This window comes from Synechococcus sp. MU1642, assembly GCF_020514115.1.
Classification (GTDB): Bacteria; Cyanobacteriota; Cyanobacteriia; order PCC-6307; family Cyanobiaceae; genus Parasynechococcus.
In genome coordinates this window covers 376,719-431,893 of record NZ_VTKZ01000001.1, presented here as the reverse complement: position 1 = coordinate 431,893, position 55,175 = coordinate 376,719, and the positions used below count along the sequence as shown (strand labels likewise).

The 55,175-nt window shown below is 58.9% G+C and carries 57 protein-coding genes and 1 tRNA gene (1 of these 58 only partly in view); 36 read left to right on the top strand and 22 right to left on the bottom strand.

The features are described from left to right. Positions 1-784: 784 nt before the first annotated feature. Positions 785-1,603, top strand: a complete 819-nt coding sequence (locus tag FZZ85_RS02615; protein ID WP_226411907.1) for a PD-(D/E)XK nuclease family protein — start codon at positions 785-787, stop codon at positions 1,601-1,603. A 151-nt stretch (positions 1,604-1,754) separates the two neighbouring features. Beyond that, positions 1,755-2,264 (top strand): hypothetical protein, encoded by a 510-nt coding sequence (locus tag FZZ85_RS02610; protein ID WP_226411905.1) that lies wholly within the window; start codon positions 1,755-1,757, stop codon positions 2,262-2,264. A gap of 828 nt (positions 2,265-3,092) precedes the next feature. Here the strand turns inward: FZZ85_RS02610 and FZZ85_RS02605 are convergent. Continuing rightward, positions 3,093-3,263, bottom strand: a complete 171-nt coding sequence (locus tag FZZ85_RS02605) for a hypothetical protein (protein ID WP_226411903.1) — start codon at positions 3,261-3,263, stop codon at positions 3,093-3,095. A 271-nt stretch (positions 3,264-3,534) separates the two neighbouring features. Beyond that, complete coding sequence (locus tag FZZ85_RS02600) at positions 3,535-3,798, bottom strand: DUF3104 domain-containing protein (protein ID WP_226411901.1); 264 nt, start codon at positions 3,796-3,798, stop codon at positions 3,535-3,537. A gap of 225 nt (positions 3,799-4,023) precedes the next feature. Here FZZ85_RS02600 and FZZ85_RS02595 point away from each other — a divergent pair, with 225 nt between their 5' ends. The 3 genes from FZZ85_RS02595 (at position 4,024) to FZZ85_RS02585 (ending at position 5,881) form a co-directional block, all read left to right on the top strand. Beyond that, the gene (locus FZZ85_RS02595) at positions 4,024-4,200 is read left to right on the top strand and encodes a hypothetical protein (RefSeq protein WP_226411899.1); all 177 of its coding nucleotides are present in this window, start codon (positions 4,024-4,026) and stop codon (positions 4,198-4,200) included. A 232-nt stretch (positions 4,201-4,432) separates the two neighbouring features. Further along, positions 4,433-5,302 carry a hypothetical protein gene (locus FZZ85_RS02590; protein ID WP_226411897.1) on the top strand — a complete coding sequence of 290 codons (870 nt, stop codon included), beginning with the start codon at positions 4,433-4,435 and terminating at the stop codon, positions 5,300-5,302. Between the two features lie 156 nt (positions 5,303-5,458). Further along, entirely contained in the window at positions 5,459-5,881 is a 423-nt protein-coding gene (locus FZZ85_RS02585) for a hypothetical protein (protein WP_226411895.1), read from the top strand. Between the two features lie 958 nt (positions 5,882-6,839). Here FZZ85_RS02585 and FZZ85_RS02580 read toward each other — a convergent pair. Next, positions 6,840-8,228 (bottom strand): hypothetical protein, encoded by a 1,389-nt coding sequence (locus tag FZZ85_RS02580; RefSeq protein WP_226411893.1) that lies wholly within the window; start codon positions 8,226-8,228, stop codon positions 6,840-6,842. Positions 8,229-8,622: 394 nt separating this feature from the next. Between FZZ85_RS02580 and leuS the strand changes: the two genes are divergently transcribed. After that, positions 8,623-11,232 (top strand): leucine--tRNA ligase, encoded by a 2,610-nt coding sequence (leuS, locus tag FZZ85_RS02575; protein ID WP_226411891.1) that lies wholly within the window; start codon positions 8,623-8,625, stop codon positions 11,230-11,232. A gap of 11 nt (positions 11,233-11,243) precedes the next feature. Here leuS and FZZ85_RS02570 read toward each other — a convergent pair whose 3' ends face one another. Next, the gene (locus FZZ85_RS02570; protein ID WP_226411889.1) at positions 11,244-12,842 is read right to left on the bottom strand and encodes a glucose-6-phosphate isomerase; all 1,599 of its coding nucleotides are present in this window, start codon (positions 12,840-12,842) and stop codon (positions 11,244-11,246) included. A gap of 115 nt (positions 12,843-12,957) precedes the next feature. Here FZZ85_RS02570 and FZZ85_RS02565 point away from each other — a divergent pair, with 115 nt between their 5' ends. Both FZZ85_RS02565 and FZZ85_RS02560 read left to right on the top strand, forming a co-directional pair. Beyond that, positions 12,958-13,728, top strand: coding sequence for a helicase DnaB (locus FZZ85_RS02565; RefSeq protein ID WP_226411887.1), 771 nt, complete (start codon positions 12,958-12,960; stop codon positions 13,726-13,728). A gap of 214 nt (positions 13,729-13,942) precedes the next feature. Next, a complete protein-coding gene (locus tag FZZ85_RS02560) occupies positions 13,943-14,188 on the top strand; it encodes a hypothetical protein (RefSeq protein ID WP_226411885.1) in 246 nt (81 codons plus the stop codon). Between the two features lie 17 nt (positions 14,189-14,205). On the opposite strand, the gene FZZ85_RS02555 is transcribed toward FZZ85_RS02560, so the two are convergent. The 4 genes from FZZ85_RS02555 to FZZ85_RS02540 are packed head-to-tail and all read right to left on the bottom strand — an operon-like array spanning position 14,206 to position 17,400. Beyond that, a complete protein-coding gene (locus tag FZZ85_RS02555) occupies positions 14,206-14,445 on the bottom strand; it encodes a TIGR03643 family protein (RefSeq protein WP_226411883.1) in 240 nt (79 codons plus the stop codon). 36 nt (positions 14,446-14,481) lie between these two features. Next, positions 14,482-15,369, bottom strand: coding sequence for an N-acetylmuramoyl-L-alanine amidase (locus FZZ85_RS02550; protein WP_226411881.1), 888 nt, complete (start codon positions 15,367-15,369; stop codon positions 14,482-14,484). After that, entirely contained in the window at positions 15,351-17,048 is a 1,698-nt protein-coding gene (locus FZZ85_RS02545; RefSeq protein WP_226411879.1) for a PDZ domain-containing protein, read from the bottom strand. Before FZZ85_RS02545 ends, FZZ85_RS02550 begins: the two co-directional genes overlap by 19 nt. Before the next feature lies 1 nt (position 17,049). Further along, positions 17,050-17,400 (bottom strand): DUF1257 domain-containing protein, encoded by a 351-nt coding sequence (locus FZZ85_RS02540; RefSeq protein WP_226411877.1) that lies wholly within the window; start codon positions 17,398-17,400, stop codon positions 17,050-17,052. 72 nt (positions 17,401-17,472) lie between these two features. Between FZZ85_RS02540 and purN the strand changes: the two genes are divergently transcribed. Next, complete coding sequence (gene purN / locus FZZ85_RS02535) at positions 17,473-18,033, top strand: phosphoribosylglycinamide formyltransferase (RefSeq protein WP_226411875.1); 561 nt, start codon at positions 17,473-17,475, stop codon at positions 18,031-18,033. Here purN and argC read toward each other — a convergent pair. Then, positions 18,024-19,097: an N-acetyl-gamma-glutamyl-phosphate reductase gene (gene argC, locus FZZ85_RS02530; RefSeq protein WP_226411975.1), complete on the bottom strand. Its 1,074-nt coding sequence runs from the start codon at positions 19,095-19,097 to the stop codon at positions 18,024-18,026. The genes purN and argC overlap by 10 nt on opposite strands. 73 nt (positions 19,098-19,170) lie before the next feature. Here argC and ribBA point away from each other — a divergent pair, with 73 nt between their 5' ends. Further along, positions 19,171-20,829: a bifunctional 3,4-dihydroxy-2-butanone-4-phosphate synthase/GTP cyclohydrolase II gene (gene ribBA, locus FZZ85_RS02525; RefSeq protein ID WP_226411873.1), complete on the top strand. Its 1,659-nt coding sequence runs from the start codon at positions 19,171-19,173 to the stop codon at positions 20,827-20,829. Here the strand turns inward: ribBA and FZZ85_RS02520 are convergent, their stop codons facing one another. Continuing rightward, positions 20,830-21,273 (bottom strand): peptidylprolyl isomerase, encoded by a 444-nt coding sequence (locus FZZ85_RS02520; protein WP_226399732.1) that lies wholly within the window; start codon positions 21,271-21,273, stop codon positions 20,830-20,832. A gap of 40 nt (positions 21,274-21,313) precedes the next feature. Here FZZ85_RS02520 and mtnP point away from each other — a divergent pair, with 40 nt between their 5' ends. Further along, positions 21,314-22,222: an S-methyl-5'-thioadenosine phosphorylase gene (gene mtnP / locus FZZ85_RS02515; protein ID WP_226411871.1), complete on the top strand. Its 909-nt coding sequence runs from the start codon at positions 21,314-21,316 to the stop codon at positions 22,220-22,222. Here mtnP and murQ read toward each other — a convergent pair. From murQ to dnaK, 4 genes are read right to left on the bottom strand one after another with little or no spacing between them, the layout of a single operon-like run. Next, positions 22,204-23,154 (bottom strand): N-acetylmuramic acid 6-phosphate etherase, encoded by a 951-nt coding sequence (gene murQ / locus FZZ85_RS02510; protein ID WP_226411869.1) that lies wholly within the window; start codon positions 23,152-23,154, stop codon positions 22,204-22,206. The genes mtnP and murQ overlap by 19 nt on opposite strands. Before the next feature lie 3 nt (positions 23,155-23,157). Then, positions 23,158-23,601: a DUF3110 domain-containing protein gene (locus tag FZZ85_RS02505; protein WP_226411867.1), complete on the bottom strand. Its 444-nt coding sequence runs from the start codon at positions 23,599-23,601 to the stop codon at positions 23,158-23,160. Positions 23,602-23,644: 43 nt separating this feature from the next. Beyond that, on the bottom strand, positions 23,645-24,541 hold the full coding sequence (locus FZZ85_RS02500) for a DnaJ domain-containing protein (RefSeq protein WP_226411865.1): 897 nt from the start codon (positions 24,539-24,541) through the stop codon (positions 23,645-23,647). Continuing rightward, positions 24,525-26,516, bottom strand: coding sequence for a molecular chaperone DnaK (gene dnaK, locus FZZ85_RS02495; protein WP_226411863.1), 1,992 nt, complete (start codon positions 26,514-26,516; stop codon positions 24,525-24,527). The genes FZZ85_RS02500 and dnaK overlap by 17 nt, the downstream gene beginning before the upstream one ends. Positions 26,517-26,641: 125 nt before the next feature. Here dnaK and pstC point away from each other — a divergent pair, with 125 nt between their 5' ends. Genes pstC through pstB form a run of 3 tightly spaced genes read left to right on the top strand, consistent with a single transcriptional unit; the run spans position 26,642 to position 29,350 of the window. Then, positions 26,642-27,589: a phosphate ABC transporter permease subunit PstC gene (pstC, locus tag FZZ85_RS02490; RefSeq protein ID WP_226411861.1), complete on the top strand. Its 948-nt coding sequence runs from the start codon at positions 26,642-26,644 to the stop codon at positions 27,587-27,589. 1 nt (position 27,590) lies between these two features. Beyond that, a complete protein-coding gene (gene pstA / locus FZZ85_RS02485) occupies positions 27,591-28,508 on the top strand; it encodes a phosphate ABC transporter permease PstA (RefSeq protein ID WP_226411859.1) in 918 nt (305 codons plus the stop codon). Positions 28,509-28,528: 20 nt separating this feature from the next. Then, positions 28,529-29,350: a phosphate ABC transporter ATP-binding protein PstB gene (gene pstB / locus FZZ85_RS02480; protein WP_226411856.1), complete on the top strand. Its 822-nt coding sequence runs from the start codon at positions 28,529-28,531 to the stop codon at positions 29,348-29,350. Between the two features lie 91 nt (positions 29,351-29,441). Here the strand turns inward: pstB and FZZ85_RS02475 are convergent. Next, positions 29,442-29,528 (bottom strand) — tRNA-Ser (locus FZZ85_RS02475). 53 nt (positions 29,529-29,581) lie between these two features. On the opposite strand from FZZ85_RS02475, the gene FZZ85_RS02470 reads away from it, so the two are divergent. The 12 genes from FZZ85_RS02470 (at position 29,582) to FZZ85_RS02415 (ending at position 40,657) form a co-directional block, all read left to right on the top strand. Then, the gene (locus FZZ85_RS02470) at positions 29,582-29,950 is read left to right on the top strand and encodes a 2Fe-2S iron-sulfur cluster-binding protein (RefSeq protein WP_226411973.1); all 369 of its coding nucleotides are present in this window, start codon (positions 29,582-29,584) and stop codon (positions 29,948-29,950) included. Positions 29,951-29,952: 2 nt separating this feature from the next. Beyond that, positions 29,953-30,840: an inositol monophosphatase family protein gene (locus FZZ85_RS02465; protein ID WP_226411971.1), complete on the top strand. Its 888-nt coding sequence runs from the start codon at positions 29,953-29,955 to the stop codon at positions 30,838-30,840. Positions 30,841-30,862: 22 nt separating this feature from the next. Further along, positions 30,863-32,041: an ATP phosphoribosyltransferase regulatory subunit gene (locus FZZ85_RS02460; RefSeq protein ID WP_226411854.1), complete on the top strand. Its 1,179-nt coding sequence runs from the start codon at positions 30,863-30,865 to the stop codon at positions 32,039-32,041. Between the two features lie 25 nt (positions 32,042-32,066). After that, positions 32,067-32,291 (top strand): ferredoxin family protein, encoded by a 225-nt coding sequence (locus FZZ85_RS02455; RefSeq protein WP_226411852.1) that lies wholly within the window; start codon positions 32,067-32,069, stop codon positions 32,289-32,291. Positions 32,292-32,379: 88 nt separating this feature from the next. Next, complete coding sequence (gene htpG / locus FZZ85_RS02450; RefSeq protein ID WP_226411850.1) at positions 32,380-34,284, top strand: molecular chaperone HtpG; 1,905 nt, start codon at positions 32,380-32,382, stop codon at positions 34,282-34,284. Positions 34,285-34,363: 79 nt separating this feature from the next. Beyond that, entirely contained in the window at positions 34,364-34,600 is a 237-nt protein-coding gene (gene rpmB / locus FZZ85_RS02445) for a 50S ribosomal protein L28 (protein WP_006850205.1), read from the top strand. A 12-nt stretch (positions 34,601-34,612) separates the two neighbouring features. Next, on the top strand, positions 34,613-35,173 hold the full coding sequence (locus FZZ85_RS02440) for a peroxiredoxin (protein ID WP_226411848.1): 561 nt from the start codon (positions 34,613-34,615) through the stop codon (positions 35,171-35,173). 52 nt (positions 35,174-35,225) lie between these two features. Then, the gene (gene ggpS, locus FZZ85_RS02435; RefSeq protein ID WP_226411846.1) at positions 35,226-36,716 is read left to right on the top strand and encodes a glucosylglycerol-phosphate synthase; all 1,491 of its coding nucleotides are present in this window, start codon (positions 35,226-35,228) and stop codon (positions 36,714-36,716) included. Continuing rightward, entirely contained in the window at positions 36,713-37,978 is a 1,266-nt protein-coding gene (locus FZZ85_RS02430) for an ABC transporter substrate-binding protein (protein WP_226411844.1), read from the top strand. The genes ggpS and FZZ85_RS02430 overlap by 4 nt, the downstream gene beginning before the upstream one ends. Beyond that, a complete protein-coding gene (locus tag FZZ85_RS02425) occupies positions 37,975-38,841 on the top strand; it encodes a carbohydrate ABC transporter permease (RefSeq protein ID WP_226411842.1) in 867 nt (288 codons plus the stop codon). Before FZZ85_RS02430 ends, FZZ85_RS02425 begins: the two co-directional genes overlap by 4 nt. A gap of 11 nt (positions 38,842-38,852) precedes the next feature. Next, on the top strand, positions 38,853-39,683 hold the full coding sequence (locus tag FZZ85_RS02420; protein ID WP_226411840.1) for a carbohydrate ABC transporter permease: 831 nt from the start codon (positions 38,853-38,855) through the stop codon (positions 39,681-39,683). Continuing rightward, positions 39,680-40,657, top strand: coding sequence for an ABC transporter ATP-binding protein (locus tag FZZ85_RS02415; protein ID WP_226411838.1), 978 nt, complete (start codon positions 39,680-39,682; stop codon positions 40,655-40,657). The genes FZZ85_RS02420 and FZZ85_RS02415 overlap by 4 nt, the downstream gene beginning before the upstream one ends. On the opposite strand, the gene csaB is transcribed toward FZZ85_RS02415, so the two are convergent. After that, positions 40,629-41,696, bottom strand: a complete 1,068-nt coding sequence (gene csaB / locus FZZ85_RS02410; RefSeq protein WP_226411836.1) for a polysaccharide pyruvyl transferase CsaB — start codon at positions 41,694-41,696, stop codon at positions 40,629-40,631. The genes FZZ85_RS02415 and csaB overlap by 29 nt on opposite strands. 54 nt (positions 41,697-41,750) lie before the next feature. Between csaB and FZZ85_RS02405 the strand changes: the two genes are divergently transcribed. From FZZ85_RS02405 to psaK, 3 genes are all read left to right on the top strand, one after another. After that, entirely contained in the window at positions 41,751-42,044 is a 294-nt protein-coding gene (locus tag FZZ85_RS02405; protein ID WP_226411834.1) for a DUF2499 domain-containing protein, read from the top strand. Then, positions 42,041-42,328 (top strand): DUF3593 domain-containing protein, encoded by a 288-nt coding sequence (locus FZZ85_RS02400; RefSeq protein WP_226411832.1) that lies wholly within the window; start codon positions 42,041-42,043, stop codon positions 42,326-42,328. The genes FZZ85_RS02405 and FZZ85_RS02400 overlap by 4 nt, the downstream gene beginning before the upstream one ends. A gap of 68 nt (positions 42,329-42,396) precedes the next feature. Beyond that, a complete protein-coding gene (gene psaK, locus FZZ85_RS02395; protein WP_226411830.1) occupies positions 42,397-42,654 on the top strand; it encodes a photosystem I reaction center subunit PsaK in 258 nt (85 codons plus the stop codon). Positions 42,655-42,705: 51 nt separating this feature from the next. On the opposite strand, the gene FZZ85_RS02390 is transcribed toward psaK, so the two are convergent. Together FZZ85_RS02390 and dxs are read right to left on the bottom strand one after the other, a co-directional pair. Next, positions 42,706-43,893: an NAD(P)/FAD-dependent oxidoreductase gene (locus tag FZZ85_RS02390; RefSeq protein ID WP_226411828.1), complete on the bottom strand. Its 1,188-nt coding sequence runs from the start codon at positions 43,891-43,893 to the stop codon at positions 42,706-42,708. Between the two features lie 8 nt (positions 43,894-43,901). After that, positions 43,902-45,833 (bottom strand): 1-deoxy-D-xylulose-5-phosphate synthase, encoded by a 1,932-nt coding sequence (gene dxs, locus FZZ85_RS02385; protein WP_226411826.1) that lies wholly within the window; start codon positions 45,831-45,833, stop codon positions 43,902-43,904. An 80-nt stretch (positions 45,834-45,913) separates the two neighbouring features. On the opposite strand from dxs, the gene ilvA reads away from it, so the two are divergent. Genes ilvA through FZZ85_RS02370 form a run of 3 tightly spaced genes read left to right on the top strand, consistent with a single transcriptional unit; the run spans position 45,914 to position 48,301 of the window. After that, a complete protein-coding gene (gene ilvA, locus FZZ85_RS02380) occupies positions 45,914-47,443 on the top strand; it encodes a threonine ammonia-lyase, biosynthetic (protein WP_226411824.1) in 1,530 nt (509 codons plus the stop codon). 39 nt (positions 47,444-47,482) lie between these two features. Next, positions 47,483-47,980, top strand: a complete 498-nt coding sequence (scpB, locus tag FZZ85_RS02375) for an SMC-Scp complex subunit ScpB (protein WP_226411822.1) — start codon at positions 47,483-47,485, stop codon at positions 47,978-47,980. A 24-nt stretch (positions 47,981-48,004) separates the two neighbouring features. Next, the gene (locus FZZ85_RS02370) at positions 48,005-48,301 is read left to right on the top strand and encodes a YggT family protein (RefSeq protein WP_226411820.1); all 297 of its coding nucleotides are present in this window, start codon (positions 48,005-48,007) and stop codon (positions 48,299-48,301) included. Here FZZ85_RS02370 and FZZ85_RS02365 read toward each other — a convergent pair whose 3' ends face one another. Beyond that, the gene (locus FZZ85_RS02365; RefSeq protein WP_226411818.1) at positions 48,302-48,775 is read right to left on the bottom strand and encodes a hypothetical protein; all 474 of its coding nucleotides are present in this window, start codon (positions 48,773-48,775) and stop codon (positions 48,302-48,304) included. Positions 48,776-48,782: 7 nt separating this feature from the next. Next, complete coding sequence (locus FZZ85_RS02360; RefSeq protein ID WP_226411816.1) at positions 48,783-49,112, bottom strand: nucleoside triphosphate pyrophosphohydrolase family protein; 330 nt, start codon at positions 49,110-49,112, stop codon at positions 48,783-48,785. Positions 49,113-49,168: 56 nt separating this feature from the next. On the opposite strand from FZZ85_RS02360, the gene pyk reads away from it, so the two are divergent. Genes pyk through ftsH form a run of 3 tightly spaced genes read left to right on the top strand, consistent with a single transcriptional unit; the run spans position 49,169 to position 53,841 of the window. Continuing rightward, positions 49,169-50,620, top strand: a complete 1,452-nt coding sequence (pyk, locus tag FZZ85_RS02355; RefSeq protein WP_370631113.1) for a pyruvate kinase — start codon at positions 49,169-49,171, stop codon at positions 50,618-50,620. A 13-nt stretch (positions 50,621-50,633) separates the two neighbouring features. After that, the gene (locus FZZ85_RS02350) at positions 50,634-51,863 is read left to right on the top strand and encodes an ABC transporter permease (RefSeq protein ID WP_226411812.1); all 1,230 of its coding nucleotides are present in this window, start codon (positions 50,634-50,636) and stop codon (positions 51,861-51,863) included. Positions 51,864-51,921: 58 nt separating this feature from the next. Beyond that, positions 51,922-53,841: an ATP-dependent zinc metalloprotease FtsH gene (gene ftsH / locus FZZ85_RS02345; RefSeq protein ID WP_226411810.1), complete on the top strand. Its 1,920-nt coding sequence runs from the start codon at positions 51,922-51,924 to the stop codon at positions 53,839-53,841. Between the two features lie 50 nt (positions 53,842-53,891). On the opposite strand, the gene FZZ85_RS02340 is transcribed toward ftsH, so the two are convergent. Both FZZ85_RS02340 and clpP read right to left on the bottom strand, forming a co-directional pair. Then, entirely contained in the window at positions 53,892-54,047 is a 156-nt protein-coding gene (locus FZZ85_RS02340; protein WP_226411808.1) for a DUF2256 domain-containing protein, read from the bottom strand. Beyond that, the gene (clpP, locus tag FZZ85_RS02335; protein ID WP_226411806.1) at positions 54,044-54,637 is read right to left on the bottom strand and encodes an ATP-dependent Clp endopeptidase proteolytic subunit ClpP; all 594 of its coding nucleotides are present in this window, start codon (positions 54,635-54,637) and stop codon (positions 54,044-54,046) included. The genes FZZ85_RS02340 and clpP overlap by 4 nt, the downstream gene beginning before the upstream one ends. 81 nt (positions 54,638-54,718) lie before the next feature. Between clpP and psb29 the strand changes: the two genes are divergently transcribed. Beyond that, positions 54,719-55,175, top strand: the 5' portion of a protein-coding gene (gene psb29 / locus FZZ85_RS02330) for a photosystem II biogenesis protein Psp29 (RefSeq protein ID WP_226411804.1). The gene runs 191 nt beyond the window's last position; 457 of the gene's 648 nt are visible here — the first part of the coding sequence; the start codon lies at positions 54,719-54,721; the stop codon falls past the right edge of the window.

The window sequence follows — 55,175 nt, the reverse complement described above, 5'->3', positions numbered from 1 at the left end:
AGAGCAAATGGCCCCAGGGCGCCTCTAGCCAGAAGCTTCGACCCTTTCTTTCTTCAGAAGTGATGGGTTGAACCATGCACAAGCGAGCGAGCTAGGCCGTCTCTTCCACCTGGGAGGGGCGGCCTCCCTCTTTGAAAGCCAGACGTTCTGGATAGCGATCAACCTCAAGCCAAAAGTAACAACTAATACACAATACGAGAGAAACTGTAACCGCACGAACACGTTCCTCAAGTTACAAAAGAATTGCCATTGGCTTCTATGTCATGTTCGAAAAGCTTGTTGTTCTGCAGCTTGGCGCTCTTCTCTTCGCCAACACTCATGATCACGGCACGGAATGGGTGAAGTGGGGAGGCATCGTGGTTTCTATTGCAACCGTCGTAGTGGGTGTAGCCACTGGAGGCTGATCGCCTAAACCCTCAATAAGAGAGCTAAGCCGTTATCCCAAAAGGGAGGCGGCCACCTACATGGCTGGTGCGTAGAGGAGCCTTCCTCTACGACGCCTTGCTGTTTGTGCATGGACGTTCCCCTCGCTTCAACTTGAGCCACATCGCTTTTTCAAGGGCCGTGAGCTTGGGAGAGGATTCGTGCAATGCAGCTTTGGCACGTGCCCTAGCAGCAATGATGAAACGGTCAGTCTTGTCTACGCCGTCGAATCCCATGTCCCTAAAAAGGACGACGGTTGAAAGGTAGACACCTGAAAGTGGCATGCAGGAAATGACAGTGAGCCCTCACTTGATGCCAATGGCTGCCTCCCTCTTTAGGGATGAAGAGCTGTAAGTAGTCCATGCCTGCTACGAGCAATCCAGTCAAAATTCATGGAACACCCAACGCCCAGACTTCAGGAGTGATTCAGCCCCCCGTGTTCGAACCAATCACTCCCATCAAGGTGAGTGAGCGTTGGTTTCCGAAGGGGCGGAAATTCGGCCTGTATGAGCGTGGTGGACGTGTCGCTCCAAACGTCACTTCGATTCTGGGTTGGAAGTTTCCTTTCGATAAGGCGAAGTGGAAGAAGTCAGAGCCTGACATCGACCACGACGCTGTCACTAGAGAATCCGCCAAGCGTGGAACGGCAGTCCACCTGGCCATGGAGAAGTGGTTACAAAGTCAAGACCACGCACCGGTTGAGGAGCATTTGCAGTGGATCAACCCTCTTCAGAACCTGGTTTCACGAGCCTCGAAAACACTGGCAGTCGAGGTCCCATTGCATCATTCGATCAATGGTGTTGGCGCGTACGCCGGTAGTTGTGATGGACTCATGCTTGTCAATGAAGATGTAGTTCTCATCGACTACAAGACCAAGCGTCACGGAAAAAATGTCTTACCTAAGTTCTGCGAGCAGCAGCGTTTGCAGTTGGCTGCGTATTCACTTGCGATAAGCCATCTCTACAAAGACCAGCTACCTGCACCGGTGACGAGGACAAGTCTCTTATTTGCTCATCCCGAAGATGGCAAACCTGTCACTGTTGTTTCGACCCAAGGCAACCTGCTTCTGGAGTATCAGCAAAAGTGGCTGGACCTTCTTGGTGAGTGGTACGAGGTCCATGGCGATCAAGTGACTTACGAACAAAACATCTTTGATCAGCAACTCGAGATGTCGGTCTGACGGGTATCTGTAGTGCAACGGATTTGGGAAGTTGACTCTCGATGGCATCCAGGTCCGACAACCCGAGGCTGCGAGAGTCCCAATGACTCATATGGTTATAAGAGTCTGAATCGCTACCTCTGACATCCTTGGCCTCAGCCTTAATTGGCAAATGAGAAAGCGTTACTTGATTCCCTCAGCTCTGCTTGTGACTCTGGGTGGCCTAGGCGCTCGGGACTACTACAGCCATGCAGACGCATTTCTCCCAACAAAGTCGGATGGAAAAGACGCTGCTTCTTCGGCTGTAACCGATGAGAAGGCCAAAGCCCACTTTGATTTCAAGAGTGCAGGGATCATCTCTGACTACAAGAGGTGCGACTGGACCCGGACCCAGCTCAACAAAGCTGAACCGGGCACAGGAGACGAGCATTTCAAATGCGAAGAGCTCAAGTCTTATGTGCAGCCTGTTGAAAGGTTGAAAGCCGCTTCGCGTCAGGACTTGCTTCAAAACTGTGAGCAGGCAATCAAAGCTGCTCTTTGGGATCCAGGGAGCTATGTGTTCGTGGATCACCTTTACGTCGCTAACGAAATCAACGGTGTCGATGTTCGTTTGACTTACTTGGAAAACGACGGTTATGGCGGTCGTGATCAGTGGCAAACAACCTGCAGTTACCAGCTGTGATCAAACGTCGATCACGTTGGCCGTTCTACCCTCCAGCTGATCTGGCGACCCAAATCGCTCCCCGCTGCTTAGCGCAAAAGCGAATGGGCTGGGCTCCTGAGGCGGGATGAAGGCACAATCAGAGGTATGAAACGACTCCTGCTGCTTCTGCCCCTGCTGTTGCTGGCAGCTTGTGAGCCCGCGGAACCGACCGCCGCTCAGGTGGCAGAGAAGCTTCAAGTGCAAATCAACGAGCTTCTCGAAGAGTTGGACAAGAGCCTCGAGGAGGTCTCAGACCTTGACCTTGATGGCTTGTGCGCTAACAGCGGCAGGATCACCGCAGGGATGGACTTGCTTGTTCCTCGATACCGAGCCTTTGCAGTCCTGATGGACGAACTAGGAGACATGCAGCAAGCCTTAATGGCAGGAGGAGCAGCAAATCAGTTCGCAGTGGATGTCCAAAAAATCAGACGCGACTGCACCACTAGGGCTTCAGAACCTCCAGCTCGACCTGATGAGCCCGAAGCAAATCAATCGACTGACGAAACGGATTCAGGCGCTGAGGGTCTGGCCACTGTGACTAGTACGGAGGAGAAGCCTCCAGAACAATCTCCAGCCTCTGGCTCAACCTCGCCAAGTACTTCACCTCAATCTCAGCAGTAGTGCAGCACGCAATTTGTAGAACGCCCAACCTGATCGACGTCTAGCCGAAGTCCCAAGTCACAAGGACTGCCATGGAGGCGAGGACAAGGAACACCAACCAGTTCCCACCAGCTCCGAAGGCGAAGATTGCCGCGATGAGCGTCGCCCCTAACGCCACCTTCAGACGATCATCCATTTGGAAGGTGCTCAGGCTTCGACTTCAGTCTTCTCGTCAGCTTTCTGAGGAACCTCGGTGGAGGTCTGCTCGGCTGTCTCAGCGCTGTGATGACAGGCGTTGGCACCACCGACGAAAACAGCCAAGAACATGATTGCGACGATGACGCCGCCACCGATGTATGCCGAGTTCGGAAATTTCATGACGACAACGCTAACGGCGTTTTCAGACCCCTGTGCACGTCATTTGATACAAGGTCAGCGTTCACATCAGACCCTTGGAGTGATGTGACTCACCAGGCCAAAGAAAAGACCCAGGAGAGTGACGGCTCCCGGGGTCTCCTCAGCATCAGCACGAAAGACCTGTCGCTCAGTTCAGGGCTTTCGCTCGACGGTCATCAGAGCTGCAAGCACTCCTTTGACTTGTTCAATCTCCTCTTCTTTGATGAGTGCCAAAACCCCTGTATGGGGACAGTTAGGCCGCCACTGGTTCGTGGATTCTGGGGACGATATGTGTCACCAGATCAGCGTTGATCCAACGGATCACACCGGAGTCCACGTTTGCCACTTGAAAGAGGGTCGGAACCTTGACGTTCCTTGCTCCACCTTCAACAAACACGACATCACCCATCCACCATTCACCGTTCTCTTCAACGATCACGGTCATCCCTGCTTTGACATGCAGGAACAGTGGGTCGCGGCTTGGCTGTTCTGTGACGACCGAATGATCAACCGACATCCGCTTTTCTCGTCGCGCCCTACCAGGTAAACAGTAGTACACGTGAACTGCAATGGGTAAAACCGACGCTTGAAGTTCGGTTGACCCTCGCTAGAGCAGCGTTACCTGCTGCAACCCGGATCATTAAGCCACCCAAGGATATGTAACGACCTGAACTTTTTGTCTCAACTTGCCCATACGGGACTCGATTTGCCGCCTATTTGTTGGGTTAGCAAAGATAGAGGCATGAAAGGGACCAAGACCAAACTCACCACCGCTCCAGAGGGCTTCGAGCTCTACAGGGTTTGCGACCGAGAAGGCGTCTGCCATGAGGTCAAAGGCATGTGGGCAGCAGAGCACCTCGAAGAGGACAACGCTGTGATGACAGCCAAAAGGACGCAGTACTCAGATGATTGGGTTTGAAGCACTGAATCCGAAGACATGACAGAGCAGCTCTGGAAGGAGTTGCATCGCGTTGGCTGGCAACAAGTGGAACCTTGCTGGGGAGCTTCTGCTGAGCCGTAGATCGGAGGGGTTATGGGGGAGGTTTGCGGCCGTGTCTATACGTAAAAGGGGTTCAGAAATTTCTGTCGGATTTCAGGAGCGATAAATCCGGCGGTCAAAGCATCAAAATGAGTTCAAGTGGGTCTTCTTGATGCAGCACGTCAAGCTCCGTCAAATACAGCTCAAGAACCACCCATCGCTAAATGAGCGTTGGGTACAGGATGTCATTGCTGAGGACCCATCAATCTTGGGAATTGGCGATGTCGTTCTCAAAGACAAAGAGAGGGTCCACCGGAATGCAGGCCGACTAGATCTACTGCTGCAAGAAGCGGATGGTCATGGCCGCTATGAGGTGGAAATCCAACTGGGAGCCTCAGATGAATCACACATAATTAGAACTATCGAATATTGGGATATTGAAAGAAAAAGGTATCCTCAATACGATCACACAGCTGTAATAGTTGCCGAGGACATAACAAGTCGATTCCTCAATGTAATTAGTCTCTTCAATGGTCATATCCCAATTATGGCTATTCAATTCAGTGCTATTGAGACAGGAGAAGGAGTGGGCTTGCACTTCACCACTGTCCTGGACACTGTCTCAAGAGGATTTGTAGACGATGACGAAGAAGTTGCCCCAATAACTGATCGCTCTTATTGGGAGAACCGAGGTAGCAGGAAAACGATCTCATTAGCCGACAAGATACTGGTGATATGCTCAGAGTTCCTGCCTAGCTCTACGGAGTTCAGTTATAACAAGCACTATATGGGATTTTGGATTGATGGAAGAGCAAATAATTTTGCGATCTGCAGACCGCAGAAATCAGTATTAAGAGCGGATATCAAGATTCCAAAGTCACAAGAGAATGATCAGTTTATTGAATCCGCTGAACTTGATTGCCTCGATTACGATTCACGATGGAAGCAATACAGAATCCGGGTTACGGAGAATGATCTTGAGCAAAAGAGAGAGGCACTTCTTCACCTGCTTAGAAGTGCATATGAAATCAGGACAAACTGATTGATGGAAGACAAACCACTCTCACCAAAATGGTTCATCCAAGCCATGGCTTTGCTTGCTGTTGCTGGGATGACGATTCCATTGGTTGCCGGAGTTGCTGGGTTCGTTAAGGATGAGTTGAGGAGACCTTCAACTGTTGAGCGAGGTGGCTAAGTCGTGGGCTTTCTCTATTTAGTGGGATTCAAGGGTCAGCCCTACGGTCACGAAGACGATTTCAACTATGCATTAAGGGAGCTGCTTGATGAACACTGCAGCTATTGCACCCCAGCTGGCAAGACGGAAGTCTTTGGTCCTTATACACCTGAGCAGAGCTTGGCAGAAATCTGCTGGTTATTGCAGGAGATTGGATACACGCAACGTGAATATCATGATCTGATTGATCAACTCCGAGAGAAACACGAAAAGGTCAAGGGCTATAAGCCTGCATCATGGTTTGATGCCTTCCATGGTCGTGAGATACAGCACCAAGAAAGAAAGGAGAGAACAGAACGAATCGATCGATGGAAAATTGATCGAAACTGGATCTTCAGGGCTTTAATTGCTAAGTGGGTTAAGCCACGAAAAAGAAGAAGCGACTAATTCCTAGATCTTATAGTTATTATGAACAGGATTCTCTGGGATTAGAAACTTCAACTTGTCGAGCTTTTCATCAAGCAGAGTCTCGCGGGTGATCCCCTCTTTTAGTCAAAGTCGGACAGTGCCTCCTTCAAAGAAGAGATCAAAGGCATCATTTAGGTTAGCGATTGGTTCAGTCATTAGTCGTGTGTTGTAGTTAATGATGTTCAGTCATCTAAGAATTGATAAGTAGTTGTTCAGTCGTAATCAAAAGAATTTCGTTCAGTAATCTAATATCAATAAGTAGATGTGTCGTTTGTGGTCCGTACTTACACGGCTTGTTCTCTTATGGAACAAGAGAGTAAGCGTGTTTAAGTCATTTCCTTGACTGTCTTTCTCTCTGTATACCTGTCCTATTGAGCTTCCCCCCTGTCTAAGGCAGGGATTGCTTCTCCCTCTATACATGTGGGATCGCTTCTCCCGGTATACGGCAGGGGTCGACTCTCCCTTATATAAAGGTGCTCATCTCCCTCTGTATACATAGTGGATCACTTGTCTCCGTATACACTGAGGGGCACTTCTTCCTCTATAGACCGGGGATCGCTTCTACCTATAAAAGGCAGGGAGCTGGCTCTTCCTGTATAGACCGTTTATTGCTTTCTCCCTGCAAACATGACGGATCGGTTCGATAATGCGAACTTCACCTCCCACATGAGCAGCAGTAGAAAGAATCCAGAGAGATGGAGGGATCAATGCTTAACGAACTACTCTTCACACTGTTCCTCACGCAGACCGGCACAGTAGCTGCAATTTCAGCTTGCATTGTTGGCGTCATGGCACTGTTTTATGCAGAGATAATTGCTCTTGATAAATGTGATGCTGAGAAGCCTATAGAAGCAACTGTAGGGCTTCATGGTGAGCGTGGATAGGGATTCGGCCTTCGCGCTATATAAGGCGCCTTAGAGGGGATTCTTAGCCGGATCTATTCAAAGTGATTTATTAGCAGTGACTCATCCCTGGTTTTGCCAAATTCAATCTGTGTAATTTCTCGCGACCTCAATCGGATGTCCATTCTTTCGTAGTGACGTTGAAGGATCTTCACGTCGTGACCAGCAATCCTCGACAACAAAAAGATGTCAGTACCTTTAACAAGATGATCTTCGATGAAAGTAGATCGCAATGAATAAAGCGTATAAAGTTTTTTTGAAAACTTGTGGCCCTTGAGCTGTGTACCTACGGCATTCCTTGCCTTTATCCATGCTTTACCAAATTGATTCCGTTCCCAAGGCCGCCAATCTTTCATTGGCTGTCCAAACACATGCGTATCCAAAGTTATCTCTGTTGAAATGTTGTTGTCCTTGATATACTGACGTTGGAACTCAAGCCATCGCTGTAATTCTCTCCCCTGATTGCAAGGGATCTCCCTTACCTGCTTTGTCTTTGATCTGACTGTATTGATGTAGGTAACAATCCAATCTTCGGTACCTCCTCTTGACGTTCTTCTGGGTTCATTGCGGAACTCAATCTGCTTCCACTTCAGCTTGATCGCCTCCTCAGGCGACATACCGCTGTTCTTCAACAGAAGTGCAAAGTGCCAGAAAGCAGTTCTCCAGTAATGCCACTTGTGATTTGAGTCCTCTTCCACCTCCTTACGGAATGGACCACGTATCCAGTCAATGATCAACTTCCAGTCCTCAGGGTTAATGGCTGGGTTTGCCATTAGGTCTGTCTGTCGGATCGGAAGCTTTCTAAAGAGTCCTTTGTCAGCCAGGAGTTCAGCTGACATCAGGCGATGCCTGACCAGATAGTTCCTTAGAAAGTCACGGATTTGAACGATTTCACGATTGATGCTCAAAGGAGTCGCATTCGCTCGCCACAGCGCGTAGTCCTGAAAGCTGTCAGGTCTGATCTGATTGGTTTGAACGACGTACTTGGATTCCAGGAAAGGGATGAGGTGCTTCCTGAGCGTTCGGATCTTGTTCCGGTGGGTCTCCTCAGTGATGTGACCTGCCTTAACCCGAAGAAGCTCCTCCTTTTCGAATCCCCCTAAGGCCGATTCCATGGTCAAAGACCTAGGTGTGCGGACTGAGGAAGTGACGTGTTGCTTCTCAGCTCCGGTTCGCTGCCTAAGAACACCCCCTAGAACCGCTTCAGAGCCTGCTGAAGCGGAGTTCAGCTGGAATGCCACATCAGTGGCTGCTGACACGGCTTCCTCGAGCGTTTGGGCTCCTTCTATGCGCCTTGTTCTGTAGGACTTAGTCCCAGGGACCAGCTCCCTGTAGAACCAACCTCCAGCACTGCTTCCTGAGGCGTACTGAACAACTGCTCCTCGCCCATTCAGGACAGCCTGTTTTTGCGAAATCCGCGGCACGGACCTGAAACAAGGTTGGTATTTGGTTGGTATTGAGCGGTTTCAACGCCCAATACCCAGTTATACGCTGATTTCAGCCAATCTTTGCTGAACTGCAGCATGCGTGGCCGGTATTCCCCCCAATCCTATGGAGGCATCTCCACTCGATCCAAGACTTCCGGGGTTCGATTGCTGCAGAGCAGAATCCGTGAACAGCTTCCCCTCAGCATTGCGGTGGTGGGAAAGGAGACCATCTAGGGGCGTCTGATCTGGCAGGACCCTTGATTTCTTTCCATCGAACGTGCGGGCAGCAGCCGGCCCATGTTGATCAACCGTCGTCAGATCAGCGTGATCAGCTCCCTCGGTTGAACACCAGGCATGTGGCACGATCGCAACCTTGCCGAGCGCTGGATCCGTGAACGCTGCCAACCCTGCCGTCGACGCCAGTGCCCAGACCGGTCGTTATGACCCAGCTGCGCTGGAGAAGCACTGGCAGGAGAGCTGGAAGGCAGATGGGGTGGACATCACCGAAGAAAGCAGTGAGAAAACGGGCTTCTTTGCCCTGTCGATGTTCCCGTACCCCTCGGGCAGCCTGCACATGGGCCATGTGCGCAATTACGTAATCACCGATGTGATCGCCCGGGTTCAACGAATGCGGGGCCATGCCGTGGTGCATCCGATGGGCTGGGATGCCTTCGGACTTCCCGCGGAAAACGCGGCGATCGAACGCAATGTGGACCCCGGCGAGTGGACCGACCGCAACATCGATCAGATGCGGGCGCAGCTGGATCGGCTTGGCTTGTCGATCGACTGGAGCCGCGAGCAGGCGACCTGCCACAGCGACTACTACCGCTGGACCCAGTGGCTTTTCCTTGAACTCCTCGAAGGGGGGCTGGCCTATCGCAAGAACGCCACCGTCAACTGGGATCCCATTGATCAGACCGTGCTGGCCAATGAGCAGGTGGATGGTGAAGGCCGCTCCTGGCGCTCCGGAGCCCTGGTGGAACAACGCCAGCTGAACCAATGGTTCCTGCGCATCACCGACTACGCCGAACCACTACTCAACGACCTGGATGCCCTCAAGGGCTGGCCGGAACGGGTGCGCACCATGCAGGCCAACTGGATCGGCCGTTCCGAAGGCGCGGAGATCAACTTCAGCGTTGAAGGGAAACAGGATCAGACAATCACGGTGTTCACCACCCGACCCGACACCCTCGCTGGGGCGAGCTATGTGGTCCTGGCTCCTGAAAACGAGCTGGTGGACAGCCTCACCAGCACGGAACAGAGGGAGACGGTGGAGGCCTTCCGCAAGGAGGTAGCTCGTCTCAGCACGATCGAACGCACCAGTGATGACCGGCCCAAACGGGGGGTGCCCATCGGCAGTCACGTGATCAACCCCTTGACGGGGGTAGTGCTGCCGGTGTGGATCGCCGATTACGTGTTGGCCGAGTACGGCACAGGCGCCGTGATGGGCGTGCCGGCCCACGATCAGCGCGACATTGCCTTTGCCCAGTCGAATGGTCTGCCGATCCAGCAGGTGATCGATGCCGAAGGAGCTGTTGAAGCCATCGCGGCCGGTCAGGCCTGGACGGATGCCGGAACACTGATCAACTCCGGCACCTTCGATGGCACCGCCTCCAGCGAGGCCAAGGGCGTTATTACCGGCCACGGCGCCGAGCAGGGTTGGGGCCGCAGCAAGGTCACCTATCGCCTGCGCGATTGGCTGATCTCGCGGCAGCGCTACTGGGGCTGCCCAATTCCTGTCATCCACTGCGATGACTGCGGTACTGTTCCTGTGCCGCGCGAAGAGCTGCCGGTGGAACTGCCCCGGGGCATTGATCTCTCCGGCAAGGGAGGTTCGCCCCTGAGCCAGCAGAGCGACTGGGTCAACGTGGCCTGCCCGACCTGCGGCAAGCCTGCCAAGCGGGAAACCGACACCATGGACACCTTCATGTGTTCCTCCTGGTATTTCCTGCGGTTCGCAGATCCCGACAACACCGAGAAACCCTTCAGCAAAGAAGCGGTGAACCGCTGGTTGCCCGTGAAGCAATACGTGGGCGGCATTGAACACGCGATCCTGCACCTGCTTTATGCACGCTTCTTCACCAAGGCACTGAAGGATCGAGGCCTGATCGACATCAACGAACCGTTTGAACGGCTCCTCACGCAGGGCATGGTGCAAGCCATCACCTACCGCAATGCGACGACCGGCAAGTACATCGCTCCAGCGGATGTGGCGGATCCGGAGGATCCTCGCGACCCCAACACCGGGGACAAACTCGAGGTGTTGTTCGAGAAGATGTCGAAGTCGAAGTACAACGGCGTCGACCCCGCGGCGGTGATTGATCGCTACGGCGCAGACACGGCCCGGATGTTCATCCTGTTCAAGGCACCGCCGGAGAAGGATCTGGAGTGGGATGACGCAGATGTGGAAGGCCAGTTCCGCTTCCTGCAACGGCTCTGGCGCCTTGTTGAGGCGGGTGCTGCCCGCATCGACTCACTCGAGCCGCTACAACGGCCGGTCGATTTGAGCGATACCGACAGCGGCGTACGCCGGGCGCTGCACCTGGCCATCGAAGCCGTCAGCGAGGATCTCAGTGACGAGATTCAGCTGAACACGGCAATCTCCGAGTTAATGAAGCTCTCCAATGCCATCAGCTCCACAGGCATCGATGCCCTCAGTACTCCTGTGCTTCAGGAGGCTCTTTCGGGGCTGATTCGACTTCTAGCTCCGTTCGCGCCGCATTTGGCAGAGGAGTTCTGGAGCCGTCTCGGGGGAAGCGGCAGCGTGCACCGTCAAAGCTGGCCGGTGCTGGATCCAACGGCCTTGGTGCAAGACAGCGTTGAAGTGGTGATCCAGGTAAAAGGCAAGGTGCGGGGCAAACTGCAGGTTCCTGCCTCCGCCGGCAAGGAGGAGCTGGAACGGCTGGTTCTGGCCAGTGACGTCGCCCAAAAGTGGTTGGAGGGCGCCGCCCCCCGGCGGGTGATTGTTGTCCCCGGAAAACTGGTGAACCTGGTGCCCTGAGCCAAGGAGGATCAGCCTTTGCTGAAGCGCATCGAGGCGGGCTGGCTCCAGTCGCCCTGAGCACAGAAACCGCGTTGGTTGCCGGTGAGGTGACGCAGGATCCAGAAGATGGATTCGTCGGTGCCATCCCCGAGGGCCAGGCGGATCTCATCGGCGGAACGGGCCACACCGTCGGCCAGGATCGCCTCAACACGGACTTGCAAGTCGAGAATCACCGCCGCCGCCTTCTTGCCGGCTTCAACGCCGGGCTGGTGGTAGGCGTTGATGTTCACAAGTTCGCCATAGAGACCGACGGCGCGCTCGAACAGAGCGATGAGGGCACCGAGACGGCGTGCATCAAAGCGGCGCATGCTGATCGTCATGCTCTGGCGCCCACCCTCACTGAGGGCTGAGCGGGTGCCCTGCAGGAAACCATCGAGAAAGTCGCCGGGGCATTCTCCGTCAATCGTGGGGATATCGTTCACGTCCTCAAGCACCTCGATGAACGTGGCGAAGAAGTTGTCGACACCATCGCGCAGTTGCTGCACATAGGCGTGCTGGTCAGTGGAGCCTTTGTTGCCGTAAACAGCGATGCCCTGGTGAACAACCTCACCGTTGCGATTCAGGCGCTTGCCCAGGGATTCCATCACCAGCTGCTGGAGGTAGCGGCTGAACACCTCAAGGCGATCGCGGTAGGGCAGAACAACCATGTCACGCTGACCGCGACCATCACCGGCCACATACCAGGAGGCGGCCATCAGGGCCGCTGGATTGCGACGCAGATTCGCTGCGCGGGTGGCGGCATCCATCTGAGATGCGCCGGCGAGGAAGTCGCGGATATCGCAACCGATCAGGGCACCGGGAAGCAGACCAACAGCACTGGTGATGCTGGTGCGGCCACCCACCCAATCGAACATGTCAAAGCGCTTGAGCCACCCCTCGGCCTGAGCCTGCTGATCCAGCTTGCTGTCGAGCATCGTCACGGCAACGGCCTGACCGGCCCACTGGCCACCAGCGGCCTCGAGTCGATGGCGGGCCTGCTCCATGCCGAGGTGGGGTTCTGGGGTGCCCCCAGACTTGCTCACCGTCACCACCAGGGTGCGGTCAAGACGATCCTGCAACCCTGCCAGGACGTTGCTCATCCCGTCGGGGTCGACGTTGTCGAAGAAATGGAAAGGGAGACCCTCGCCTGGGTTCTGCAGGGCCTTGATCATCAAGGCGGGGCCCAGACCACTACCGCCGATGCCGATCCAGAGCACATCGGTGAAGGTTTCGCCGTTGGGCGCCTTGATCGTTCCATTAATCACATCGCGCCCGAAGGCCGCGATCAGATCGATTTCCCTGGAGATGTGGTGCTGCAGCTCTGAGGAAGGGGCGAGTTCGGGGGTGCGCAGCCAGTAGTGACCAACCTGGCGCTGCTCATCTGGATTGGCGATTGCACCGGCTTCCAGCTCCTGCATAGCAGCGAAAGCCTTGTCCATCCGCGGCTGCAGAGCCTGCAGGTCTGCGGCGTTCAAGTGCATCCGGCTGATGTCGAGCCAGACGCCCAGATCATCGTGATACCAGCCGAGGTCGCAGAACCGTTGCCACTGAATATGAGCGTCGGAAGCGTTGAAATCCGGAAAGCTCATGCCGGGCGAACGATGCGGTCCTGCCGAACGTATCCAGAATCTGACGGGATGCCCACGCAAAAGGACACCCCGGCTAGTTTCATGTCACATTCCGTAGACCCCATTTCCAGCCCCCATGGCTGAGCCACTGCGACTTACCACTGGGCTGCTGGCGATGGCAGCGAGCCTCTTGCTGGTCAGTCAGTGGTCACAGCCAGTCGCTGAGCGTCAAGATCATTTGCGTGTGATGGGGCAAGACAGGCTCGAGCCGACCGACTTCACACCGCAGGAACTGAAGCTGCTCCAAAGGCGCTTCGGGGTTCACGGCCCTCAGACGCAGCTGGCCCAGTTGTTCACAAGCAGCATCGATCAGCTCAAACCGCTGCGCTCATCAACCTTGAATCGCCTACGGAAGCTCAAACCGGTGATCCTGCGCGAAGCAGCGGCGCATCAGGTGAATCCGATGTTGATCACGGCCGTTCTCTTCGACGAGATACAGCACTCCAAGCCGGGAGAGAGCCTACCCTTCATTGCCCACTCCGGCCTGGTGAAGACCCATGGCCTTGCACAGCTCGGCATTGCTGAGCTCATTCATCAAAAGCGACTTTCCGAGAACCCAACGCCGGAAGAAATCACATGGGCTCGCAATCAACTGCTGGACCCCAAGATGAACATCACCCTGCTGGCGGCGAAGTTCCAACGGCTGAAGTTGGCTCTGGGTCTGCCGGACAACTTGATGCTGCAAGCAAGTCGCTCGTATCTCGATGCCAAGGCGATTGCCACCCTCACGTATCTGCATAACGGAAAATCGGATTACCCGGCGCGGGTGCTGGGCTACATGCAAGACCCTGAACTGCATGGGTTGATTTACGGCTTTCATCAACCGAATCCGTACATCACTGTTTAAAACTCCACGGGGAGGACTTGTCTGTTGGCAGAGGCCGATCCAATCCCTCGTTCCCTCATCCCTCATCCCTCAGATGAGGGATAAAAGCCTCACCAAAGATCTCCCGACAGGGGGACTGATAATTAATGGTTGTCGTTTCATCGATCCAACACGGAAAATCGATGAAACAACTCCTGATACCGATTGCGTTTGGCCTGCTGTTCCCAACCGAGTATTGGCTCAGGTCGATGCCGAGGTGGCTGCCCAGTGCAAGGACGCCAGGGATTTCTATGGCTGCGTCAGGGCCTTCACCGCTCATCCCCAATCCAGAGCTGATCTCGGCCCTCTGGGTGGAGCCATGGGTCAAATGGCTGCATGTCTGATCTCAGGCCCAAGTTTCCGCAGCTCGCCTGCCAACGTCCCACCAGGCGTGATTCCGGTGGGTCTTGCGGAGGAAATCCTGCGTGAAGTCTTTCGCTGAACCGACGCAAAATGCAATCACTTATGGCAGCTCGCGCGGAACCGATCGGAGCGGCTGGTGGCGGCGTGTTTGGTTTTGCGACCACTCACCCGCTTGCGCCAGAGCTTGAACGACGACGCTTTCATCTGTTGCCGCATCACAGCAATCACCTGCGGCTCGGAGAGTCCGAATTGAAATTCAATCGCCTCGAAGGGAGTCCGGTCTTCCCAGGCCATTTCAATGATCCGATCGAGATCTTCGCTGGTGAGCGTTGTCAACGACGCACTGAACAGATACCGAACGCTAACGACGCTTCAGCTCACGCAGAGGTCCCCGAGGGCAGCGAGTCGCTTCTGCAGTTTCGACCAGTCAAAACTGCGCGGATCACCGCGTTCTCCGCCCAGATCAACATGACGATGGGTGGTGATCGACGCCGGCGGCAGATTGAAGGAGCGGATCCAACCGGACAACACCAAAGCCAACGCGTCGTATTGCTGGGTGGTGTAGCCCGTATGAGAGCCATAGGCATTCGCCCCTGACAGCGGGGTTTCCAGGCTCAGGTGCAAGGCAAAGTTGTTAACGGAGCCCTTGATCTTTTTGTTGGTGATCGCCCACTCCCCCAGGAAGGCGGAATAACCCGCGCCGTAGGCACGACTTAACGGGTCCACCAGATCAACAACGCGCCCGTCCTGGCCCACCAACGTGTGATAGCTCACTTGATCTTCATCCCGCGTGTGGGGCGTCATGAAGGTGTTTAAGGCGGAGCTCAGCGGATAGACGGTTTCGTGCAGCACCACCACCCGCGGCGTGGCATCAATCACACGGCCGTAGGCATCCTTGTCGTAGCGCTCACCAAAATTGGTGGGATCGATCTTCACGAAGGCCCGCCAGGAACTCGAGCGGGCTTCGAGCTGGTTTAAACGCGACCGCAAAGTGGTGTCCACACCCGAGCACTGGCGGGCCAGTGGCGACAGCCAGGAGCGCGACTTCGGCGGCAAAGGCAACGATGAGGAGGGGTTGTCCTCCCGTTGGCGACCGCGTTCCATCACCACGGGGGACAGCTCCTCTTGATCCATCAACACCCAGCCGGTCAATCCAAGAGCCAACGCCCCCGCAGCAGCAACGCTGATCGCGAGCGACCGGTGCTCATTAACGCGGTTCAAGACACCGCTCCAGCAAGGGCTTAAACGATCTCGAACCATCGATCCCGCAACCGCCGTTGTTCCGTTGTGCACCCAGGATCCCAATCCAACACCCAATGGTCCACACCGGTATCGGGGGAAAGCTGGGTCTCCTTGAGCAGGCTGCGTCGTGAATAGGTGACGCGTACACACTTCTGCCTCTCAAGCAGAACTGAAAGGTCACTGCTGCGACGCACCCGGTAGCCGTTGATCGCCAACAGCTCATCGCCCACCACAAGCCCGGCCACTTGGCCGGGACTGTCCCGCCGCACCCTTTGAATCAAAGCGGCACCCTGAGCATCCTTGAGAGTGAGTCCGTGGTCGGGATGCTTAAGCGGCACAGGGTCCATACGCAGCCCCAGAGCCTCCACGCAATCAAGGAGGGGAAGGGCCTCGGGCTGGTCCAACCATTGATCCAGATCCATCGGAAGTTCGGCATCCCATGGAGCCAGGGCGGCCTTGAGGTCATCACGGCAGTAGCCACGGGCCTGACGGCCGGGGCCCTGCCACAACTCCCGCAGGATCGCGGCCATGGAGTGGCCGCGCCGCCGCAGGCGGACATCCAAGCAGAAGGCCACCGCAGCACCGAGGCGGTAGTAGCTGATCTGGCTGTCCCGAGAGGCTGGCGTCGCCTTGTAAAGCTTGATCCACGCCTCACGGGCACTGGCCGCCAGCGACTGGACCGAACAGCCGGGTGACATCAGCACGATGGAAAGCTCTTCCCCCAGATCCTTGAGCAGAGTCGGCCGATCCGAACACCCCGCCAGCAGGGGCAGGCTGAGGTCGAAGTAGCTGGTGATTCCCTCGGCAAACCAGAGGCCTTCGGTGATCACCGCCTGCCCGTAGTCGTAGGGCCGCAGCTCAACAGGGCGCAGCCGCCGCACATTCCACTGATGCAGATATTCATGGCCGATCAACTGCAACAGCTGCCGGTAGCCCTTGGGCTTGGCAAGGGCCGACCAACTGAACTGCAACACAGCACTGTGATCGTGTTCCAGGCCGCCATAGCCCTGATCGAGCAGTTGCAGAACCAGCTGGTAGCGATCTCCCGCCGGAGGTGGAGTTCCCAGCAAGCGACAGGCAGCGCTGCACACGTTCTCAATGTCGCTGATAAAGCTCGGCGGCCAACCCATCGGCGGCGTGCCGATTAGCAGCAGCTCATGGTTCTTGCCCTCCACCGTGAAGGGTTCCGCCTGAAAGGGCCCCGCATGCAGCGGGCTGTCCACGAGAGCATCGAAATCAGCAGCGACCCAGCCCTCAGCACTGGCCTCCAGCGGCAGATGCACACTCCAGTGCTGTGGGGCCGTCACGACAACGTGGTGCGTTGACCAGCGGCAGCCGTCGATCTCCATTGCCACTGCGGCAAGGCAGAGCGAGGCGAAATCGGGATCCAGCAACCCGGTACGGACGGTCAGATCCCGTGCCTCAACCTGATAGTTGAGCGTGAGCGGGCTCAGATCCGGCAGATCGCAGAGCCATTGGTGCGGCGCCGTGCGACGCACCGGAAGCTCCTCTCTGTTGGCATGCAGCTGCAGGCTGTGCAGGTGTTGGGCGTGATCACGCACGGTGTAGGAACCCGGCGTCCAGACCGGCAGCTGGAAGGTCTGACGATGGGTCTGCGGTGTCCACTGGATGGACACCGAGATGGTCTGGGTTTGGGGATGGCTCAGATCGAGCCGGATCTGAACCGGTTCGAACACGTCAGTGGGTCTGCACAATCAGTTTCGCGGAACCCATGTCATCAAGGCGCACCTGGTCGATGGCATGGAGCAGGGCGTAGCGGCGGGTCAGTCTCTGCAAGCGCTGTTCAAGCCCCGGCTGGTGGCTGATTCGCTGAATGTCGCCATGCATCACGATCGCTCCATTCTCTCGCTGGGTCCACCCCAGGGGCATGGCTGAGCCCTGAAACGCGAGCACATCAACGGAATGGGAGTCGTCCGCGAACCCCTGCAATTCGGTCGTTCGCTCCACCTTGAAGCCCTCATCACAAAGGGCCTGAACCAGACGCTCGAGGTCGGTGAAGACAGTCGGCAGGATGGAGAGATGGGACATGGACCGAACCCCGCTTTGACTGACCCTAGCCACGACAATCAAGCTGACCAGGCCCCGCTGCAGCTGGGGGTTATGGCATCCGGAAACGGCAGCAACTTCGAGGCCCTGGCCCTGGCGATTCAGGCGGGGGACCTAAACGCGAGGATCCAGCGGCTGGTGGTGAACAATCCGGGCTGTGGCGCCCAGCAGCGTGCGGAGCGTCTCGGCATTCCCGTATCGGTGCTCGACCATCGCCTGATCAAGGACCGGCGCGAGCTAGACGGCGAATTGGTGCGCCTGTTTCGTACCGACCAGGTGGAGCTGGTGGTGATGGCAGGGTGGATGCGGATCGTCACCGATGTGTTGATCAGCGGCTATTCCGATCGCCTGATCAACATCCACCCCTCACTGCTTCCCAGCTTCCGTGGCCTGGACGCCATCGGGCAGGCCCTCAAGGCCGGGGTGAAGCTCACCGGCTGCACGGTGCACATCGTCACCGAGGAGCTGGATGCCGGCCCGATCCTGGCCCAGGCCGCCGTTCCAGTCCTCGAAGGGGATGACCATGCCAGGCTCGCCAAACGGATTCAGGAGCAGGAACATCTGCTCCTGCCCAGGGCATTGGCTGGCCTGCAGCCAACCTGGCGTCAGGGATAGAACGACTGCAACGGCAGCCCCGTCTCCGGGGCAAGACCCGCTATCAGGTTGAGGCACTGCACGCCCTGCCCGGCCTGGCCCTTGATCAGGTTGTCGATGGCACTCATCAACACCAGCTGGCCCGTGCGGTTGTCCACCTGAACGGACAGCAGGGCACGGTTCGTGTGGCGCGCCCACTTGGTGGCGGGGTAGGTGCCCACCGGCAGGACTTCAACGCAGGGGTGGTGGCGGTAGATCGCATCTAGAACCGTGGTGCAATCCTCCGCGGTGAGTCCGGGGTCGCGCAAGCGGGCATAGACCGTAGAAAGCAGACCACGCACCATCGGCACCAGGTGAGGCGTGAACTGAAGCCGCACCTCCTGGCCAGCCACCTCCATCGCCATCTGCTCGATCTCAGAGGTGTGGCGATGGCCGATGACGCCGTAGGGCGAGATGGATTCCGAGGCCTCCGCCAGCAACATCGCCTCCTTCGGCACCCGCCCCCCGCCAGAGGTGCCCGTCTTGGAATCAATGATGATGCCGCTCGTCTCAATCAGACCCTGCTTAAGGAACGGCAGCAGAGGCAGCAGGCTGGCGGTGGGGAAGCAACCGGGAGCTGCGACAAGCTTCGCGTCAGCGATGGCGGGGCCGTTCCATTCCGGCAGGCCGTAGACAGCACTGCTGCAGAGCTCAGCGTCCTGACGGTTGAGGGAGCCGGCCTCCCTGGCATAGACCTGCCGCCACTGCTCCAGAGAGCGGTAGCGGAAGTCGGCGGAGAGATCCACCACCCGCACACCCCGCTCCAACAGTTGTGGTGCCAACTGACAGGCCAGGCCGTTAGGGAGGCTCAGTACAGCGAAATCGGAGCAGGCCGCAATCCGATCCGGATCCGCCGATTCCACCGTTGGGTCGTCCGGCAGGGGCAGGAAGGAACAGACGGAGCTCCAGCGTTGACCAGCACTGCGTTCACCACCCAGAAAGCTGACGGAAAGCCCCGGGTGGCCCTGAAGCAGACGAATGGTCTGCAGGCCGCCGTAGCCGGAGGCGCCGATCACAGCAACCCGTCCGCCCTTCACCGTTGCCATCGCTTCAACCGCCGACTTTTTCCTGCCTGCCATTGAACCAACCAGCCAACGGTCGATCGTACAGAGATCAATAATGAAGTCATCCCCGACGACCAGGCTCCTGAATCCCAGTTCCCTTGACCCCACGAACGAACCCATCGCGTTCGATGCCATCAGCGACGCCCTTGCGGCGATCCGCAATGGGGAGTGCGTTGTCGTGGTGGACGACGAACAACGGGAGAATGAGGGTGATCTGATCTGCGCGGCCCAGTTCGCCACCCCGGAAGCGATCAACTTCATGGCCACCGAGGCACGGGGCCTGATCTGTCTTGCCATGGAGGGTCAGCGGCTGGACGAACTGGATCTGCCGCTGATGGTGGACCGCAACACCGATGCAAATGAAACGGCCTTCACCGTGAGCATCGATGCCGGAATCGAACATGGGGTAACCACCGGCATCTCCGCCGAAGACCGCGCCGCGACGATTCAGGTGGCCCTCAACCCAGCCACACGGCCAGCGGAACTGCGCCGGCCCGGGCATATCTTTCCCCTGCGAGCCCGCCCCGGCGGCGTGCTCAAACGGGCCGGTCACACCGAAGCCGCCGTAGATCTGGCTCAGCTGGCGGGCCTCAGCCCCTCCGGAGTGATCTGTGAAATCCAGAACAGTGATGGCTCCATGGCTCGCTTGCCGGAGCTGCGCAGCTATGCCGATCGCTGGGGGCTGAAGCTGATCAGCATTGCTGACCTGATCCGCTACCGGCTGGAGAACGAGCGCTTCGTTTGCCGCATGGCTCAGGCCCAATTGCCCAGCCGCTTCGGCAGCTTTCAGGCGGTGGGATACCGCAACGAACTGGATGGCTCCGAACACGTTGCACTGATCAAGGGCGAGCCCAATTCCCTGAGCGAACCCGTGCTGGTGCGCATGCATTCCGAATGCCTCACTGGTGATGCCTTCGGCTCACTGCGCTGCGACTGCCGGCCCCAGCTGGAGGCGGCCCTGCGCCAAATCGAGGCGGAGGGCGAGGGTGTGGTCGTCTACCTGCGCCAGGAAGGTCGGGGCATCGGCCTGATCAATAAATTGAAGGCCTACAGCCTCCAGGAAGCGGGGCTCGACACCGTTGAAGCCAATGAGCGGCTCGGATTCCCGGCTGATCTGCGCAACTACGGCGTTGGCGCGCAGATCCTCTCCGACCTCGGCATCCACAGGCTGCGGCTGCTCACCAACAACCCTCGCAAGATCGCCGGCCTCGGCGGCTATGGCCTGCAGGTGGAGGAACGAGTGCCGCTGGTGATGGACCCTGGCGCTCACAACGCAGACTATTTAGCGGCCAAGCGAGAGAAGCTCGGGCACCTGTTCGAATCCGAGAGTCCCTGCGTGGTGCTGGCACTGGCGGTGAACGTGGGCCCGGAAAGCTGGCCCACCATTCGCCAGGAAGTGGAAGCCATCGCCCAACGCCAGGGCTTCAGCCTCGAGGCCCTGCATGAACCACGCCTATTAGCGCTCTGGGATAGACCGCAATTTGTGTGGAAATTGATTCCCGACGGAGCTGATGCAGCCCCCCTGCTCAAGAGTCTGGCGGCCCTGGCAGCGACCGAACGTGTGGGGCTGATGCGCGTTCCTACAGAGCGGATGGCCCTGCACCCTCCCCAGACCCTCGAACGGGTGGAGCATCAACTCAATGAGTTGATCAACTTGGGCAGTGACGGACTGCTGGAAAACGGCCCGTCACTGCTGCACTGGACCCGGAGCTAATCAGCCTTCCTGGATCGTCACTTTGTTGATCTTGGAACCGTTGGCGAGCTTCAGCACCACATCCATGTTGCCGGTGTGACCGAACACGGTGTGCACGCCATCGAGGTGGGGCTGGCCTTCATGGCAGATGTAGAACTGCGAGCCACCCGTGTTGCGACCGGCATGTGCCATGGCAAGGGTACCGGCCTGGTGCTTCTGCTGGTTGATCTCGCAATCGATCTGATAACCGGGGCCTCCAGTACCAGCCATGCCTCGGGCGCCCTCACGACTATTTGGGCATCCTCCCTGGGCCATGAAGCCGGGGATGACGCGGTGAAAGGCAAGACCGTCATAGAAGCCGTCCTTGGCCAGCTTCACGAAGTTGGCGACTGTGTTCGGTGCATCGGCTTCGAACAGCTCGAGCTCGATCAGGCCTGCTTCAGTGTCCATCAAGGCCTTTGTCATGTTGGCGCGAGCAAAACTGGAGTGTAAAGAGACGCCGACCATGCCCGACCTCTCCAAAGCCCGCGTCGGTGTGATCGGCGGCAGTGGCCTCTATTCGATCCCCGGCTTGAGCCAAGTTGAGGAACGCACGGTCGATACCCCTTTCGGGGCAACGTCCGATCAATTGCGACTGGGAGAGCTCGAGGGGGTCGAGACCGTCTTTCTGGCACGCCACGGCCGCCATCACCATCTGCTCCCCAGTGAAGTGCCCTACCGAGCCAATATCTGGGCCATGCGTTCACTGGGGGTGCGCTGGCTGATCTCGCTCTCGGCGGTGGGATCGCTGCAGGGGCATCTGCAGCCGCGCGACATGGTCGTGCCCGATCAGTTCATTGACCGCACCCGTGATCGACCCGCCAGTTTCTTCGGCAACGGCTGCGTCGCCCACGTCAGTCTTGCGGACCCCTTCTGCCCCCAGTTGAGTGCCCTCCTAGCCGATGCCGCCGAGCAAGGCTTACCGGAGGGTCGACAGCTGCACCGCGGTGGCACTTATCTCTGCATGGAGGGACCCGCCTTCTCCACCCGGGCGGAGAGCAAGCTCTACCGCTCCTGGGGCTGTTCGGTTATCGGGATGACCAATCACACCGAAGCCCGCCTGGCCCGAGAGGCCGAACTCGCCTATGCCTCCCTGAGCATGGTCACCGACTTCGATTGCTGGCACGAGCACCATGACGCCGTCTCGGTGGAGATGGTTATCGGCAACCTCCAGGCCAACGCCTCGGCCACCGAACCGATCCTGACTGGGTTGATGCAGCGGCTCAAGCACGAGCCCCCCGCCTCGCCAGCCCACACAGCCCTCGCCAATGCTCTGATCACACCCAAGCATCAGGTGCCAGCGCACACCCGCTCCAACCTCGATCTGTTTACCGCCCCCTACTGGGGAACTTTCAATCAGGCCTCCGCCAGTTGAGCGCCGCAGGCGTCCAGGGCTGGACGCAGCTGTTGGTCGTGCTGCAGCAGCAGAGCTTTGGCCTGATCCACCGACAACACGGCAGCGGCCATCATTAAGGCGAGTTTCACCGATCCGCCGGCGTCCTCCAGCAGCGTCAGCCCCCGCTCCCGCTCCACGCCAGCCAGATCACGCAGAATCCGCAATGAGCGGTCTACCAGCTTGCTGTTGCTGGCGGCCACATCCACCATCCGATTGCCATAGACCTTGCCCAACTTCACCATCACGGCGGTGGAGAGGGTGTTCAACGCCAGTTTTGTGGCTGTTCCAGCCTTCAACCGAGTGGACCCCGTCAGCAACTCAGGGCCTGTGAGGAGGCGGATGTCGATGTCGCAGGGCAAAGGGGCCTGCTCCGTCGGAACGCAGGCAATGGCGATGGCAAGGGCGCCGATATTTGTCGCGAAAGCCAGTCCACCAAGCACGTAAGGGGTGGTGCCACCGGCAGCGATGCCCACAAGGCAGTCCTTGGCGCAGAAGCCCCGCTCCTCCAGGTCAGCGCGACCGGCAGCCTCAATGTCCTCAAGCCCTTCAGAACTGCGAAGCAGCGCAGCGGAGCCACCGGCGAGAACGCCTTGTACCTGCTGAGGATCACTGCAGAAGGTGGGCGGACATTCCGCGGCGTCCAACACCCCAAGCCGTCCAGAGGTGCCAGCACCTAGATAGAAGAGGCGGCCACCGGTACGGAGACGCTCGGCAATAGCATCAACCGCCTGGGCCAGGACTGGAGCCACCGCGGCGACTGCTTCCTGGGGGCGACGATCCTCGTCTGCAAACAATTCAACCAGCGCCAGTGTGTCGAGTTGATCCAGGCTTGAACTTCGCTGGTTGCTCTGCTCGGTGAGCAGATTGCCGCGGTCGCTGGAGGGTTGCAGATCGGGGTCAAACACGGCCATGGCTTAGAGCAGCCCCTCCAGGCGCCGCCGCAGCTCATCCAGTTCAGGATTCGATTCCGATTCGGTCTCCAGTCCCTGGCGTACTGGCTCCACAGCCTGCTGCCCAGCCATGGCGTCGTCAGAACCAGCGTCGTCTTGCCAATTGCTCACATCGCGGTTGCTCTGAGGCGGTGCCATAAACAGACGCTCCTCATCGTTGCTCGGCACAAAACCCGACTCGATCAAGCGAGCCTCATAGCCGGCCTCACGGCAAAACAGATCTACATCTTCTCGGTCAAGGGCCTCCACCGTGGGGACAGGAAAATCCTGGGCTTCCAGAAGACCGGCATAACGCTCGGCATCGTCGGGGTTCTCAAACAACAGAACCACCGTCCGTCCGGCGATTTCAAGCGAGTGGATGCCTTCGCTTTCCGTACCGGCATCAAAGAGCAGGACGTGGACGCGCATCGAGAAAACCGTCAGATCAACCGGTCCGGAGTCTCACCCATCGTCAACCACCCTGCTCAGATTCGCTCGCCAGTTCCTGAAGCCGCCGGTAGAGGGCCCGTTCCGCATCGCCCAGATCCGAAGGGATCACCACAACAATCTCCACCAACTGGTCCCCCCGCTCGTCATCCAGCTGCAGACCGCGCCCCCGCAGCCGCAGCAAACGTCCACTCGATGAGCCTGGAGGCACCTGCAGCGTCACGGGTCCATCCAGAGTCGGCACATCTACAGCACAGCCCAGCGCCGCATCCGGCGGGAAGAGCATCAACTTGTAGAGCACGCGCAGACCGTCAATCCGCAGCCCGTCGTCGGTCACAACCCGAAGCTGCAGGAAATGATCACGGCCACCGGGGGCAACGCCTTCAAGCCGCAGACGCCAGCCATCCCCTGCGAAGGGGGGTGTATTCAGCTCGATCATCGTGCCGTCATCGAGCGTCAGTTCCACCACGGTTCCCTGGAGCGCCTGCTCCGGGGTGAGATGAACCACTGACTCGAGATCTTCCACAGCACGCACCGGAGGCGGTGGCGGCGGTGCCGACACCGGACTTCGGAAAGGTGGATCGGGCTCTGCCTCAACCTCAGCGCCCGATCGAGCTGATCCGCCGCCGAAGATCACATCGAGGTAGTCCTCAAAATCAGGGAAGCCCTGCGCGAAAGGATCGGCGACATCCGCGCTGGATCCACCCCCCTGCTGCCAGGCATCACGCCGGCGGGGATCGCTGAGCACCGCATAGGCCTCGTTGACCAACTTGAAGCGCTCCTCAGCAACGGGGTCATTGCTATTGAGATCGGGATGCCAGCGGCGTGCTTCCCGGCGAAAGGCCCGTTTCAGTTGCTGATCCGTGCAGTCGGCATCGACCCCCAGCAGAGACCAGTAATCAGGCTCAGCGGTAGAAGTCATCGTCCCAAGGTGCAGGATCACGACGGCTCAGACCACGGCCACGTTCACCCGGACGGCTGGGGGGACCCCAGGGGTCGTCGTCCCAGTCATCGGCAAACAACTCATCTTTGAGGGAGCCCAGTGTGTTGCGAATGCCCTGAAGCGGACTGCCATCGGCCTGACGTTCCGCCGACAGACGACGGTTCAACCCGAACAACGCCTCCTCCAGACCACTCACGCAGAGATCAAGCTCCTGAAGGTCGTCGTTAGCGAGGCAATCCTGCACGTCACGCATGGCCATTTCAACGGCCCGTTGCTGACGTTCGGCTCCATAGGGCCCCAACTCGAGCGAGGCATCCCGCAGCCGCCGTTCCGCCTGGGCAAGCAAGGTCTGAGCCCGGTTGCGGCGTTCAATCTGGTTGCGTTTGCGCCGGTCCTCGTCAGCTCTGGCCTCGGCTTCCGCCAGCAGAGCGGTCACATCCTCCTCGTTGAGGTTCGAGCCGCCCTGGATCGACACCGACTGCTTGCGCCCCGTGGTGCGGTCTGTGGCACTGACCTGCAGCAGGCCATTGGCATCAATGTCAAAGGCCACCTGCACCTGGGGCACCCCGCGCGGGGCCGGTGGTATCCCGGAGAGACGGAAACGACCGAGGGATTTGTTGTCAGTCGCCATCTGGCGCTCCCCTTGCCAGACATGAATTTCCACGGACGACTGATTGGCTTCCGAGGTGCTGAACACATCGGACTGGCGAACCGGAATCGGCGTGTTGCGCGGAATCAGCACCTTCATCAATCCACCGATCGTCTCCAGTCCGAGCGACAGGGGGGTGACGTCGTTGAGCAGCAAATCCCTGAGTTCACCGGTGAGGATTCCGGCCTGCACCGCAGCACCGATCGCCACCACCTCATCGGGATTCACCGATTGGCAGGGATCGATCGGCACCAGGGTGCGCACCAGCTGCTGCACCATCGGCATCCGAGTGGCACCCCCCACCAGCACGACGTCATCGATGTCGTCGGCCGCCCAGCCGGAGTCGCGTAGGGCCGCCTGAACCGGACTCAGCAGACGGTCGAGCAGATCCGGGCAGAGCCCTTCGAAGGTGGCGCGGTCCAAACGCGTCTCAATGTGAAGCGGCCCCTCGCTGCCGGTGGCAATAAACGGCAGCGAAATCGGTGTGCTCAGCACGCCGGATAGTTCCTGCTTTGCTTTTTCAGCGGCTTCCGTCAACCGCTGCAACGCCTGACGGTCGCGCCGCAAATCAACCTTGTGCTCCTCCTCAAAGGCATCGGCCAGCCAGTTGACGATGCGCTGATCGAAGTCGTTGCCGCCGAGTTGGGTGTCGCCATTCGTCGCCTTGACGTCAAAAACCCCGTTGGCTATGCGCAGCAGCGACACATCAAAAGTGCCTCCACCCAGGTCGAAAACCAGCACCCGCTTGACGGCGCTGCGATCAAATCCGTAGGCCAGGGCAGCCGCCGTGGGCTCATTGAGGATGCGCTCCACCGAAATCCCCGCCAAGCGTCCGGCGTCGCGGGTGGCTTGACGCTGCGCATCATTGAAATAGGCGGGGACTGTGACCACCGCGGCTTCTACCGGTTCACCCAGGTAGGTGGAAGCATCATCGACAAGCTTGCGAATGATGCTGGCAACCAGTTCTTCAGGCGCGTACTCCCGCTCGGTCACAGGGCAGGGCACCCGGACCTGTCCCTGTTCATTGGCACGCACCGTGTAAGGCACAGACAGGCTGCTGTCCTCCAGTTCGTCCCAGTCACGACCAACGAACCGCTTCAGGTTGGAAAAGGTGTTGCGGGGGCTGAGCACCAGCTGGCGCCTGGCCAGTTGCCCGACCAGCAGTTCCTGATCCTTGGTGTATCCGACAACGGATGGGGTGGTTCGTCCGCCCTCGGCATTGGCGATCACGTGGGGACGACCTGCCTCCAGCACAGCGACAACCGAATTGGTGGTCCCCAGATCGATTCCGACGATCCGCCCCATATCCCTGAAAACTTGATCCCCACGCTAACGGCAGGTCCAAATTGGCTCCAGCCCCCCCTCTTAAACCATTCTTGATGACCTCCAGCGGTTCGGGTCATACGTTGTGTAAGCACGCCCTTGGATGCATGTCCGACCTGGACAGTCGTTACTTGCTCCGAAGCCGTCCACCGGCGGAAAAGTTGGTGGACAACAGTTTCAGAAATCTCGCCATCGCCATGGCTTCCGTCGTGGCGATCGTTCTCTTCTCCATCCTTGTGGTCGTTTTCCAAGGGGGCCTGGATTCAATGGCCCGCTACGGCTGGCAATTTCTGGTCACCTCGGACTGGAATCCGGTTGACGATCAGTACGGGGCCGGGGCTGCGATCTACGGCACCTTGATCACATCTCTGCTGGCCTTGTTAATTGCGGTGCCCCTCGGGGTCGGCACGGCCATTTTCATCACCGAAAACATCATTCCCAAAGGGATTCGTGACGTGATCGGCCTGATGGTGGAACTACTTGCAGCGATTCCATCAGTGGTGCTTGGCCTCTGGGCCATTTTTGTGATGGAACCATTCATCAGGCCTGGTCTCGAACTTCTCTATCAACTGTTCAATTGGTTCCCCCTGTTCAGCACCCCGCCAATGGGTCCAGGCACCATTCCTGCAGTGTTGATCCTCGTAGTGATGATCCTGCCAATCATCACGGCGATTTCCCGTGATTGCCTCAATCAGGTCCCACCACAACTCCGCGAGGCGGCCTATGGGGTTGGCACAACACGCTGGGGCGCAATCATTAATGTAATTCTCCCTGCAGCGATTTCCGGGATCATCGGAGGTGTGATGCTTGCGTTGGGTCGTGCCATGGGCGAGACCATGGCCGTCACGATGATCATCGGCAATTCGAACAACTTCAGTGTGTCGCTGCTGGCACCCGGAAACACCATTGCGGCGATGTTGGCCAATCAATTTGGTGAGGCGGATGGTTCACAGGTGTCATCGTTGATGTATGCAGCATTTGTGCTGATTGTTCTGACCTTGTGCGTGAATATTTTTGCCCAGTGGATCGTGAAGCGTTTAAGCCTGAAGTACTGACATGACACAGACGCTCACCCACAACCAAGCCGGGTCAGTACCTGACCTCAGCTACAAGCCCTTTCAACGCAGAAACATCAGCAGCGGGGCACTCTCGTTCTTGGCGGCACTGTTTGCCGTCATCGCTGTCCTGCCCCTGATCCTGGTGCTGGGTTATGTGCTCATCCAGGGGGGCAGCAAGATCAGCCTGGCCCTGCTCACGCAACTTCCTCCGCCGCCAGGCCTCGAAGAAGGTGGCATCGCCAATGCCATCGTTGGAACCCTGGTTGTGTCGGCTATAGCTGCATTGATTGCCGTTCCAGTAGGCGTCGGAGGTGGCATTTTTCTGGCTGAATACTCCCGCTCGGGATGGTTCGCTCAGTTCATCCGATTTGGCACCAATGTGCTTGCCGGGGTGCCGTCGATCATCGCCGGTGTGTTCATCTACGGAACAATCGTCACCAGCCGAATTCTGTTCGGGAACGCCTATAGCGCCGTGGCTGGCGGCGCGGCACTAGCTGTGCTGATGATTCCCACAGTGATCAAAACAACGGATGAGGGCCTGAAGCTGGTGCCCGACGATCTACGTCGCGGTGCCTTGGGCGTGGGGGCATCCCGATTCATCACTATTGTTCGAATCACGCTCCCTGCCGCATTAACTCCAATTGCAACAGGGGTGGTTCTTGGCATCGCCAGAGCAGCAGGAGAGACGGCTCCCTTGATTTTCACGGCCCTGTTCTCACCGTTTTGGTCGGATCTGCTCACACCGGAAGGGATCTTCGCTCCCATCGCGACACTCTCCGTGATGATCTACAACTTCGCGATCATGCCTTACGAATTCCACAACGAGTTGGCCTGGGCCGCATCGTTTGTACTCGTGGTGATGATTTTAGCTCTAAACCTCTTCTCGCGCTGGCTGGCGCGAATTGCTGCCAAATAAACCACTTCCCACTTAAAACAATGACGATTCTTCAACAGCCTCAAGCCACCGAGTCCCACAACGAAGACGTCGCTCTTTCCCTTCAAAACGTCACGATCAGCTACGGTAATTTTGAAGCCGTCAAAAACGTCTATTGCGAGATTCCCCGAGGCAAGGTCACAGCCTTCATCGGCCCATCCGGCTGTGGAAAGTCAACGGTGCTTCGTTCATTGAATCGGATGAACGATCTGATCGAAAGCTGCTCACTTAGGGGAAGCATTCTGTTTGGGGGCGTTGACCTTTACGGGCCCAGGATTGATCCCGTGGAAGTGCGCCGCCGAATTGGGATGGTGTTCCAACAACCGAACCCATTCCCGAAGAGCATCTACGACAACATCGCCTTTGGCGCTCGCATCAACGGCTACGCGGGAGACATGGATGAGCTTGTTGAACGATCACTGCGCCAGGCGGCGGTTTGGGATGAGTGCAAAGACAAGCTGAACGAGAGCGGCTGTTCGCTGTCCGGCGGACAGCAACAGCGCCTTTGCATCGCCCGCACGATCGCGATCCAGCCGGAGGTAATCCTCATGGATGAGCCCTGTTCAGCCCTCGACCCCATCTCCACCTTGAAGATCGAGGAGACGATGCATGAGCTCAAGAAGAGCTTCACCATCGTGATCGTGACCCACAACATGCAGCAGGCCGTCCGTGTCAGCGACATGACTGCCTTCTACAACGCAGAGGCCGTTGAAGGCGGAACCGGAAAGGTGGGTTACCTCGTGGAATTCAACGACACAGACAAAATCTTCAACGCCCCCCAACAGCAGGCCACCCAGGACTACGTCTCTGGTCGTTTCGGCTGATCGTTCTGTCAGCGGGCCCCGACCAGGGCCCTAGTGGGCTTTTAAACCTCGAAAACGGCAAAAAAAATCCGGCCCTTAAGGACCGGAGAAGCGGAGAGCGAGGGATTCGAACCCTCGATAGAGTTGCCCCTATACAGCATTTCCAGTGCTGCGCCTTCGACCACTCGGCCAGCTCTCCACCGGCTAAATGGGGCAGGTGAGAATGTAGCAGGGCACTGCCAGATGACCTACATGCGTCCCAGCCACAGGATCACGATTCATTGGCGCCAGGAGGGTCGCACCATCAGCCACGACGTCCCTGAGGGGGACTACATCCTGCAGAGCTTTGAAGAGCAGGGAGACCCACTTCCCTTCTCATGCAGGAACGGATGCTGCACTGAGTGCGCCGTTCACGTGCAGAGCGGCAGCCTCGACCAGCGCGAAGCCATGGGTCTGTCGCAGGAGCTGAGGGCCAAGGGCTACGGCCTTCTATGCGTTGCCCGCGCCGTCGGCCCCCTGGAGGCTGAAACCCAGGATGAGGATGAGGTGTACGAGCTCCAGTTCGGTCGCCACTTCGGCAAAGGGCGCGTCACCGAACGAATTCCCCTTGAGGAGGAGTGAGCATGCAGGAATCGATGTGCAGCCGGGCCGCCTGCAAGGGCGGTCTCACCCCAAGCGAACTGGAGCGTCTTGTCGGCGTGGCCCGCTCAGCGGCCGATGCCGGCGGCCAAGAACTGATGCGCCATTACGGGCGCCTGTCGTCCATCGAAAGCAAAGGCCGCATCGGCGACCTGGTCACCAATGCTGACGTTGCGGCCGAGGGCATCGTCTTGAAGCTGCTGGCGGAGCAGACCCCTGAGATTGCTGTGCTGGCAGAGGAAAGCGGGGCAACCGGACAACAGGACGGCCTGAGGTGGTGTGTTGACCCCCTCGATGGAACAACGAACTTCGCCCACGGCTATCCCTTCTTTGCAACATCGATCGGGCTCACCATGGGCCAGCAACCGATTCTCGGGGCCATCGCTGTGCCCTTTCTCAAGGAGATGTACTGGGGAGCGCCGGGGATCGGAGCGTTCTGCAACCACAGCCCCTTGCAGGTGAGCAGCTGCGATCGGCTCGAGGACTCCCTGCTTGTGACCGGTTTCGCATACGACCGACACACCCGTCTCGACAACAACTACGCCGAGTTCTGCTGGTTCACCCATCGCACCCACGGCGTGCGCCGGGGCGGTGCTGCAGCGGTGGATCTGGCCTTTGTGGCCGCTGGCCGCCAGGACGGCTACTGGGAACGGGGCTTGTCTCCCTGGGATCTGGCAGCTGGAGTTGCGTTGGTGGATCTGGCCGGTGGAACCGTCACCGGGTATGGCCATCAACCCTTCGACCTCTCCAGTGGCCGGGTCGTTGCCGCTGGTGCCAGCCTGCATGCTGCGATCACCGATGGTTTGTCTCAGGTGAAACCACTGTCTGGAGCCGCTTTCGGTGCGCCCGAGGTCACGGCCATGGGATCCTGAGGCGTGGCCGAGAGGACGTGAGATGGCGCTGCAACCTGCAGCTGGCGCAAAGGATCTGAATCCACGTCAGGTGGAGACCAACCGACAGCTGACCGAACGTCTGGCGTCGGTATACCGCCTCTGGGGCTACGACGAGGTATCTCCACCCCGGGTGGAACGCCTTGCCACCCTGATGGCCGGCGGTGCCATCGACAGTTCAGACATTGTTCGTCTGGTGGCGGATGACCCCCTCGGGCTGCGACCAGAGATGACGGCATCCATCGCCAGAGCCGCCTGCACCCGATTTGCAGATCGCCAGAGACCGCTGCGGCTCTGGGCCTCCGGCACTGTGTTCCGCACCCGTTCCGCCGATGAGGGGGGACAGTGCATTGAAGAAAACCTTCAGAGCGGCGTTGAACTTTTCGGAGTCAGTGGCAGTGAGGCGGAGATGGAACTGCTCAGCCTGTTGATGGCCTCCATTCAGACCCTGGGGCTGCAGGCCAGTCAGAAGCCGAGGTTGCTGCTGGGCCACACCGCCCTGATGGATCTGGTACTCCGTCCCTTCAGCGGCACGTTGCGCGATCAGATCCGCACGGCACTGATCGATTTCGACCGATTGGCCATCGAGAGCTTCGATCTCGCCGAGGAAGAGAAGAGCAGGTTGCTCTCCCTGATGGACTGCCGCGGCACCGCCGACCAGGTGCTGGCGCAGCTCACCAGCCTCTGCGGGGAACAGCCGGTTTTCGAGGAGTTGCGTCGCCTCTGTGTCCATCTCGCCTTGGCGGCTCAGGCGCAGGCCGTGACCATCCAGCTCGACCCAACCTTCCAACCCCATTTCGAGCTGTACACCGGCCTGGTATTCCAGCTGGTCTGTGATGGCCGCAGTTCACCGGTGGTGATTGCCCGCGGCGGCCGCTACGACGATCTGGTAAGCCGTTGCGGCGCAAAGGATTACCGCGCCTTTGGCGCTGGGTTCAGTCTGGCGATCGACCCGATCCGCGAAATGATTTCGGACCTGGATGCTGCCGCACATCATCAGCCCGATGTTCTCGTTGCGTTTTCAACGGCCTCGAATCTGGAATCCGCCATGGAGCGTCAGCGCAGCTGGCATCAACAGGGACGAACAGCAGTGATGGCCCTTGAAGCATTGGCGTCCAAGCAGGAGGCTGAACAGCAAGCGAAGGCCCAGGGTGATCTGCAGCTGGATTGGGTCGATCCTTAGGATCCCGCTGTTCAGCAGGACCTCTATGGCTCATTCAATCGTCACTGACGTCTGCGAAGGCATCGCTGACTGCGTTGATGCCTGTCCTGTGGCCTGCATTGACCAAGGAGAAGGGAAGAACAAAAAGGGAACCGACTTTTACTGGATTAATTTCGACACCTGCATCGATTGCGGCATTTGCCTTCAGGTGTGTCCCGTTGAAGGGGCCATCGTTGCCGAAGAGCGTCCTGACCTCCAGAAGACGCCCTGAACCAGAAGGAGGTACGGAGACCCCCATGAAACAGCCGTTGAGCCGGGGTAAAACCTGTCCCTAATGTCTGGTTTTTCGCAGCAAAGGAATGGCGGTGCTGGAGGAACAGGGTCAGATTCAGATCCACACCGAAAATATTTTCCCGATCATCAAGAAGGCCGTTTACTCCGGCCATGAGGTGTTTCTGCGGGAACTTGTCAGCAATGGGGTGGACGCCATCAGCAAGCGCCGGATGGCCGCCATGGCTGGCGATTGCAGCGAAGGGGACGACGGCGCCATCCGGATCACTGTGGATCGGGAAGCCAAGACGGTCACCATCAGCGACAACGGCATCGGCATGACCGCCGATGAGGTGAAGCGCTACATCAATCAGGTGGCCTTCTCCAGTGCCGAAGATTTCCTGGAGAAGTACAAGCAGGAAAACGACGCCATCATTGGCCACTTCGGCCTGGGCTTCTATTCCAGCTTCATGGTGGCCGAGCGGGTGGAGCTGCTGACCCGTTCAGCCCGGCCCAACGCTGAAGCCCTGCGCTGGAGCTGTGATGGTTCCCCGAACTTCAGCCTCACTTCCGCCGAGAAAGACCAGCCCGGTACGGACGTCATCCTTCATCTGATGGAGGACGAGCTCGAATATCTCGAACCGGCTCGGATCCGCACCCTGATCAACACCTACTGCGACTTCATGGCAGTACCGGTGCAGCTGGAAGGGGAAACCATTAACAAAATGGATGCCCCCTGGCGCAAAACCGCCAGAGATCTGAGTGATCAGGACTACATCGATCTGTACCACTACCTGTATCCCTTCCAGGGCGACCCCCTGCTTTGGGTTCACCTCAACACCGACTATCCCTACAACCTTCAGGGCATTCTTTTCTTCCCCAAACAGACCGGTCGTGCCGACTGGGAGAAGGGGGAAATCAAGCTGTATTGCAACCAGGTGTTCGTCAGCGATTCGATCAAGGAGGTCGTGCCGCGCTATCTGTTGCCCCTACGGGGGGTGATCGATTCGCCCGACATCCCCTTAAACGTGAGCCGTAGCGCCCTGCAGACCGACCGACGCGTTCGCTCCATTGGCAACTTCGTCGCCAAAAAAGTATCCGACCGGCTGCGGATCCTCAAAAAGGAGGATCCCAATAGCTACGCCGAGGCTTGGGATGCTCTGGCACCCTTCGTGAAGATCGGCGCCATGGAGGACGAGAAATTCGCCGAGCAGGTGTCTGAATTAATCCTGTTCGCCACCACCGCTGCAGCAGGGGACGGGGACGACGCTGACCCGATCGCCTGCGAAGGCCGTGCCTTCACCACCCTGGAGGGATACCGCAGCCGACTGGTCGCTGATCAGAACAAGCGCGTGCTCTACAGCACCGATGACGTTGCCCAGTCCGGAGCACTCAACCTCTGGACCTCCCAGGGCGCGGAGGTGCTGAAGCTGGAGACGGTAATCGACACCCAGTTCATCCCCTGGCTAGAGCATCGCCATGAGGAACTCACCTTCCAGCGTGTCGATTCGGAACTGGACGAGAGCCTGAAGGACAACGATGTCGAACTCACCGATCAAGACGGCACGACGGAGTCCGACCGACTGCGGGATCTGATCAAAGCGGCACTGGCCAACGACAAGGTGGACGTTCAGGTGCAGGCACTGAAAGCCGAAGGGGCACCACCAGCGATGATCCTTCTGCCGGAACAAATGCGCCGGCTGAACGACATGGGCGCCTTGATGGACCAACGCCTGCCGGGCCTTCCCGAGCATCACGTTCTGCTGGTGAACCGTCGTCACCCCATTGTGGAGGGGATGCTGAAGTTGCGTGCCGGGGGCGTATTAGTAGGAGCGGCGGAAACGTCTCCAACCGCAAGCCTGGCCGAGGATGTGGCGTGCCATCTGTATGACATGGCGCGGCTGGGCGTCGGGGGGCTTGAGCCCAATGAGCTGGCCGGATTCCAGACCCGCAGCGCTGAATTGATGGGTGCCCTAATGCAGAGGGGACTTTGAGCTGAAGACCTTTTGCTAGGTTGATTCTTTGGAACTGGTCTCTCGGCTCCAAACAACCTCTCAGTAGAAGGACATCGTCATGTCACGGGTGTGTCAGCTCACCGGTACTCGCGCCAACAACGGCATGGCCGTGAGCCATTCCCACATCCGCACCAAGAAGTTGCAGCAGGCCAACCTGCAGCAGCGTCGCCTCTGGTGGGCGGAAGGCAACCGCTGGGTGAAGCTGCGTGTCACCACCCGCGCTCTGAAAACCATCCAAAAGAAAGGCCTGGGCGCCTATGCCAAGTCTCTGGGCATTAACCTGGCCAAGATCTGAGATCATGAACGGGTGAATCGGCGGGAATTATTAGTCAAGTCCGGCCTATTCCTTGCAGCCCTGAGCCTTTCACCCTCGAGGGCTTCGGCCCTCGGGGGTGTTGTTTTGGAAACGGGCACGACCGTTCCCGATTTTGATCTGCCCGGATCCAGCCAGTCCGAACCCGATCGGAAGCAATGGGGCAGCCGTGATCTTCGCGGCCGTTGGCTGGCGGTTTACTTCTACCCAAGGGATTTCACCGGGGGATGCACGATCGAAGCCAGGGGCTTCGAAAGCCTCCACTCCGACTTCCTTCAGGCTGGGGCCGAGGTCATCGGCATCAGTGCTGACAGCGTTGACGACCATGAATCTTTCTGTGAAAGCGAGGGGTTGAGCTTCCCCCTGCTGTCCGATCCAGACGGAACCGTGAGCAAGGCCTACGGGTCCTGGATGGCGCCATACTCACTACGACACACCTTCCTGATCGATCCCGAAGGAGTCTTGCGTGAGCGTTGGGTGGCGGTTCGACCCAACGCTCACGCCCGGGAGGTGCTGGATTCGTTGAGGTCTTTTCAGAAGACAGCCACCGTTTGACAAAAAAGGCCTTTTGCTGAAAGGTGGATCAAACGAAGCGCTGTTCGAATAAATGGGTGAGGGTCAGAGTTCGTTTGTAATCCTCTACCACCGCACGCCGTTCGACGAATCAAGAGACAAGAACGGGAAAAGAATATGGGTCGATCAGAAAAGCCCTAACGGAATTATCCCGACACTTCGCAATCTTTTTCGAAGCTGCGAAAAGGGAACCTGGATTGCCTGGAGACGCGTCGATGATCAGTCGAATGAGGGCACAGAACGGTTTGAAATGGACAACCCTTCGCCATTCACTCTGTGCAGGATCCCCCTGGAAGATGAGCAGATTTCCAGTTTTTATCACATCACCTCAAAAGAATGCTTCTGGCCGATTCTCCATACATTTCCAACTTACTTCAATGTCAACAATGCGAACTGGAAGATCTTTGAAGAAGTCAACAAGTGCTTTGCCATGGCGGCCTGTGCGGAAGCCGCTGAAGGTGCAACAATTTGGGTGCACGACTACAACCTTTGGTTGGCTCCGGGATACATCCGAGCGGAGCGTCCCGACCTAAAGATTGCCTTTTTCCATCACACTCCGTTTCCAGGAAATGATGTTTTCGCCATCCTTCCCTGGCGTGAGCAGATTCTGGAAAGCTTGCTCTGTTGTGATGTCGTCGGCTTCCACATTCCCCGCTACACAGAAAACTTTGCCCGTGCCGCCATCACTCTAGTTGGCGCAAAACGTGGCCCCAAAATCCCGGTGGACAAGAAATTCATCGAGGTCGGCACCGCTCTTTCGGAAGGCACGGTGACCAGTCACCTCGAGCACAATGGCCGCACCATTCAGCTCCTCAGCTCTCCCGTGGGCACCTCACCGGATCTGATTCAGGAGTTGTGCTGGAGCCCGTCGGTTGAAAGCCACGGCGAATTGATCGTTCAAGACACCAAAAAAGGCCGAAAGCTGATCCTCTCCGCCAGTCGGGTGGATTACACCAAGGGGAACGAAGAGTTACTGCTGGCCTTTGAACGTCTCTTGGAACGACGCAAGGATCTGCATGGGCAGGTGGTGCTGATGCTGGCCTGTGTGGCCGCTGCCGGTGGAATGAAGATCTACGAAGACACTCAACGGTCGATCGAAGAAATGGCCGGCCGCATCAATGGCCGCTTCAGCCAGATCGATTGGGTCCCCATCCGCTTTTCCACCCGCCGGATCCCCTACGACGAAATGATCGCCTGGTTCTGCCATGCCGATGTTTGCTGGATCACACCGCTGCGTGATGGCCTGAATCTTGTGGCCAAGGAATATGCCGCTGCTCGACGCAACCGAGGCGGGGTTCTTGTGCTCTCTGAATTCACCGGAGCCTCGGTTGTGCTCGATGGCGCCGTGCTCACCAATCCCTATTCGAATCGCCGCATGGATGAGGCCATCGAATCGGCACTGGAAATGGACGAAGAAGAACAACGCGACCGAATGAGCCGCATGACCGATGCCGTGGAGAGTTACACAGTTAGCGACTGGGCGGATGAACAGATCTCTGGTCTGTCGTCCTCGACCTCGGAATGAACCTGCGCCGCTGGCTCGCAGGCGGCGCCCTGGCTCTGGTGATGGCCTTGGGAGCTCTGGTTGGATCAGCCTCCTTTCGAGCGGAGGAGGTGAGCATCCTCATGCCCTCGTCCTTCACCGATGCCAGTGCTGATTTGGTGAAGGCCTTCAACCGCGAGCATCGCGGCCGGATTCATCTCAAGTTGATTCGAGGTCCGTTGAACACGGAATCGATTTCAGATCTGGCAATCAGCAGTCTTCTCCTTGGGGATGCGCCGTTCGACGCGCTGCTGATGGATGTCACCTGGCTGCCAAAATATGCAGCCGCCGGTTGGCTGGAACCGCTGGATCCCTGGTTTGATCCGGGCGACGAAGAACAACTTGTGCAAGGGGCACGGCTCGGCAATAACTACGACGGCCATCTCTACCGCTGGCCCCTTGTGGCCGATGTGGGGCTGCTCTACTGGCGCACGGATCTGATGGATCAGCCACCGACAACGCCCGACGCGCTGGTGAACATTGCTGGACAGCTGGTGCAGAGCCAAGCCGTTGCTAACGGTTTTGTCTGGCAGGGGCGTCAGTACGAAGGTCTGAGCTGCGACTTTCTTGAAGTGCTGCAGGGCTTCGGCGGTGACTGGATGGACACCACCACCAACACCATGGAGCTCGATACGCCTGCGGCGACAGCCGCGGCGGGATGGTTGAACGATCTGATTCGCAAAGGCGTCAGCCCTTACGCCGTGACCAATTACGCCGAAGCAGAGTCGCTTCAGGCCTTCAAAGCCGGGGATGCCGCTCTGATGCGGAACTGGCCCTACGCCTGGGCTGAACTGCAGAAGGACGACAGCAAGGTGAAAGGCAACGTCGGCATCGGCCTGATGGTGGCCCAACCGGGTGAACGTCCCGGAGCCACCCTCGGCAGCTGGGGACTGAGCCTGATGCGGCAATCGGAGCACCAGAAGGCAGCGGTGGAAGCGATTCGCTACCTCACCAGCGAATCCGCCCAGAGGGCGAGATTTCTCAACAACGGCTACACCCCCATCCAGGCGGATCTGTTCAACGACCCGGAGATGCTGAAGGCCTCCCCCGTGCTGCCGGATCTCCTGGTGGCCTTGAACCATGCGGTGGTTCGTCCGCCAACCCCGCTTTACGCCCAGCTGAGCGATGTGGTGCAGCGAGAACTCAATGGCTTGTTCACCGATGCCGAGTCCGCCGATGAGGCCATGGCCACCAGTCAGCAGCGGAGCCAGACCCTGCTGCGTGCTGCGGGAGCCACGCCATGACCATGCTCCTGGCTGCTCCGGCGCTGCTGTTGATTGCGGTGGTCTTCGGCTGGCCGATGCTTCGCTACGCCTGGCTGAGCTTCCACGCTGATTCAGTTCTCACCGGCCTTGAACCGGTGGCCAACGGCGGGGCCAACTGGTTGCGACTGGTGGCTGATCAGCGCTTCTGGCTGGATGCCGGACAGACCGCGCGATTCGCTCTGATCTCCGTGGGTTTGGAGCTGCTGTTGGCCATGGCCATTGCGCTGCTGCTCCATCAGCGCTGGCGCGGTAGAGGCGCCGTTCGTGCCCTGACCCTGCTGCCCTGGGCCCTGCCCACCACAATGATGGCCCTGGGCTGGCGCTGGATCTTCAACACCCCCTACGGCCCGATCGAGGTGCTGGTACGAAGCCTTGGCCTCAACTCTCTGGATCTGTTGTCAACCCCATCGATCACCTGGCTGGTAACCGTGTTTGCCGATGTCTGGAAAACAACGCCCTTCATCACACTGATTCTTCTGGCGGGGCTCCAGAGCATTCCCGAGGACCTCTACAGCGCATTTCGCCTGGAAGGGGGAACCCCCCTTCAGGGGCTTCGCAGGGTCACCTTGCCACTGTTGCTCCCCTACATCCTCCTGAGCCTTCTGTTCCGCTTGGCCCAGGCCTTCGGGGTGTTCGATCTTGTCCAGGTGCTCACCGGTGGTGGCCCCGCTGGCAGCACCGAAAGTATCGCCCTCTATGCCTACCTCAACGGCATGCGCTTTCTTGATTTCGGCTACAGCGCCACGGTAATGCTCGCAGGATTTCTGCTGCTCACCGCGCTGATCCTGGCTGGCACGTTGCTGCTGAGGAGCTGCGGTTTGCTCAGGCCCCTGGACCGATGACGGATAAACCGATGACACGCGGATCAATGACACGACGCACCTTCTGGATTGCACTGCTGATGGTTTGGTCCCTGGGTCCGATGCTGTGGCAGTTGGTGAGCTCCTTCACCACCGCAGATGCCCTGGTCAATGACCAACTGAGCTTCTGGAGCCGTTGGACGCTCAACAACTACCGGGATCTGCTCACGACTGATCCGCCGTTCTGGCGTTACTTGTTCAACAGCAGCTTTGTGGCCTCCCTCACCACACTGCTCACCTTGATGTTCGCCATCCCAGCCGCCTACGGCATGGCCAAACTCCCGGACCGTTGGAGGGGAAGCCTTAGAGCCGCGGTAGTGGGAGCCGCCCTGTTTCCCTATGTGCTTCTGTTCCTGGCTCTGCTCGAACTGGCCCGCACCTTTGCGCTGGGCAACAACCTAATCGCCATCGCCATTCCCTACAGCGCCCTGTCAATGCCACTGGCCCTGCTGCTGCTGACGGCTGCGTTTGAAGCCCTGCCCAACGATCTCGAAGACGCGGCAAAGCTGGAGGGTCTGTCGTTGTGGCAGCGGCTGCGTTGGGTGCTGCTCCCCTTGATTGCACCAGCCTCCGCCAGCACGGCGATCCTGGTTTTCCTGTTTGCCTGGAACGAATATCCTGTGGCCCTTACCTGGCTGAGCCGCAGCGATCTGCTCACATTGCCGGTAGCGATGGCACGAATTGCGGGATCATCGACCTATTCGGTCCCCTACGGCACCTACGCAGCAGCCACTGTGCTCGGTGCCATTCCTCTTCTGGTGCTGGTGTTGGTGTTCCAGCGCCAGATCGTCAGTGGACTCACCAACGGATCCATCAAGGGATGACACTGCAACTTCGGGCCATCAACAAGCGCTTCGGCAAGCGTCAGGTTCTCAACCAGCTTTGTCTCGATGTGGCGAACGGCGAGTGCGTCGCTCTGCTTGGGGCCAGCGGCTGTGGGAAAAGCACGGCCTTGCGTCTGATTGCCGGACTCGATCACCCCGATCAAGGGTCGATTCGCATCAATGGTGCGGAGATGGTTGACGTGCCCGCTGAACGTCGCCGTGTGGGAATGGTGTTTCAAAGCTATGCCCTATTCCCGCATTTGAATGTGTGGGAGAACCTCGAACTGGGGCTGCGAATGCGGGGCGGCACCGCCGGCGCCCGCGATGAACGGATCCGCAGCGTCCTGGAGGTGTTGCAGCTGAGCGGGCAGGCCCGGCAACGGCCCTCACAATTGTCCGGCGGACAGCGCCAGCGCGTCGCCCTAGCCCGCGCCCTGTTGCGAGATCCCCTCGTTTACCTGCTCGATGAGCCTATGAGCAATCTGGATGCCCAGTTGCGCGAGGACCTGCGACCTCAATTGCGCCGTCTGATGATTGGCGGTGAACAGCCTGTGGTCTACGTCACCCATGACCAGCAGGAGGCAATGGCGCTGGCAGATCGCATCGCTGTGATGCGCGAGGGATGCATCGAACAGATCGGAACGCCCCGTGAGCTGTACCTGCAACCGGCCAGCACCTATGTCGCCCAGTTCATCGGCCGCCCGCAAATGAACCTGCTGCGAGCCAAGGACGGGGTGATCACGGGCATCCGTCCGGACGACCTGAGGCTCGATTCCGCTGGCTCGCCCTGCACGATCCTCAGCCGTGAATGGTTCGGAGCCAACCAGATGTTGCTGGTGCGCTGCGATCGCGGCGACCTACGGCTGGTCTGCCCCGGAGAAACAGAAATTGAGGCTGAACCGCGCGTCAGTTGGCCCAGCGCTAGCGAGCACCACTTTGATGCCGTCAGCGGCCGTCGGCTGCCATCCGATTGAGAAGCTCGCTGTGCGCTGACGCCTGGCGACGCAAGGCTTCGGTCTGATCAGGATCCGCTGGACGATCAACTTCTGCCCGCCAAAGGGTCAGCAGATCATCCACAGAGGGAAGGGACCGCAATGGCGTGCAAGGCACGTTGGCCATGCCTGCTGCGGCCTCCACCTTCGGGTCATAGCTGAGGGCAGCCATGGGGCTGTTGGCAAGTCGGGCCAGGATCAGGGCATGCAAGCGCATCGGAAGCACCAGGCGCGCCCGCTGCACCAAGTCGGACACAGCTTCCAGGGACTGGGGCACAAGGGTTGAGCTGCGCGCTTTCAATCGCGCCGGCAGCAGACCTTGATCACTCAGGCGCTGCAGCAGCGGTGCGTCCTGGGTGTGATGGAACGCCAGCCAGATCACCGGCGCCTCCAAGTCGGCACTAAGCCGATCCAGGGCTTCCGTCAAGCGACGCCACCCCAAGTGATCCAGCAGAGGTGTCGGACGCCAGCTGAGCACGATGGCGTCGCCACCGAGCCAAGAGCGCGCCGGCATCTGCCAGACCGGATCGGCAGCGAGGACCATCGGCAGCTTTGGGGCCCAGCACTGAGCCCAATCAAAGGAGCGCTGATCCCTCCAACTCGCTGCCTTGCAGAAGGGCAAAACCGTATGAACCAACAGTCGACTGATCCGACGCCGCAAGGGTCCAAGGCCCTGCCCCCAGAGAACCACCTGGGCGCCACCGAGGCGGGCAACAGCCATAAGCAGGAGGTAGTAGACAAGGCTGCTGAAACTGGTGCTGTCCTGCAGCAGGCACCCGCCACCAAGCAGGAGCACATCCGCCCGCAAAGCCGCACGAAGGCAAAGCAATAAAGAACGACGATTCACCGTCTGAGCCGACGGAGCCAAAGCCAGAACGGGTGCTGGATCGCGGGCGGTAATCAGGAGCTGGTGCGGATGGGGAAGTGATGACACCAGCACCTGAAGCAGTGCGTCGTCGCCAAGGTTGTGCTCTCCGTAGTAGCCGCAAAGCAGCAATACAGGCGCAGTGGGGCGGACCACGGGCAGAAGCCTGTTCACTCCGAGCATTATCAACCGATTCCTAGGATTCAGGGCATGCACACGTTGTCGCTCGGAACCTGGTGGATCCACGTCGCCTCCGTAGTCGAGTGGTGCGTTGCGATCGTGTTGATGCATCGGCGCGGGCTGCCCGGGATGGCCTGGGCCATGCTTCCTGCCCTCGTGAGTGCAATGGCCGCCTGCACCTGGCATCTGTTTGACAACAGCGAAGCGTTGCGGGGCCTGGTGACCCTTCAGGCCCTGTTCACTGTGATCGGCAACTGCACCCTGGCCTTTGCGGCTTGGCAGCTCCAACGACGCCGGGTGGTGGACGGAGTCAGCGCTCCATGAGCTTTGATCCCGCACCGCTGTTCGCCGCCTCGCTGATCCCCTATCTGCTGTTTCTGTACTGGCTCCGGGAAAGTGAGGCGCTTCCGCTGATGGCGGAACGGGGCTTCCAGCTCACCCTGCTGTTTGTGGCCGTCACGATTGTTGCCGCCATTGCCGCCCTGCGCTGCTGCTCAGCAGAACTGGTGGAGATCGACTGGTTACATGGTGGGGCAGAAGCCTTTCTCACCCTCAGCAATACGGTTTTGGTGATCGGACTGTTGTTACCAACCGCCAAAAAAGGGTGAACATCTCTTAAGAGAGTCAGGCAAGGCGTCTCGTTCACCGGAAGATGAGGTGTCGCTCATTGGCTCGAATGCTGACCCACCTTTTCGCGATCGCTCCCGCCACCGTGTCCTGGTCTCCCAAGGTCGCCCTGGTGATGATCCTCTGCAATGTGGTTGCAATCATGGTCGGCAAGGCCACGATCAAGCACCCCAACGTTGGTGCTGGACTTCCCAACGCCTCCTTCTTCGGCGGAATGGGCCACGCAGCCCTGCTCGGCACCACCAGCCTGGGCCACATCATCGGCATCGGCGCCATCCAGGGTCTGGCCGCCCGCGGCGTGCTCTGAAGCACATGACTTTGGGGAGGAGCCAGTCTTCTCCCTGAAACAACTCTTGGCTCAGAGCAGATACGGCAGCAGACGAAAGCCGTAACGCTCGAAGTTGTAGTCGAACAACAGATCGGAGAGAGCTGGAGCTTCTGTTGAAACAGAAAGCCCATGGATCAGTCGTTGGAGACGCCGATCCGCCCTTGGATTGTCGAGGCCCCACCAGGTGCGCCGCGCCAGCCGGCCAGACACCAACCAGCGCCAACTCCGCTGGGCCTTGAGCTGCTGTTGGTAGCGACGAGCCATCGTCGTGGAATCTCCCCAAAGCCCTTCAGCGATCAACAGATCGGCCAGTTGATCAGCGCTGTCCATGGCATGGCGGATCCCCTCTCCCCCAAGCAGATTGGCGGAACTAGCCGCATCCCCCACCGCCAGCAGCGCCCCGGCCGCCAACGGTTCGGTGCGGGAAATGCTGCTGGACACGGGACCGCCATGGCGATCCAGCACCGGGCAGGCGCTCAAGCCGCAGCGATGAATCAAGCGCTGAAGGGGCCCAGCCAGGCTGCCGGGAGTCGATCGATCCGCCGGTGGAAGATGACAGACGCCCACCTTCAGCCGTTGCCCTTGCATGGGAAAGATCCAGCCATATCCGTGGGGGATCCAGGCGGTGCCCAGGAAGAAACTGATCCGATCCCGCCAGGCAGCAGCCTGACGGTCGTCGGCCTGAAGCAACCACTCAACGCCAATACCCTGAAGCAGCGGATCCTCCGGATTGGGCCTGAGGCCTGCCTGCTGCAACAGATCTCGGCGAGCACCCGTGGCATCAATCAGCCAACGAGCTGAGCGCAATGACGTCTGCCCATCGCGCATCTTCAACCGGACGCTGGCCCCTTCCGCCGTAAGCGAGCTCAGCGCAGCCCGGCAGTCCTGAATCAGCTCCACCCCATGGCGGCGCGCCTGCTCCCAGAGCCAGGACCGAAGCCGACCGAAGTCGAGCACCACCCCCAGATCGCCCGCAGACCACCACTGATGAACGAGACCCGAGGGATCGTGCAGTTGCCAGCCCTGCCAGGTGGCGGCAATGGCTTCATCCGGCAGACCAAGCCGACGAACAGCGTCCAATGGCAGAGCACCACTGGAGTAGGCATGGCGATGGGGACCGACCAAGCGATCCACCAAGGTGACCTCAACACCCGCCCGCGCCAGTTGAATCGCCAGACGGGCACCCGACGGCCCCGCGCCAACGATCAGAACCGACATCCTCAGCCTCAGGCCTGGAGGGCCTTGATCGAAGCGGTGGATGACAGATCACCAGAGGTGTTACTAAAGCGCTCAAGGATTCGTTCAACCATCTGCGCAGGAGTCAGGCCGAGAGCCTCCTTGCTCTGCTGAGGCGTGGCGTGATCCACCATCTGATCGGGGATGCCGATGCGCAACATCGACACGTTGATGTCCTGATCGATCAACGACTCAAGAACTGCTGCACCAAAACCACCGGGGAGCGCCCCCTCTTCCATGGTGACCAAGCGGGGGATGCGTCGCGCCAAGGGATGAATCAGCGCCTGATCCAGGGGCCGCAAGAAGCGGGCATTGATCACAGTGGTGGAGAGTCCGGCTTCCTCCAACAGCGTTGCTGTGGCTAGCGCGGGAGCCACCATCGAACCGTAAGCCACGATCATCAGATCGTTGCCTTCCCGCAGCAGTTCACCGCGGCCGATCGGCAGTGATTCCCAACCTTCTTCCATCAACGGGACGCCTTCTCCGGAACCCCGGGGAATCCGCAGCGCCGTGGGCCCGTCGTGATGCAGACATGTCACCAGCATTTGCTGTAGCTCAGCCTCATCCTTCGGCGCCATCACCGTGAAGTTGGGAATGGCACGCATGTAGCTGATGTCGTATTGACCCTGGTGAGTCGGGCCGTCAGCGCCGACGATGCCGGCACGATCCAGCACGAAGGTGACCGGCAACTTCTGGATGCCCACGTCGTGGATCAATTGGTCGTAGGCGCGCTGCAGGAAGGTGCTGTAGATAGCGACTACGGGGCGCAACCCTTCACAGGCCATGCCCGCCGCCAGGGTGACGGCATGTTGCTCAGCAATGCCGACGTCCACGTACTGGTCCGGGACAGCCTTCTGCAGCAGATCGAGACCCGTACCGGTGGCCATGGCCGCGGTGATGCCGATGACGCGGCTGTTCTGCTCACAGAGCTTGACAAGGGTCTGCCCAAACACCTTGCTGTAGCTCGGGGGCTTTGGTTTCGACGAGGGAATCGCCTTACCGGTACCGAGATCAAAGGCCGATTGGGCGTGATAGCCAACCTGATCGGCCTCGGCGTAGGGGTAGCCCTTGCCCTTTTTGGTGACCACATGCACCAACACAGGGCCGCCTTCACGGTGGGCCGCCTGGAAGGTGCGCAACATTTCTACGATGTCATGGCCATCAATTGGCCCCATGTAGGTGAAGCCCAGTTCCTCGAAAACAGCACCCACCTTGGGAACCGCTAGGCGACGCATGCTCCCCTTGAGGCGGTTGAGTTCCGCAGGGATCTCACCTCCCATGAAAGGCAGGTGCCGAACGCTTTCCTCAACACTGCCTGAGAGGAACTGCATCGGTGGACTAAGCCGCGCACGGTTCAACACATTCGACAGCGCACCCACCGGCGGAGAGATCGACATGTCGTTGTCATTCAGCACAACCAGAAGCGGTGTGCTGGGAAGGTGTCCGGCGTGGTTAATGGCCTCCAGAGCCATGCCGCCTGTGAGGGCTCCATCACCGATAACGGCAACGCATTTGAAAGACTCACCCCGGTTGTCCCGGGCCATGGCCATGCCCAGCGCCGCGGAGATGGACGTGCTGGCGTGGCCAGCTCCGAAGTGATCGAAGTCGCTCTCCGAGCGCTTGAGGTAACCCGCGACCCCGTGCTGCTGGCGGAGGGAATCGAAGTCGTTGAACCGGCCGGTGATCAATTTGTGGGGGTAGGCCTGATGGCCCACATCCCAGACCACACGGTCATGGTCGAGGTCGAGCGTCTGGTACAGCGCCAGGGTCAGCTCCACAACTCCAAGACCAGGACCAAGGTGACCGCCACTGGTGGACACCACCTGCAGATGCCGCTCACGAATCTGCCGGGCAACATCCTCAAGCTGAGCCGGGCTGAGTCCGTGCAGTTCATTCGGATGCTTCAGATCTCCGAGATGCATGCACGGACCACTCCAATACGTTCAATCTACGGGAACCGACCCGAATCCTGTCTGGATCGAACCCTTGGAAGAATGGTGGGATGACCGACTACCTGCAGCGAATCCTGCGCGCCCGCGTCTACGACGTGGCGCGGGAAACCCCCTTGGATCACGCCCCCAATCTGAGCCGCCGGCTAAACAACGCGGTCTGGCTGAAGCGTGAGGATCTCCAGCCGGTGTTCTCGTTCAAGCTTCGCGGCGCCTACAACCGCATGTCGCAGCTCAGTGCCGACGAGCTGAAGCGGGGTGTGATTGCCTCCAGCGCCGGCAACCATGCCCAGGGCGTCGCCTTAAGTGCCAAGCGGCTCTGCTGTCGGGCGGTGATTGTAATGCCGAGCACCACCCCAGAGGTGAAAGTGCGCGCCGTGCGGGCCCTGGGCGGTGACGTGGTCCTCCACGGCGAGACCTACGACGAGTGCTCCGCGGAAGCGCAGCGACGCTGCAAGGCCGAGGGGCTCACCTTCATCCACCCCTTTGACGATCCGGAAGTGATCGCAGGTCAGGGGACGATCGGCATGGAGATCATGCGCCAGGCAAAGCAGCCACCCAACGCGATCTATGTAGCTGTTGGTGGTGGTGGCTTAATCGCAGGAATCGCCGCCTACGTCAAAAGGCTCTGGCCGGAAACGGAGGTGATCGGCGTGGAGCCGATCGATGCCGATGCCCTGAGTCGCTCCCTCGAGCAAGGCCAGCGTGTGGAACTGGAACAGGTGGGTCTTTTTGCCGATGGCGTCGCGGTCAGGAAGGTGGGCCAACACACCTTTGAGCTGGCTCAGCAGTACGTCGATCGGATGGTTCGGGTCGACACCGATGCCATCTGTGCCGCGATCAAGGACGTCTTTGAAGACACACGTTCAATCCTGGAGCCAGCCGGTGCTCTGGCGGTGGCCGGGCTCAAGCAGGACGTGTCCGATCGACATCTAGAGGGGCGCAATCTCGTGGCGGTGGCCTGCGGGGCCAACATGAATTTTGACCGCCTGCGCTTCATCGCCGAACGGGCTGAGCTCGGTGAAGAGCGAGAAGCGATGTTGGCCGTGGAAATTCCCGAATCACCCGGCAGTCTTAGGCGGCTTTGCGAAGTGCTGCGGGAGCGCAGCCTCACGGAATTCAGCTACCGCATGACAGATGGCACCACGGCACAGATCTTTATTGGTGTGCAGGTGAAAGATGAAAGCGATCGTGCCTCACTGCTGAACCAACTGGAAGGTGGGGGCTTCCCCTGCCTCGATCTGAGCGGGAACGAATTTGCAAAGGTCCACCTGCGCCACATGGTGGGTGGCCGTCTGCCGTCCTCAGCGCGCACGGCCTGTGCCGGGGAATGCAAGGAGCTGCTGTATCGCTTCGAATTCCCCGAACGCCCGGGTGCCTTGATGAGCTTCGTGGATGCTCTGCACCCCGGCTGGAGCATCAGCATCTTCCACTACAGAAACCACGGCGCCGACGTGGGGCGCATCGTTGTGGGGGTGCTGGTGCCGGAACAGGAGAAGGAGGGCTGGACCGAATTCCTCAATGCCCTGGGGTATCGCCACTGGGATGAAACAAACAACCCTGCGTATGGCCTGTTCCTCTGAGTTTGAGGGCGGTAACTTTAGTGCTCTCGAGGGGTTGTGATGACGTCTGCATCCCTGCCAACGAGGCTCGAGGCGATTCTTTATCTCAAGGGTCGGCCCGTCAGCGTCGGCGAACTGGCCGAGCTGGCCGACTCAGAACGCCGCTCCGTGGAGGAAGCCCTTGTAGCCCTGACGGCCTCTTACGCTCAGCGGGACAGTGCCCTTGAGATCGTTGAACAGAGCGGTCGCTACGGGCTGCAGCTCAGGCCGGGCATGGGCGATCTGGTCAAAGACCTGCTGCCGGTGAATCTCTCCACGGCAACCTTGCGAACCCTTGCCACCATTGCCCTGAAGAAGCGGATTCTTCAATCGGATCTTGTGGATCTGCGGGGCTCGGGGGCCTACGACCACATCAAGGAACTGCTGGCGCAGGAATTCATCGAACGGCGTCGACAGAGCGAGGGGCGGTCCTACTGGCTCACTCTCACCGAAAAATTCCATCGCACCTTCTCCGTACTTCCTGATCTCGGGGCAACTGATCTGCCGGAAGCTGCATAAAGTCGAAGCAGATCAGCCCTCGTCATGGAATCACTACCCGTCACCCTGCTGCAGGTGTTATCCCAAACCCTGCAGATTTACTCGTTGGTGCTGATCGTTCGAGTTCTGCTGAGCTGGTTCCCGAATCTGGACTGGAGTAATCCGGTGCTGAGCAGCGTGAGTGCGATCACCGACCCGTACCTCAACGCATTCAGAGGATTGATCCCACCGCTTGGGGGCATTGATCTCTCCGCCATCCTGGCCTTCCTGGCCCTAAATCTGTTGCAGAGCCTGGTGGGGCAGTCGATCAGCGCCTTTTACATGTCGGGCTCTACCTGGTGATCACAGCTGATTGATGCCGCGTTCCAACGGCAGCAAATCATCCTCGTCAGCATCAACGCGGGTTCGGACCGGGGCATTGAACCCACGGGCACGGGGATTTTTAATCACAAACGGTCCGGGGGTTCCGGCAGGCACTGAGATTCGCAGAGCGAATGGGGAGTGACCGGGGTTCACATCGCCGATGGATCCAACCCGGGTTCTGTTTGGCAGAACGGGTTCACCGCTGGCATCCAGGATCCGTGCGTACACATCGGTATCGATGACGCTGTTTTTGCCACGGTTCTCAACGTCTCCCGTCAGCACATAACAGCTAGCACCCACAGGCCGGCTCAGTTCGGGTTGATTGCCAGCGTCTAGCTCTCCGCAGGGATCCAGGCGAACCTCACTGAGTTGAAGTTCAGCGGCATCGCAAGGGAGTGCCAGTCCAAGCAGCAGAGGCAAGCTGCACAACAAGGCAAGGAGTCGTCGGAGCATCAGGAGATCAACGTTGGTCACCGCTGCCGCCGATGCGCCCACGGGCAGCCCGGCTCGACAGTTTCTGCAGGTTGGCTTCAGCCACCTCATCCATTTCATAACCCAGTTCGCTGGCCAGCTGAGCCACGTACCAGAGCACATCTCCCAGCTCCAACTTGATTGCTTCTCGGGTGTCGGCATCAAAAACACCTTCACGATCCCGAATCACCTTTTTCACCTTGTCGGCCACCTCGCCTGCTTCACCGGTCAAACCCAGGGTCGGATAGATGGGATTACAGCCCAGATCCGGGTAGGCAGCCGTCTTTCGGGCGGCGTCCTGATAGAAATTCATCTCCATGGGGCCGGTAGGGAAACGCCCGGATGGTAGTTTCCGCAGGGATTTTCAGCCGCGATATGGGCCAGTTCGACCTGAACCGACGGACCAAGATCGTGGCCACCATCGGCCCTGCCACGGAGAGTCCGGAGCGGATCAAGGAGCTGGTGAAGGCTGGTGCCACCACGTTCCGGCTGAACTTTTCCCACGGGGACCACAGCGAACACGCAGCACGCATCGCCACGATTCGTCAGGTATCTGAGGAATTGGGACAGACAATCGGCATCCTCCAGGATCTTCAGGGCCCGAAGATCCGACTCGGGAGGTTTGCGGAAGGGCCGATCACCCTGGCCAACGGCGATCTCTTCACGCTCACCTCACGGCAAGTGAGCTGCGACAAGACGATCGCAACAGTCACCTACGACAAGCTGGCCGACGAAGTCACTGCTGGAAGTCGAATCCTCCTCGACGACGGCCGCGTTGAGATGAACGTCGATACCGTCGACAAGGCGCAGCAGACCTTGCACTGCACCGTGACCGTCGGCGGTGTTCTTTCCAACAACAAAGGCGTCAACTTTCCGGACGTTCAGCTTTCCGTTCGTGCCCTCACGGACAAGGACAAGACCGACTTGGCCTTTGGCCTCAGCCAGGGCGTGGATTGGGTGGCCCTCAGCTTCGTGCGCAATCCATCCGACATGGAAGAGATTCGCGGACTGATCCGTGAGCACGGCCATGAGACCCCTGTGGTGGCGAAGATTGAAAAATTTGAGGCCATCGATCAGATCGATTCGATCCTTCCGCTCTGCGACGGTGTGATGGTGGCCCGCGGTGACCTTGGGGTTGAGATGCCAGCTGAGGAAGTTCCACTGCTACAGAAGGAACTGATCAGCAAAGCCAACAGCCTGGGCATTCCCATCATCACGGCCACCCAGATGCTGGATTCCATGGCCTCCAGCCCCCGGCCGACCCGAGCCGAAGTCAGCGACGTGGCAAACGCCATCCTTGATGGCACCGATGCCGTGATGCTCTCCAACGAGACCGCAGTGGGGGATTTCCCCGTGGAAGCCGTTCAAACCATGGCCACCATTGCTCGACGTATCGAGAGGGATTACCCCCAACGCTCGATCGACAGCCACCTGCCCAGCACCATTCCCAACGCCTTGAGCGGAGCGGTCAGCACCATCGCCAGCCAGCTCAATGCCTCCGCGATTCTTCCTCTCACCAAAAGTGGGGCCACGGCTCGCAACGTCAGCAAGTTCCGGCCTGCGGCACCCATCCTTGCCATCACTCCTGAGCGCACCGTCGCCTGCCGTCTTCAGCTGGTGTGGGGAGTTACACCGCTGGTGATTCCTCAGGGCGAACGCACCACGAAGACCTTCCAGGCAGCGATGGTCAAGGCCAAGGAGCTCAATCTGCTCAAGGAGGGTGATCTCGTAGTTCAGTCCGCAGGCACCCATACCGGCGTTTCCGGATCCACAGATCTTGTCAAGGTGAGCATCGTCGGCAACGAAGCTGCGGCGACACTGATCTGAACGAAGCCAAACCATGAAGCGGCGCATGCCCGCAACGGAAACGGTGCGGATGGCCCTGTCCACCTTGCGGAGCAACCGCCTGCGCAGCCTGCTCACGATGGTGGGCATCGTGATCGGCAACGCGTCAGTGATCACTCTGGTCGGAGTTGGTCGTGGTGCGCAGGGGTTGGCGGAGGAGCAGCTGACCAACCTCGGCGCCAACGTGCTGTTCGTGGTTCCGGGCAACAACAACACCCGTCGCCAGGGAGCAACGCGACCCAAGACCCTCGTGCTGGAGGACGCTGAAGCGATCGCCACCCAGGTTCCCAGCGTCAAGCGCGTCGCCCCTCAGATCAACAGCAACCAGGTGGTGCAAGCGGGGGCACGTAGTTCCACCAGCGCCGTCTACGGCGTGACACCTGAGTTCGTTCCGGTGCGCAGCTTTGAAGTAGCCAAAGGCCGTTTCATCAGCGCCCAGGACGAAGCAGGTGCACGGGCTATTGCTGTACTCGGCTCTGATCTGCGCACCAAGTTGTTCCCTACTGGCCCAGCGATTGGCCGGAAAGTACGTATCGGCAATCAAGGCTTCGAGGTGGTCGGTGTGATGGCCCCCAAAGGGGCCGTATTCGGCAGCAACCAGGACGAAAACGCCTACATCCCGCTTTCAACGATGGTGAATCGAATCATCGGAAGGGATCCGATTTACGGCGTCAGCCTCACCTTCATCAGTGTTGAAGCCAAGGATGAGCAGAGCACCAATGCAGCGAGCTTTCAGATCAGCAACCTGCTGAGGCAGCGGCACCGAATTCTCCGGGATGACGATTTCGCGGTGCGGTCCCAGAAGGATGCCCTCACCATCGTGGGCACCATCACCGGAGGACTCACCTTGATGCTCGGAGCCATCGGAGGGATCTCCCTACTGGTGGGGGGCATCGGGATCATGAACATCATGCTGGTGTCCGTCAGCGAACGAACCGAAGAAATCGGTCTGCGCAAGGCACTTGGGGCTCGAAGCACTGATGTGCTGCAGCAATTTCTTGTGGAATCCCTGGTGCTTGCCAGCCTGGGCGGCGCCGTCGGCACGCTGGTGGGGCTTGGAACAGTAAGCCTCGTGGCGGCGGTCACGCCTCTTCCGGCAGCGATCGGCGGCACGACGGTGATGGTCACCGTTGGACTCTCAGGATCGATAGGACTGTTCTTCGGGGTCGTACCCGCCCGACGAGCCGCCAAACTCGACCCAATCGTTGCCCTGAGAAGTCTTTGATCAAGGCCTCAAAAATCAGACCAACTCCTTTACACTAGTTAACGAATTTCCTCAGCTCATGAATCAGCGCTGGCGCCTTCTTGCCCTCTGGCTGTTGCCAATCGGCGTCGTGTTGCTGATCGGCTGGCAGGTGGTGAGCAATGGAGGCATGAATGGCCTCAGCCAAGACAGCAATGGGACCACTGTCGCGCCCCGCAATGCTGCGGTGGCACGCATGAGCTATGGCCGCTTCCTCGACTACGTCGAAGCCGGTCGCGTCACAGCCGTTGATATCTACGACGGTGGCCGTAACGCCGTGATCGAAGCAGTCGATCCCGATCTCGACAACCGCGTTCAGCGGCTGCGCGTTGATCTGCCCGGTCTCGCCCCTGAGCTGATCAACACCCTGAAGACCGAAGGCATCAGCTTTGATATTCATCCCCCCCGCACAGCGCCTCCGGCCCTCGGCGTGCTGGGCAATCTGGCGTTCCCGCTGCTGCTAATCGGTGCCCTGATCTTCCTGGCGCGCCGCAACAGCAACATGCCTGGAGGCCCTGGCCAGGCAATGCAATTCGGCAAAAGCAAAGCTCGCTTCATGATGGAAGCGGAAACCGGCGTCATGTTTGATGACGTGGCCGGCGTAACCGAAGCCAAGCAGGAATTGCAGGAGGTGGTTACCTTCCTAAAGCAGCCCGAGCGCTTCACCTCCGTGGGTGCTCAGATTCCCCGCGGCCTTCTGCTAGTCGGTCCCCCTGGCACCGGTAAAACCCTTCTTGCCAAGGCCATTGCCGGTGAAGCGGGTGTTCCCTTCTTCTCTCTCTCCGGTTCTGAGTTCGTCGAGATGTTCGTTGGCGTTGGTGCCAGTCGCGTCCGCGATCTATTCAAAAAGGCCAAAGAGAACAGCCCCTGTCTGATCTTCATCGACGAAATTGATGCCGTTGGCCGCCAGCGTGGTGCCGGCATCGGTGGAGGCAACGACGAACGAGAACAGACATTGAACCAGCTCTTAACTGAGATGGATGGCTTCGAGGGCAACAGCGGCATCATCATCATTGCCGCTACCAACCGTCCTGACGTTCTGGACTCAGCCCTGATGCGTCCCGGTCGTTTCGACCGCCAGGTCACCGTGGACGCCCCAGACATCAAGGGTCGCCTCGCCATCCTGGATGTGCACTGTCGCAACAAGAAGCTCGAAAATGAGCTGTCCCTCGAAAGCATCGCTCGCCGCACCCCTGGCTTCACAGGAGCTGATTTGGCCAACCTGATGAACGAGGCGGCCATCCTCACCGCCCGTCGCCGCAAGGAAGCCATCGGTCTGAGCGAAATCGACGATGCTGTCGATCGCATCATTGCCGGCATGGAAGGTCGTCCTCTCACCGACGGTCGCAGCAAGCGTCTAATCGCATACCACGAAGTCGGCCATGCCCTGATCGGGACCTTGGTCAAGGATCACGACCCTGTTCAGAAGGTCACTTTGGTTCCCCGTGGTCAGGCCCAAGGCCTTACTTGGTTCTCCCCCGACGAAGAGCAAACTCTGGTCACCCGTGCCCAGCTCAAAGCGCGCATCATGGGAGCACTCGGTGGTCGTGCTGCAGAGGATGTGGTGTTCGGTCATCAAGAAGTCACGACCGGAGCAGGTGGCGATATCCAGCAAGTTGCTTCGATGGCACGAAATATGGTGACTCGGCTCGGCATGAGTGATCTCGGCCCTGTTGCCCTAGAAGGCGGAAACCAGGAAGTGTTCCTGGGCCGCGACTTGATGTCCCGCAGTGAGGTGTCGGAATCGATTTCTCAACAAATCGATATTCAAGTGCGCAACATGGTGAAGCGTTGTTATGAGGAAACTGTGGAGATCGTGGCCGCCAACCGCGAAGCCATGGACCGCCTTGTGGAATTGTTGATTGAGAAAGAAACCATGAATGGTGATGAGTTCAAGGCCATTGTGGCTGAATTCACAGCTGTTCCTGAGAAAGACCGCACAGTCGTCATCTTGGATTAATCCTCCGCCCCGCAACAAAAAGCCCCCGTCTGAATCAGAAGGGGGTTTTTTTATGGATTGGATTTACTCTTTCGTCGTCGACAACGTTCGGAGCAATACACAACGTCGTCCCAGCAATTTCTCCAAGCTTTACGCCACTCAAACGGACGATCGCAGACTGGACAGATCTTGCTGGGACGAATGTTTCTAGCCCCCCTCTTCTTCAAGCGACAGCCTGAACGGGACGCTTGTCGATCACCGAATCAATCAACCCATAGTTCACCGCTTCGGTGGGTGACATGAAAAAGTCTCGGTCAGTGTCCTGTTGGATGCGATTCAGAGGTTGACCGGTGCGATCAGCCAGCTCATTGTTGAGGCGGTCCTTCAAGAAGAGGATTTCGTCCGCCTGAATACGGATATCACTGGCCTGACCCTGTGCACCGCCCAAAGGCTGGTGAATCATGATCCGGGAGTGCTGCAGGCTGCTGCGCTTGCCCTTGGTGCCGGCGCAAAGAAGGAAGGCACCCATGCTCGCGGCCAGACCAACACACACCGTGTGCACATCCGGTTTGATGTGCTGCATCGTATCGAAGATGCCGAGGCCGTCGTAGACCGAACCGCCGGGCGAGTTGATGTAGAGGTAGATATCTTTCTCGGGATCCTCAGCTTCAAGGAACAACATCTGGGCCACGATCCGGTTGGCAGAGTCACTGGTGACAGCTTCACCAAGGAAGATGATTCGCTCGCGCAGAAGCCGGGAATAAATGTCAAAGGCCCTTTCTCCCCGGCCGGACTCCTCAATTACAATGGGGATCATCTGAGCATCAGCAGGGTCGATTAATCCTAACGGCGATGTCTGCGGCGCTAGGGTTCCTGCCATTCATTCTGGGACTGCACGTTGGCCGTAAGTCAGACCATCGCCGACAGCAAACGAGCGTTTCATCAGGCCTTCCCCCACGTCATTGCGCCGCTGTACCGCCGCCTTGCTGACGAGCTGCTGGTGGAGCTGCATTTGCTGAGCCATCAAAGTCGATTCGAAGCCAACGAACTCTTCAGCGTCGGGCTTTGCAGCGTGTTTGACACCTTCACCAAGGGCTATCGGCCAGAAGCGCAGACAGACGCACTGTTCAGTGCCCTCTGCAGCAGCAATGGCTTCGACGCAGCAAGGCTGCGCAAGATCAACACCTCGCTGGTTGAACAAGCCAAAGGCAAGGATCTGGAAAGCCTGAAGAGTTGGCTGTCGTCCCACAGCCTCAAAGATGGCAGCCACTACTCACGTTTGATGGCCATCGGACTGATGTCCCTTCTCAAGTCCGCCGCCGTGGATGCCACTGGCTCGGCAACTGAGGCCATCC

Coding starts and splice junctions, on each gene's coding strand:
- psaK (WP_226411830.1), top strand. CDS start 42,397: ATGCTGACCCACCTTTTCGCGATCGCTCCCGCCACCGTGTCCTGGTCT.
- mtnP (WP_226411871.1), top strand. CDS start 21,314: ATGCCCGACCTCTCCAAAGCCCGCGTCGGTGTGATCGGCGGCAGTGGC.
- FZZ85_RS02405 (WP_226411834.1), top strand. CDS start 41,751: ATGCACACGTTGTCGCTCGGAACCTGGTGGATCCACGTCGCCTCCGTA.
- FZZ85_RS02600 (WP_226411901.1), bottom strand. CDS start 3,798: ATGTCGGTTGATCATTCGGTCGTCACAGAACAGCCAAGCCGCGACCCA.
- FZZ85_RS02520 (WP_226399732.1), bottom strand. CDS start 21,273: ATGACAAAGGCCTTGATGGACACTGAAGCAGGCCTGATCGAGCTCGAG.
- FZZ85_RS02465 (WP_226411971.1), top strand. CDS start 29,953: ATGCAGGAATCGATGTGCAGCCGGGCCGCCTGCAAGGGCGGTCTCACC.
- argC (WP_226411975.1), bottom strand. CDS start 19,097: ATGGCAACGGTGAAGGGCGGACGGGTTGCTGTGATCGGCGCCTCCGGC.
- pyk (WP_370631113.1), top strand. CDS start 49,169: ATGGGCCAGTTCGACCTGAACCGACGGACCAAGATCGTGGCCACCATC.
- ribBA (WP_226411873.1), top strand. CDS start 19,171: ATGAAGTCATCCCCGACGACCAGGCTCCTGAATCCCAGTTCCCTTGAC.
- FZZ85_RS02595 (WP_226411899.1), top strand. CDS start 4,024: ATGAAAGGGACCAAGACCAAACTCACCACCGCTCCAGAGGGCTTCGAG.
- FZZ85_RS02365 (WP_226411818.1), bottom strand. CDS start 48,775: ATGCTCCGACGACTCCTTGCCTTGTTGTGCAGCTTGCCTCTGCTGCTT.
- pstC (WP_226411861.1), top strand. CDS start 26,642: ATGTCCGACCTGGACAGTCGTTACTTGCTCCGAAGCCGTCCACCGGCG.
- scpB (WP_226411822.1), top strand. CDS start 47,483: ATGACGTCTGCATCCCTGCCAACGAGGCTCGAGGCGATTCTTTATCTC.
- FZZ85_RS02455 (WP_226411852.1), top strand. CDS start 32,067: ATGGCTCATTCAATCGTCACTGACGTCTGCGAAGGCATCGCTGACTGC.
- dnaK (WP_226411863.1), bottom strand. CDS start 26,516: ATGGGGCGGATCGTCGGAATCGATCTGGGGACCACCAATTCGGTTGTC.
- FZZ85_RS02565 (WP_226411887.1), top strand. CDS start 12,958: ATGGCTGAGCCACTGCGACTTACCACTGGGCTGCTGGCGATGGCAGCG.
- FZZ85_RS02610 (WP_226411905.1), top strand. CDS start 1,755: ATGAGAAAGCGTTACTTGATTCCCTCAGCTCTGCTTGTGACTCTGGGT.
- FZZ85_RS02460 (WP_226411854.1), top strand. CDS start 30,863: ATGGCGCTGCAACCTGCAGCTGGCGCAAAGGATCTGAATCCACGTCAG.
- FZZ85_RS02470 (WP_226411973.1), top strand. CDS start 29,582: ATGCGTCCCAGCCACAGGATCACGATTCATTGGCGCCAGGAGGGTCGC.
- FZZ85_RS02425 (WP_226411842.1), top strand. CDS start 37,975: ATGACCATGCTCCTGGCTGCTCCGGCGCTGCTGTTGATTGCGGTGGTC.
- ftsH (WP_226411810.1), top strand. CDS start 51,922: ATGAATCAGCGCTGGCGCCTTCTTGCCCTCTGGCTGTTGCCAATCGGC.
- dxs (WP_226411826.1), bottom strand. CDS start 45,833: ATGCATCTCGGAGATCTGAAGCATCCGAATGAACTGCACGGACTCAGC.
- clpP (WP_226411806.1), bottom strand. CDS start 54,637: ATGATCCCCATTGTAATTGAGGAGTCCGGCCGGGGAGAAAGGGCCTTT.
- FZZ85_RS02400 (WP_226411832.1), top strand. CDS start 42,041: ATGAGCTTTGATCCCGCACCGCTGTTCGCCGCCTCGCTGATCCCCTAT.
- ggpS (WP_226411846.1), top strand. CDS start 35,226: ATGGGTGAGGGTCAGAGTTCGTTTGTAATCCTCTACCACCGCACGCCG.
- FZZ85_RS02390 (WP_226411828.1), bottom strand. CDS start 43,893: ATGTCGGTTCTGATCGTTGGCGCGGGGCCGTCGGGTGCCCGTCTGGCG.
- FZZ85_RS02505 (WP_226411867.1), bottom strand. CDS start 23,601: ATGCGCGTCCACGTCCTGCTCTTTGATGCCGGTACGGAAAGCGAAGGC.
- FZZ85_RS02570 (WP_226411889.1), bottom strand. CDS start 12,842: ATGAGCTTTCCGGATTTCAACGCTTCCGACGCTCATATTCAGTGGCAA.
- FZZ85_RS02500 (WP_226411865.1), bottom strand. CDS start 24,541: ATGACTTCTACCGCTGAGCCTGATTACTGGTCTCTGCTGGGGGTCGAT.
- FZZ85_RS02540 (WP_226411877.1), bottom strand. CDS start 17,400: ATGTCCCATCTCTCCATCCTGCCGACTGTCTTCACCGACCTCGAGCGT.
- FZZ85_RS02360 (WP_226411816.1), bottom strand. CDS start 49,112: ATGGAGATGAATTTCTATCAGGACGCCGCCCGAAAGACGGCTGCCTAC.
- htpG (WP_226411850.1), top strand. CDS start 32,380: ATGGCGGTGCTGGAGGAACAGGGTCAGATTCAGATCCACACCGAAAAT.
- FZZ85_RS02370 (WP_226411820.1), top strand. CDS start 48,005: ATGGAATCACTACCCGTCACCCTGCTGCAGGTGTTATCCCAAACCCTG.
- FZZ85_RS02415 (WP_226411838.1), top strand. CDS start 39,680: ATGACACTGCAACTTCGGGCCATCAACAAGCGCTTCGGCAAGCGTCAG.
- FZZ85_RS02420 (WP_226411840.1), top strand. CDS start 38,853: ATGACACGCGGATCAATGACACGACGCACCTTCTGGATTGCACTGCTG.
- murQ (WP_226411869.1), bottom strand. CDS start 23,154: ATGGCCGTGTTTGACCCCGATCTGCAACCCTCCAGCGACCGCGGCAAT.
- pstA (WP_226411859.1), top strand. CDS start 27,591: ATGACACAGACGCTCACCCACAACCAAGCCGGGTCAGTACCTGACCTC.
- FZZ85_RS02615 (WP_226411907.1), top strand. CDS start 785: ATGCCTGCTACGAGCAATCCAGTCAAAATTCATGGAACACCCAACGCC.
- FZZ85_RS02350 (WP_226411812.1), top strand. CDS start 50,634: ATGAAGCGGCGCATGCCCGCAACGGAAACGGTGCGGATGGCCCTGTCC.
- ilvA (WP_226411824.1), top strand. CDS start 45,914: ATGACCGACTACCTGCAGCGAATCCTGCGCGCCCGCGTCTACGACGTG.
- purN (WP_226411875.1), top strand. CDS start 17,473: ATGGCATCCGGAAACGGCAGCAACTTCGAGGCCCTGGCCCTGGCGATT.
- pstB (WP_226411856.1), top strand. CDS start 28,529: ATGACGATTCTTCAACAGCCTCAAGCCACCGAGTCCCACAACGAAGAC.
- FZZ85_RS02590 (WP_226411897.1), top strand. CDS start 4,433: ATGCAGCACGTCAAGCTCCGTCAAATACAGCTCAAGAACCACCCATCG.
- FZZ85_RS02550 (WP_226411881.1), bottom strand. CDS start 15,369: ATGGTTCGAGATCGTTTAAGCCCTTGCTGGAGCGGTGTCTTGAACCGC.
- rpmB (WP_006850205.1), top strand. CDS start 34,364: ATGTCACGGGTGTGTCAGCTCACCGGTACTCGCGCCAACAACGGCATG.
- FZZ85_RS02605 (WP_226411903.1), bottom strand. CDS start 3,263: ATGAAATTTCCGAACTCGGCATACATCGGTGGCGGCGTCATCGTCGCA.
- FZZ85_RS02430 (WP_226411844.1), top strand. CDS start 36,713: ATGAACCTGCGCCGCTGGCTCGCAGGCGGCGCCCTGGCTCTGGTGATG.